Below are 56,854 nucleotides of genomic sequence, written 5' to 3'. Positions count from 1 at the left end.
AGATGTGGAAGTGGCCGATGCCATTCGCCTCGGCGCGCTTCAGCATGGCGGGGACGAAAGCCTGCCAGAATTCGGGGTTCACGTGCTTGGCCGTGTCGATGCGGAAGCCGTCGATGCCGTATTCGTCGATCCACTGGCCGAAGATGTCGATCATGCCCTGAACCACCCGCGGGTTCTCGGTCGCGAGGTCGTCGAGGCCGGAGAAATCGCCGTAGACCGAGCTCTCGCCGATCCAGTGCGAGTTGCCGCGGTTGTGATAGAGCGTGACGTCATTGAGCCACGCGGGCACCTTGATGTTGCGCTCGGCCTCGGGGACGACCGGGGTGTAGGCGAAGGCGGGATCGGTGAGCTTCACCCAGTTGGCGAGATCGGGGTTGTCGTCGCCCGCGAAGCCCTCGTTGATGGCTTCGCCCCCCGGCCCGCCGCGGCGCGAGAAGGGATATTCGCCCTTGCTGCGGTAGCGGTAGCCGTTGGCCTCGCCTTCGGCATAGTCGATCACGTCGGCGGTATGGTTGGTGATGATGTCCATGTAGACCTTCATCCCCCGGGCGTGGGCGGCATCGACGAAGGCCTTGAATTCGGCATTGGTGCCGAAATGCGGATCGACGCTGGTGAAATCGGTCACCCAGTAGCCGTGATAGCCCGCGCTCTCCTCGCCGGGTCGCCCTTGCACGGGCTTGTTCTTGAAGATCGGCGCGAACCAGATCGCGGTGACGCCCATGCCCTGGATGTAGTCGAGCCTCGCGGTCAGCCCCTTGAGGTCGCCGCCGTGGTAGAAGCCCTTGCGCGCGGGATCGAAGCCGTGCTGGAGCGGGCCGCCCTTGATGCCGCCCTTGTCGTTCTTCGGCTCGCCGTTCTCGAAGCGGTCGGGCAGGACGAAGTAGATCACCTCGTCTTCCAGCTGGCGCTCTGCGATCGGCGCGGGCGAGACCCGGACGCCCTGCGCCTGCCCCGCGCAGGGCGCTGCCGACATCGCCGTCGCCGCGCCCAGCGCAGCCGCCAGCCTCACGAAGATTCGCGTCATGACCCAACTCCCTCTGCCATTGGTTCTGACAGCAAGCGAAGAACTTTGCAAATCTTTGTGGAAGCGCGATCGGGTGGTGTTGGCCAGCATCAAGCCCTTAATATACAGAGCATAGTTATCCCAGTGTGCGTCTCCGAGGGAAAATTTCTCATGCTGCCGGGCAAAGGTTCTTGCAAATTTTTGCAGGACGTTCAGACTGATTTGGACAGCACGCATGGCCGCACCGGGCGTCAGACCCGGGCAGCATAGGCCTTGGCGCTGGCCGCGTCACGCCCGCCGGGCCCGCGGCGGGAGAGGACGGTGACGACATGACCCAAGGCGGCCACAAGCCCGCGCTGAGCGCAGGCCAGATCTGGAACATGAGTTTCGGGTTCCTCGGGATCCAGATCGGCTTCGAACTTCAGAACGGCAATGTCAGCCGCATCTTCCAGACGCTGGGCGCCGATGTCGGCGAACTTGCCATTCTGTGGATCGCCGCACCGATGACCGGACTGATCGTGCAGCCGATCATCGGCCATCTTTCGGACAAGACGTGGATCGGAATTGGCGGCCTCGTCGGTCGGCGTCGTCCCTATTTCCTGATCGGTGCGCTGCTGGCGAGCCTCGCGCTGTTCGTCATGCCCAATGCGCCGGCGCTGTGGGTCGCGGCGGGGATGCTGTGGGTGATGGACGCTTCGCTCAACATCACCATGGAGCCGTTCCGCGCCTTCGTTGGCGACAACCTGCCCGATCGCCAGCGGACGATGGGCTATGCCATGCAGAGCTTCTTTATCGGCACCGGAGCGGTCCTCGCAGGGGCGCTGCCATGGGTGATGACCAACTGGCTGGGCCTCAGCAACACCGCACCCGAGGGGCTGATCCCCGAGACGGTGCACTGGTCCTTCTACATCGGCGGCGCGGCGCTGCTGGGGGCGGTGGCGTGGACGGTCTTCACCACCCGCGAGTATTCGCCCGATGAACTCGCCCGGTTTGCGGCCCAGCGCAGCGAAGCGGGCGCCGCGGCGCGCCGCGTGGTGCAGCGCAGCGCGGCGCAATTCACGCGCGGCGGCATCGTGTGGGTTTTCGGCGGCGCGATCATCGCCGCGCTGGTGTTCCTCGCCCGCGGCGAGGCGCGCCCCGCCTTCCTCGGCACGATCGAGGTCGCCAAGGACCTCTACGTTCTCGCCGCGCTGGTCGCCGGGTTCGGGGTCATCCAGCTGATCGCGGGCGTGCTGCGCGGACAGGGCCGCGAGCGCAGCGGCTTCATGGAGGTGGTCACCGACCTCTTCGCCATGCCGCGCACGATGCGTCAGCTGGCCGTGGTGCAGTTCTTCAGCTGGTTCGCGATGTTCGCGCTGTGGATCTACGGGACGCCGGGGGTGACCGCATACCACTTCGGCGCGACCGACACGGTGGGCCGCGCCTATCAGGACGGGGCGGACTGGTGGAGCCTGATGGGATCGGTGCGCAACGGCCTCGCCGCCGCCGCCTCCTTAGGCTTCGTGCTGGTCGCCGCGAAGATCGACCGCTGCCGGCTCCACGCGATCAACCTCACCCTCGGCGCGGCGGGCTTCGGCGCGGTGCTGCTGATCCGCGATCCGGCGCTCTTGTGGATCCCGCAGATCGGCCTCGGCATCGCCTGGGCCTCGATCGTCTCGCTGCCCTACGCGATCCTCGCGGGCTGCGTCCCGCCCGACAAGATGGGCATCTACATGGGCGTCTTCAACATCTTCATCGTCGTGCCGCAGCTGCTCGCGGCGACGCTGCTCGGCTTCCTCGTCAGCAACCTGTTCGGCGGCGAGGCGATCTACGCGATGCTGATCGCGGCGGTGAGCTTCGTGCTGGCGGCGGTGGCGACGCTGTTCGTGGCCGATGGCGACCGGGCCGGTGCGCCGGACCTGCGGACGGAGGCGGCGTGATGCGACTCGCCCTTGCGCTGCTGGCGAGCGCCTGCGCCGCCGCCCCCGCGCTGGCCGCGCCCGGCTACACCCCGCGCGACATTGTCGAGGTCCGCAACGCCGGCTGGACCCGCGACGCGGTGCTCTACCAGCTCAACACCCGCCAATTCACCCCCGAGGGCACCTTCAGGGCCGCGCAGAAGCAGCTGCCGAGGCTAGCCGCGATGGGGGTCGACATCGTGTGGCTCATGCCGATCCACCCGATCGGCGAGGCGAACCGCAAGGGCTCGCTGGGCAGCCCCTACGCGGTGCGCGACTACCGCGCGGTCAATCCGGAGCTGGGCACCGAGGCGGAGTTCAGGGCCTTCGTCGACGAGGCGCACCGGCTGGGGCTGAAGGTGATCCTCGACTGGGTCGCCAACCATTCGGCCCATGACAACCCTCTGACGGTGAGCCACCCCGAATGGTACACCCGCACCCCCGAAGGCGCGCTGATGAGCCCGCAGGGTACCGACTGGTCGGACGTCGCGGACTTCGACTATTCGCAGCCCGGCCTCAGGCGCTACATGACGGAAAGCCTCGCCTACTGGGTGCGCGAATACGGCATCGACGGCTTCCGCTGCGACGTCGCGGGCTATGTCCCGACCGACTTCTGGGAGACCGCCCGGGCCGAGCTCGACAAGCTGAGGCCCGTCTTCACGCTCGCCGAATGGGAGCAGCGCGATCTCCACGCCCACGCCTTCGATGCGACCTATGGCTGGGGCTGGAAGGAGGCGATGCAGCGCCTTGTCAAAAGCGGTGAGGGCGCGGGGCCGATCCGCGGCTACTATGCGGGCCAGTCCGAAACCTGGCCGCGCGCGGCAATGCGCATGGTCTATACCGAGAACCACGACCAGAATTCGTGGGACGGGGTGGCGGCGGAGATTTACGGTCCGGCCTACGAGGCGGCGATCGCGCTCTCCTTCGTGGGCTCCGGCCTGCCGCTGATCTATAATGGGCAGGAAGCCGACAACGACCGCCAGCTGAAGTTCTTCGAACGCGACCCGATCGCGTGGAAGGAGGGCCGCTACGACGACCTCTTCCGCAGGCTGATCGCCTTGAAGACCGCGCAAGCGGCGCTCCACAACGGGCGCTTCGGGGCGGCGATGATCGAAGTGCCCACCAGCCAGAGCGCCGACGTCTATGCCTTCACGCGCGGGGAGAAGGGGGCGCGGGTCTTCTCGGTCTTCAACCTTTCGCCCCGCCCGCACGCGGTGACCTTCGAGCACGCCCGGCACCACGGCAGCTACACCGACGCCCTGACCGGCGCGCCCGTGCGCTTCGCTGGGGACGAGAGCCTCGATCTGCCCGCATGGGGCTACCGCATCTACACCGAGACCAAGTGAGGCGCCGACAGGGCGCGGGAGAGGACGCATGACGAAGCACTGGAAATCCCTCGTGGCACTTGCGGCAATCGCGTGGGCAGCGGCCCCTGCCACCGCCGAAAGCCTCACGCTCGCCTCGCCCGACGGGCAGATCGCCGTCACCGTCGCCGATGACGGCGGCCGCGCGACCTATGCCGTCAGCTACAAGGGCGATCAGGTGATCGCCCCCTCGCTGCTGGGCATGCTCTTCGCCGAACACCACGGCTTCGAACGCGGCATGGCCATCACCGGCTCCACCCGCGCCAGCAGCGACACCACCTGGGAGCAGCCCTGGGGCGAGCGCCGTCTGGTGCGCGACCAGCACAACGAGCTTGCCGTGACCTTCCGCACCGCAACAGATGGCCCCGCGCGTGACATCACCGTCCGCTTCCGCGCCTTCGACACCGGCATCGGCTTCCGCTACGAGCTGACGGAACAGCCCGCGCTGCAAGGCGACATCGCCATCGTCGAGGAGCTGACCCAGTTCGGCGTCGGGGAGAAGACCACCATGTGGTACACCCCGTCCGACGAGTTCAATCGCAACGAATATATCTACCGCATCGCCCCGGCGGGGCAGGTCGACGATGCGCACACGCCTTCGACCTTCCGCACCCCCAATGGCACCTACATGGCGATCCACGAGGCGGCGCTGACCAACTATTCCTCGATGTCGCTGGACCAGCTGCGCCCCGGCAATTTCCAGGCGAACCTGCGCAACTGGGCGGGCGGGCCGAAGGTCAAGACGAAGGCGCCCTTCCACTCCCCCTGGCGCACGATCCAGATCGCCGACAAGGCAGTGGGCCTCATCAATTCCGACATCATCCTCAACCTCAACGAGCCCAACAAGCTTGGCGACGTCTCCTGGGCCAAGCCCGGCAAATACATCGGCATCTGGTGGGCGATGCACATCAACGACCGCACCTGGGCGAGCAACAAGTTCCACGGCGCCACCACCGAAGAGACCAGGCGCTACATCGACTTCGCGGCGAAGCACGGCTTCTCGGGCGTCCTCGTCGAAGGCTGGAACAAGGGCTGGGACGGCGATTGGTTCAACAATGGCGATGTCTTCAGCTTCACCGAAGCCTATCCCGATTACGACATCGAGGGCCTCAGCAAATACGCCGCGAAGAAGGGCGTGCAGCTGATCGTCCACCACGAGACTTCGGCCAACCTCACCAATTACGAAAAGCAGCTCGAAGCCGGGCTCGACCTCGTGCGCAAGATCGGTTCGCACTACGTCAAGACCGGCTATGTTTCTGACGCGGGCGATGCGGTGTGGGTGGATGACAAGGGCATCCGCCACTACGAATACTACGACAGCCAGCGGATGATCGATCACCACATGACGGTGATCAAGGCCGCCGCCGAGCGCCAGATCGCCATGGACACCCACGAGCCGGTCAAGGACACGGGCCTGCGCCGCACCTACCCCAACTGGATGAGCCGCGAAGGCGCGCGGGGCATGGAGTTCAACGCCTGGGGTACGCCGCCCAACCCGCCGAGCCATGAGGCGATGCTGTCCTTCACCGCGCTGCTGGCCGGACCATTCGACTACACGCCGGGCATCTTCGACCTCAGGCCCAACGAGCGCCCGCCGGTCCGCCCCGATATGCCGCGCGGCGACCCGAAGAACCGCCCGCAGACGACGCTCGCCAAGCAGCTTGCGACCTATGTGACGATCTACTCCCCGCTCCAGATGGCAGCCGATCTTCCCGAGAACTACGAGAAGCGGATGGACGCCTTCCAGTTCATCAAGGACGTGGAAGCCGACTGGGAGCAGTCGGTCGCCTTGGACGGCGAAGTCGGCCAGTGGGTGGCGATGGCGCGGCAAGGGAGGAAGTCCAAAGAATGGTTCCTCGGCGCGCTGACCGACGAGAACCCGCGCGATGTATCGCTGGCGCTCTCCTTCCTCGAACCGGGCAAGAAATACCGCGCGCAAGTGTACCGCGACGGCCCGCACGCGCATTGGGATTACAACCCCTATGACATCGTGATCGAGGAAAAGGTCGTCACCGGCGGCGATACCTTCGCGGTGCATCTTGCGGCATCGGGCGGGGTCGCGGTGCGGTTCATTCCGGTGAAGTGAGGGCGGACAAGCGGACAAAGCGGACACCGCGTCCGCTTTGTCCCTTCGGTTTTTCAACCACATTCACAATGATTAACGTCCGTTCCGCACGAGCGGAGGGACATGGGAGCGGGGGCTTGTTTCGCGCCCCGGATCACAAACGGCCTCGCAGGCCGGGCACAACGATGGGAAAGAGCCGGAGCGCATCGTAGCGGCTGACGGGTGTGCAGGAAAATCGGCTGGACGCCTCGTCTTCCCGGGCGTGACCCGGGACCCCGCTTTCCTTTTCACCATCCGCGCCGAAAGGCAGCGGGGCTCCGGAACAAATCCGGGGTACCGAAGAAGCGAACGGCAGCTTGAGCCAACTCGCAGACGAAAGCAGACATTCGGGAAACGACCCCGTTGCAGTCGGATCTGAGGTGTTTTCATTCGACAAAGGCTGCCATAGAATGATGCGCGTGCGGAGTTGTCACACACATGATGAGTGTCTTCGAAGCAGCGGGCGGCTATGACGGCATTCTCCGTTTGGCCGAGGCCTGGCATCATAGAGTTTTGGCTGACCACGTCGTTGCTCACGCATTCAGCCATGGGTACCGAACAGACCACGTCGAGCGCCTTGCCGCCTATTGGGCTGAGGCTTTAGGCGGCCCAACCACTTATTCAGAACGCTATGGTGACGAAACAAGCGTTGTAAGGATGCATAGCGGCAATGGCGAGCATTCCGAGATGGATAGGCGAGCCATTGCTTGCTTTGATCTAGCGCTAACCGATGTCGGTCTCGATGCCGAGCCCGTTCTTTGGAATGTGCTGCACGACTATTTCGCTTGGGCGACTGACGGCCCAATGGCTCGCTATCACAAGTCCCGTGATGACGTTCCTTCAGGGCTCTCAATACCGCAATGGTCGTGGGACGGGCTCCAGCACTAGTTTACCACGGCTGCTATCGGCGTTTCACAAACCAATACCAGACAATCTGCCCTTCACCCTTTCTACGTCATCCGCTGCCACCCCACGAGATCTTGAAAGCTGCCGGACGGCAATCCACCCACTTGCCGCCATTCGCTCCTCGATCGCCATCACTCAAAAGCCGCCCCCCCAACACAAAGAGGGCGGCCGCCTTCCCCCAAAGGCGACCGCCCTCACTCCCGTCCAAGGGAGAGCCGGTAATCTCGTCAGTCGGTAAGAATCAGGCGGCCTTTTCCATTCGCGCCAGTTCGCAATGCGACCAGATCTCGGACAGCGCCTTGATCAGCCGGTCGATGTCGCCATCCGAATGCACCGGCGAGGGCGTGACGCGCAGGCGTTCCGTGCCGACGGGGACGGTCGGGTAGTTGATCGGCTGCACGTAGATGCCGTGGTTGTCAATCAGCCAGTCGCTGATCATCTTGCACTTCCTGGCGTCGCCGACCATCACCGGGATGATGTGACTCGGATTGTCGAGGTGCGGGATGCCCATCAGGTCGAGCTTGCGGCGCACCTGCGCAACGCGCTCCTGCTGAAGCTCGCGCTCCGCACTCGATGTCTTCAGGTGGCGGATGCTCGCTGCCGCCCCGGCCGCGATGGCGGGGGGCAAGGCGGTCGAGAAGATGAACCCGCTGGCGAAGCTGCGCACGAAATCGACGAGGTTGGCCGAGGCGGCGATGTAGCCGCCCATCACCCCGAAGGCCTTGCCGAGGGTGCCTTCGATCACGGTGATGCGGTCCATCAGACCTTCGCGTTCGGCAATCCCGCCGCCGCGCGGGCCGTAGAGGCCGACCGCATGGACCTCGTCGATATAGCTCATCGCGCCGTGCTTTTCGCACACGTCGAGGATCTCGGCGATCGGGGCAATGTCGCCGTCCATCGAGTAGACGCTCTCGAAGGCGACCAGCTTGGGCACCTCGGGGCCGTATTGGCTGAGCAGCTCGTCGAGGTGCGCGACGTCGTTGTGCCGCCAGATCTTGTAAGGAGCCCGCGAGTAGCGGATCCCCTCGATCATCGAGGCGTGGTTGAGCGCGTCGGAGAAGACGACGCAGCCCGGGATGCGGCCCGCGAGGGTGCCGAGGCCCGCCCAGTTCGAGACATAGCCTGAGGTGAACAGCAGCGCGGCTTCCTTCCCGTGAAGGTCGGCAAGCTCGCGCTCCAGCTCGACGTGGTAGTGGTTGGTGCCCGAGATGTTGCGAGTGCCCCCGGCGCCCGCGCCGCATTCGTCGAGGCACTCATGCATCGCCTCGAGCACCGCGGGGTGCTGGCCCATGCCGAGGTAGTCGTTCGAGCACCACACGGTGACGGCCTGCGTCTCCTCCGCGAGGAAGCGGGTCGCCTGAGGGAAACGGCCGCGGTGGCGCTTGATGTCGGTGAACACCCGGTAGCGGCCATCGGCGCGCACGGTGTCGAGCTCGCCGGCGAAGAAGGCTTCGAAGTCCATGCGCGTTCCCTTGGTGTCGTTCGTCATGAATGGGTGTTCCGTTGCGACGCGCCCTGCTGGCGGCCGGCAATCGCCCAGCCCCACAGCATCCCGTCGCGGAACGGGAGGGCGAGAAACAGGTGCTCGAGCACGCCGAGGAAGGCGAGCGTGGTCAGCAGGCTTGCCCCCACCATCTGCGCACTGCCGGCGGGTGCGGCGAGAGCCATCGAGGCGAACCACGCCGTCGCCCCGGCGATGGCCGCCACCGACAGCCCCAGAAGTAGGGTCATGCGGTTGGGACCGAAATAGGACTTTAGGTAGGCGAGGTGCTCGGGAAGCATCTCCGAGGTCGTGTTGGGCACGCCCACGAAGAGGTTGATCTTGGAGATCAGCCGCATTGCGAACATCAGCACGAACACCGTCGCCCCGATCTGGTTGGGCACGTCCCACGACAGCGAGATCAGCAGCAGCGCGGTGACCGCGAGCGCGACCTCGTGGTGCATCAGCGTCGAGGCGGCCTGGCGGAAGCGCGCAAGCCCGGTCACGCCGGGGTCGGCAGGCCCCCGGCGCGGTCCGGCGGTCGCGCCGGTGAGGAAGCTGAGTTCATGCCAGCCCCACACCATCAGCGCGCCGATAAAGCCGAGGTAGACCGCCCACACCTCGGCGGACAGCGAGGCGCCGAGGATCACCACCAGCCCGAGGATGCCGGCGACCGAGCCGATCATCATGCTTCTCGAGAATGTGGCGCGCTCGCGGTTGTCGGCCCAGGCGATGAGCCCGGTCGCGACGAACCAGATCGCCACCGTCACGATGAACGGCACGACATGACCGGACCAGCTCACCATGCGGGCTGCAGCCTGATCGAGCCGGGCAAGGCATTGGCGCGGGGGCGCTGGAGATACATCCGGGCAAACGCAAGGCCCGCGCCCGCCGCGCCGGTCACGCGCTTGACGAGGCCGCCGAGGCCGCCCTGTTCCTTGCCTTCCTCGATCCGCGCGGCGGCGAGGCGCAGGTTCTCCATCTGGCGGCGGAACACAGGGCTGTCGATGTCGAGCTCGACCGGGAAGACCTGCCGGGCGATCTGGTTGGTGATCGCGAAGACCTTGTAGTCGTACTCGGTCGGATCGACGCCCAACGCCGCGTGGAACACCGGGCGGTTGTGATCGCGCACATACATCGTCGCGTAGACCGACAGCAGGAAGAAGCGCACCCACAGCTTGTTCATGCCTTGCAGCAGCTTGGGGTCGGCGCGCAGCAGCATGGCGAAGGCCTCGCCGTGGCGGAACTCGTCGTTGCACCACTCCTCGAACCAGTCGAAGATCGGGTGGAACTTGTACTGCGGGTTCCTCGCGAGGTGCCGGAAGATAGTGATGTAGCGCGCGTAGCCGATCTTCTCCGACAGGTAGACCGCGTAGAAGATGAATTTCGGCTTGAAGTAGGTGTATTTCTTGGTCTTCGTCAGATAGCCGAGGTCGACCCCGATGCCGGCGTCCTTCAGCGCCTCGTTGATGAAACCCGCATGGCGGCTCTCGTCACGGGCGAGCAGCTTGAAGAGCTGCTTGACGTCGGGGTTCTTCGTGCGCCGGGCGATCTCGGCGTAGAGCACGCAGCCCGAGAACTCGCTCGTCATCGAGCTCACGAGGAAGTCGGTGAACTCCTTGCGCAGGGCGGGCTCGAGGCCCTCGATGATGCCCTTGAAGCTGCCGTTGTGGCGGAAGTGCATCTTGTTGGGATCGCCCACCATGTCGGCGATCAGCTGGTCCCATTCGGAGCGCACCCGGCTCACGTCGATGGCGTCGAGGGCATCGTAATCGGTGGTGTAGAAGCGCGGCGTGAGGATGGTGTCCTGCGTCGCCAGCGCCATCGCCTCTTCGCTGGTCATCGGCTTGTAGGCGTTCATTTGATCCTCCCAGCATTGAAGCTGACTTCGTAGAGTTCGCTGAGGTCGAAATAGGCGGCGATCTTGATGGCTGCGCGCTTCAGCGGCCCGGCGCGCGTCACGGTGGCGCGGCGCTCGAACACCTGGCGGGTGCCGAACGGGATCTGGATCGGCGCGCCGTGGACGCGGACCTTGTCGCCGGGCTGGATATCGACCTCGTCGGCAAGTTCGACATGGGCGTGGAAGGCTTCGGGGCTCTGCTCGACGGTGATCGTGCAGGGCAGCTCGAAGGACTCCCCGGAGATGAGCGAGCGCACCATCAGCGGCTCTCCAGCCCGGTCAGCATATCGGCATAGACCTTGCGGTTGTCCGGTCCGAAGGAGCTGACTTCGATGCTGCGCCCGGTGGTGGGGTCGGAGAGGGTCAGCGTGTCGTTGTCCCAGCGGGTGAGGGTGAAGGGCACCTCGCGGCCGATGTCCCGGATACGGCGCTGGTGGACAAGGTTGCGCACCGTCGCGCGGATGAAGCCGCCCTGGCCCACCCCGAAGCGCGACAGGACCTCGCCCGTCTTCCCGTCCTCGACGCGGACGGTGCCGTCCTCCTCGTCGAAGAACTGGATGGTGCGCTCGGCCGAGACCTTCACGCCGGCTTCGGCGCGGGCCTGGGCGGGCACCGACTGCTTGCCGAAATAGCCCGCCTGCGTCGCTGCCGTGAGGGCGAGCGAGATCGTGATGATCCCGCCCGCCAGCATCAGCGGCACCTTGCTGACGGTGACTTCGTCTTCTTCGTACTCCCGAACGATCATGCGGGGGCTCCCTCCAGACCCGGTTGGCCGAGCGGCCGCACCGGCACGAGACGACCGGACGCCGCCGCCGGCTGGGCCACGGTCTGGCCGCTCGCCGGGGCGGCTTCCTTGATCTCCGTCAAATTGTTCTCGATCGCACCGAACCGCGCGCGGGCCTCGGCGATCGTCTGTGCGAGCGTTGCCGCTTCGGGCACGGCACGCAGCATCGGCTGCGGCATCTTGTAGTGCCATGGACGCACGTGCGGCCAGAGCAGGATGGTGCCGAGCAGGCGCTCACCCGAAACCTCGAAGGCGATGTCGCCGTGGCCCTTGGCGCGCGGACGCAGATGCGCGGCGACGACCTGTTTGAGCGGAATGTTGATCCGCGTCTCGATCGCCATGCCGATACGCATGATGATGCGCGTGTCGGTGAGGATGTAGAGCGTCGTGCGCGCGCTCAGCCAGGCGAGGAAGTAGAGCAGGGCGACGAGCACGATGCCGAGCCCCCCGGCGACCAGCGCTGCATCGGGCTTGTCCAGCGCCACCGCGATGACCGTGAGCGCGGCCATGTAGAAGCCCGCCTTGTGGGCGTGGAAGGCGCTGCGGGCGAGCAGGCCGACCTCGGGGCGCCCCTTCCAGAGCACCTTCTCGTCGGCCTGCGGCGTGCCCATACGGTCCCCGAACGCCTTGGGGCCGTCATTCTCGAGCGCGGCGTGATCGAAGCCGGCGGCCAGGGGCGCTGCCCCCCCTGCCGCACCGGCCGTCGGGGCGGCGGGATCGATCAGATCCATGCTTCCGACCTCTCGGGCGTCGCATACATGTAGCCGCCGCCGAAATAGGCCTGGATGCGGTCTTCCTCGTAGCGGGTGATGATCCCCGGGGTCTCCACCACCGGCACGTCCTCGAACTGGGCGGCGGTGATGGCGTCGATCTCGACGAACTTCGGCTTCTCGTCGATGATCGGCAGCAGCGCATCGAGCAGGCCATTGCCGTGGACCACCGCGACCATCATCGGCGCGAGCACCTTGCGGCCCGAGGTCGTCTCGATCTCGAGATAGCGGATGATGTGCTCGGCCTGGTCGACCCAGATGTCGGTCACGGTCCCGGCGGTCTGGCCGTCGGCGGCGATCACCGTGTAGCCGACCAGTTGCGGGTCATTGGGAGCGATCACCAGTTCGTGGCTCTGCGCGATCGGCACGATGCGCGGGCGGCCGTCGAAGGTGAGGTCCGGGTACTTGGCGCGGTTGGCCCAGGCGGCCGGCCCGAGGCCGTCGACCATCGGGTTGCCGGTCGGCACCAGCGGCGCGCCGGCGGCACGGAAGGCCGGCACGGCGGGCAGGTCGAGACCGTCGCGGGCGACGTCCTCGGGGCAGTAGGTGCCGCGGCCGTTGGGCAGCTGGAAGACCTTCTTGTCGCCGTCGGTCAGCTTGATCGGGTGGATCCGCCCGGTGTCCTCGTCCTCGAGCGGGTAGCCCTCCCGCCGGCTTTCGCGGTTGAGGTAGAAGACGAGGGCGATGAAGAAGCCCAGGAACAGCAGGAAGGCGAGCTCGGCAACATCGAATGTGCCGACAATATAGGCAGCGTTCATTTCACTTTCCTCTCGTGAAACAGGCCGGCGGAGGCGTAAGCCGGGCAAAGACAGGATCGGCGGGCACGGGTAATCATGTCGGGAACTCCATCAGGCCGAACGGCTGATCGGGCTTGTCCTGGGTGGAAGAGAAGCGGCGCTGATATGTCACCAGCGGGCCAATCGCGACGAGGCCGGCGAGCAGCAGCGCGATCTCGAGAATGTAGACGGTGCCGTAGCCGGTGGCGCGGACCGCGAGGCTGGCGGTCGGAGCGCCGCTTTGCACCAGCGCCGCGACGCCGTCGCGCAGCAGGCCGCCGATCGCGATGCCGAAGCCGGCGCAGGTTGCCTGCACCGAACCCCATGCGCCGAGCGCGAGTCCCGCGGACTCCCCCTCGGCGAGGTTCATCGCCTCCATCAGCGTGCCGACCGAGAACAGCCCGAGGCCGATCCCGATCCCCAACGCGCCGGTATAGAGCATCAGCGGCGCCGAGAAGGGCCCTGCGAAGAGCACCAGCAGGAAGGCGTTGATGCCGACGACGAGGCCCATGCCGGCAAGCCGCAGCGGATCCCACCCGCGCGCGAGCGCCGCGCCGGAAGTGGTGAATCCGATCAGCGAGCCGAGCGCCCAGGCGCCGGTCAGCCCAGTGGTCGCCCCGACCGAGAGCTTGAGGATCTCGCCCCCATAGGGCTCGAGCAGCGCGTCCTGCATGGCAAACCCCGCCGCGCCGATCCCGATCGCGGTCAGCAAGCGGGCGTTGCGGCCCTGCTTCACGAAGTCTTGCCATAGTTCTTTGAAGGTCGGCGCCCCCGGCTCGACGCCCTTGGTGAGGGCGGGGTTGCGCGCCTCCTGCTTCCAGATCGCGATGGTGTTGAGGATTACGGTCAGAACCGCACAGCCCTGGATCACCTGGACGAGCTTGGTCGCGGAGTAGTCGGCGAGGATGCCGCCGATCACGAAGGCCGCGAACATCATGCCTACGAGCAGCGTGACGTAGTGCAGCGCCACCGCGCGCGGGCGCTTGTCGGCACTCGCAAGGTCGCTCACTAGCGCAAGGCCAGCGGTCTGGGTCAGGTGGAAGCCCGTGCCGGTGAGGAGGAAGGCGAGGGTCGCGGCGACGAGGCCGAGCTCGAAGCGCTCCTCGATGCCCAGCAGCAGCAACGCGAAAGGCATGATCGCAAGGCCGCCGAACTGGAGGAGCGAGCCGAACCAGATGTAAGGCACGCGCCGCCACCCGAGAACCGAGCGGTGCGTATCGGACTTGTAGCCCATCAGCGCGCGGAACGGCGCCGCGAGCAGCGGCACCGCGATCAGCAGCGCCACCAGCCACGTGGGCGTGCCGAGCTCGACCACCATCACGCGGTTCAATGTGCCGTTGAGCAGCACCGTCGCCATGCCGACGCTCACTTGGAACAACGACAGGCGCAGCAGGCGCGGCAGGGGCAGGTCGGCGCTCGCCGCATCGGCGAACGGCAGCATCCGGAAGACGACTTCCGTCCAGTGGGGGGGCTTGGGACGGGCCGGGGCTGTCATCCGTGCCTCACGAGTTCGAGCGCCTGCGAGGTGTAGAAGCCCGACTGGATGCGTTTGGTGCGCCCGATGCTCCAGCCTTGCAGCTTCTCGAGGCGGCGGCGCGCGTCGGCCTCGCTGACCGGCACGATCGCGGGCGAGCGGTCGGAACGCGGGAAAAGCTTGCCGACGTTATACATCGCCATCAGCAGCGGGGTGCTCGGCGCGAAGGTGAAGATGATCGAACCGGTGGTGCGGCTGGCGAGCTGCGCGAGCGCGGCGACGAGGTCCTCGGGGCGGTAGTGGATCAGCGAATCCATCGCCACCACGTGGGCGAAGGTGCCGAGCGAGGGGTCAAGCATATCGCCCGCGCGCCAGTCGATCCGGCCGTGGCCGAGGAACGAGGGCGCGCGCTGGCGGGCGACGTCGACGAGGCCGGCGGCAACGTCGATGCCGGTCACTTCCGCCCCGCGGCAGGCTGCCTCCACCGAGAACGACCCGGTGCCGCATCCGGCGTCGAGCACGCGGGTGCGGCGAAGGTCGGTCGGAAGCCAGTCGAGGATCGTCGCGCGCATCGCGTCGCGCCCGGCCCGCACGGTGGCGCGGATGCCGCTGACCTTCACGTCGCTGGTGAGGTCGATCCAAGCTTGGCGCGCGGTGCTGTCGAAATAGGTCGCCAGCGCCTCGCGGCGGTGTTCGTATTCCGAAGGGGTGCGCGTTGCCATCACTCGAACCCCAGGAAGTCGAAGATGTCGCGGTCCTTCATCGGGGTGGCGGCCGAAGGCTCGACGCCGTCCCACAGCATCTGCGCGAGGCGCAGGTATTCGTTCTGCGCCTCGATCACTTCCGGATCATCGCCCATCTCGAACAAGGTGCACTTCTTGAGACGGCTGCGGCGGATCGCGTCGACATCCTTGAAGTGCGCGAGGCGCTGCATACCGATGGCGTCGCAGAAGCGGTCGATCTCGTCGGTGGCGCGGCTGCGGTTGGCAACGACGCCGGCGAGGCGCACGTCGTAGTTCTTCGACTTGGCCCCGATCGCGGCGACGATGCGGTTCATGGCGAAGATCGAGTCGAAGTCGTTGGCGGCGACGACGATCGCGCGTTCGGCGTGCTGGAGGGGCGCGGCGAAGCCGCCGCACACCACGTCACCCAGCACGTCGAAGATCACGACGTCGGTTTCCTCGAGCAGGTGGTGCTGCTTCAGCAGCTTGACCGTCTGGCCGACGACATAGCCGCCGCAGCCGGTGCCCGCCGGCGGGCCACCCGCCTCGACGCACATCACGCCGTTGTAGCCCTCGAACATGTAGTCCTCGGGCCGCAGTTCCTCGGCGTGGAACTCAACCGTCTCGAGCACGTCGATCACCGTCGGCATCAGCTTCTTGGTGAGCGTGAAGGTGGAATCGTGCTTCGGGTCGCAGCCGATCTGCAGCACGCGGTGGCCGAGCTTCGAGAAGGCTGCCGACAGGTTCGACGAGGTCGTCGACTTGCCGATGCCGCCCTTGCCGTAGACCGCGAAGACCTTGGCGCCGCCGATCTTGTCGCGCGGATCGAGCTGGACCTGGACCGATCCTTCGCCGTCAGGGGGTGAGAAACTCTTGCTGGGGGAGTGCAAGTTCATCTGAGTGATCCCTCTCTCATTCTGCCGGGAAGACGCCTTCGAGGCGGTCTTCCAATTCGTCATTGGCTTCGCGAAGCGCGGCGAGCGTCGCCTCGTCCGGCTGCCACAGGTTGCGGTCGCATGCTTCGAGCAGACGCCCTGCGACGCGCGCCGAGCTCTTCGGGTTGAGCTCCGACATGCGGCGGCGCATGTCGGCATCGAGCACGAAGGTCTCGGAAATCTTCTGGTAGACCCAGGGTGCCACCTGTCCGGTGGTCGCCGACCAGCCGAAGGTGCTGGTCACGTGGCCCTCGATCTGGCGCACGCCCTCGTAGCCGTGCTCGAGCAGGCTCTCGAACCACTTGGGATTGAGGGTGCGGGTGCGCGCCTCGAGGTCGATCTGCTCGGCGAGCGTGCGCACCTTGGTGTTCCCGCGGGTCGCATCGAGTATGTAGACCGGCGTCTCCTTGCCCTTGGCCCGCGCCACCGAGCGGGTGACGCCGCCGAGGCCGTCGACATACTGGTCGACGTCGTTGATGCCGAGCTCGACGCTCTCGAGGTTCTGGTAGGTAAAATCGACCGTGCCGAGCGCACTTTGGAACAGCTCGCGCTGCTGCACGGGCCTCCCCGAGACGCCGTAGCCGAAGCCCTTGTTGACCTCGAAGGCGTTGGCGAGCTCGTCCGGATCGGCCCAGACGCCGCCCTCGATAAGCTGGTTGACGTTGGCGCCGTAGGCCCCTTCGGCATTCGAGAAGACGCGGAGCGCCGCGGTCTCGAGGTCGCAGCCGTGCTTCTCCATCTGCGCGAGCGTGTGCTTGCGGATGAAGTTCGCCTCGAGCGGCTCGTCGGCCTGACTGGCGAGGAGCGCCGCCTCGGCGAGCATCTTGATCTGCATCGGCAGGAGGTCGCGGAAAATCCCCGAGAGGGTCATCACCACGTCGATCCGCGGGCGGCCGAGTTCCTCGAGCGGGATCAGCTCCGCTCCGGCAAGGCGGCCATAAGTGTCGCGGCGGGGCCGCGCGCCCATCAGGGTCATCGCCTGGGCGATCTGCACGCCTTCGGACTTCATGTTGTCGGTGCCCCACAGCACCATCGCGATGCTCTCGGGGAAGGGCTGGCCGCTCTCGACGTGCCGGGCGATCAGGCGCTCGGCCTGTTCGCGGCCCAGGCGGCAGGCGAAGGTCGAGGGCAGGAGGAAGGGATCGAAGCCGTGGATGTTGCGCCCGGTGGGGAGCACATCGGGGTTGACGATCACGTCGCCCCCCGGCGCAGGCAGCACGTAGCCGCCGTCGAGCGCGTGGATCAGCGAGCCCATCTCGTCCGACGAGTCGAGCAGCGCCGCGAGCCGCGCGCGGTCCGGGGTCGGGCCGTCGTGGCTGCCCGCCTCCATCATCGCATCGAGCATCTCCTCGCGCTCCGCGCCGCTCGGATTGCGGCCGAAGACGTGAAGACCGTAGGGGATCAGCGCCTCTTCCATCTCGTAGAGACGGTCGGGCAGTTCGCCGATCTCGGTGTAGGTGATGTCGAGCGCCTCGCACTGGTCGGCGATGAGCTGCTCGAGATCGGCGCGCTCCTCGGCGTGGTCGGCATCGCTGATCGTCTGCCGCCAGCGTTCGACGCTTGCCTTCAGTTCGGACAGGCCCTTGTAGAGCCCGGCCTGGGCGAGCGGCGGGGTGAGGTAGCTGATGAGGGTCGCGCCCGAGCGGCGCTTCGCCAGCATCCCTTCCGAGGGGTTGTTGGCGGCGTAGAGGTAGAAGTTGGGGGTCTCGCCGATCAGGCGGTCCGGCCAGCACTTGCCGCTCATGCCCGCCTGCTTGCCCGGCATGAACTCGAGAGCGCCGTGGGTGCCGAAGTGGAGGATGGCGTGGGCGCCGAAGTCCTCGCGGATCCAGCGGTAGAAGGCGCTGAAGGCGTGGGTCGGGGCGAAGCCGCCCTCGAACAGCAGCCGCATCGGGTCGCCTTCGATGCCAAAGGCGGGCTGGACGCCGACGAAGACGTTGCCGAAGTGCACGCCTTGGATGAGGATGTTGCCCCCGTCGGAAAGCTGCTTGCCGGGCGCCGGGCCCCAGGCCGCCTCGATCTCGGCGAGGTACTTCTCGCGGGCGACGTGCTCGTCGGCCGGGATCTTGTGGGCGACGTTGGCATCGGTGCCGTAGCGGTCCGAGTTGCCGCCGAGCAATGCATCGCGCATCGCTTCGACGCTCTCGGGCACGTCGACTGTGTAGCCCTCGGCCTTCAGGCGCTTCAGCGTCTCGTAGAGGCTCTCGTGCACCGCCATGAAGGCCGCGGTGCCCGTCGCGCCGGCGTTGGGCGGGAAGTTGAAGACGACGACCGCGAGCTTGCGCGCCGCGCGCTCGGAGCGCTTCAGGCGGATCAGCTGCACGGTCTTGGCAGCGAGCGCCTCGGCGCGCTCGGCGCAGACTTGCATCGGGCGGGCCTTCTCCGCGGCCGGGCGCACGCAGCGGCGCTCGCAGCCGTTGCAGCATTCACCCGCCCCGGCCCGGCCGCCGAAGACATGGGGCACGGTCGAACCGTCGAGTTCGGGAAGGGCGACCATCATCGTCGCCTCGAGCGGCAGCAGGCCCTGCGGCCGGTGCGCCCAGTCCTCGATGGTCTGGAACTCGATCGCATGGGCGGCAATGTAGGGCAGGTCGAGCTTCGCCAGCACCTCGCGCGCGGCCTCGGCGTCGGAATAGGCGGGGCCGCCGACCAGCGAGAAGCCGGTGAGGTTGACCACCGCGTCGACCGTGGGCCGCCCGTCGGGGCCGATGAAGAACTGCTCGATCGCGGGGCGCGCATCGAGGCCGGCGGCGAACACCGGCACCACCTTGAGGCCGGCGGCCTCGAAGGCGGCGATGGCGCCGTCGTAGTGGGCAGCGTCGCGGCCGAGCAGGTAGGAGCGCAGCAGGACGAGGCCCACCGTGCCTTCGCGACCTTCCGTGCGCGGCAGCAGGCGCAGGCTTTCCGAGATGCGCTGCTGGCTCCCCGGGTAGTAGACCCCCGTCTCGGGATACTCGATCGGCGCCTCGGCCTTGGTGATACCGCGGCGATACATCCGCTCACCCGCGGCATAGCGGTCGATGAGATTGCGGACCATCGCGACGACGTTCTCGTCCGAACCCGCCAGCCAGTATTGCAAGGTGAGGAAATAGGCCCGCACGTCCTGCGCGGTGCCGGGGATGAACTTGAGGATCTTGGGCAGGCGCCGCAGGGTCTTCATCTGCCCGGCAGCCGAGTTGCCGCCGCCCGGCTTCGAGGAGCCGCGCAGCTTCTTGAGCAGCGCGAGCGGGCCCTTGGCGGGCGCATCCATGCGGTAGGCGCCCATTTTGGTGAGGCGCACGATCTCGCCCGCGCTCATCGCGCAGACCATCGCGTCGCACGCCTCGCGCCGCGCTTCGAGCAGCGGCAGGACGATGCGGATGTGATCGTCGAGGAACAGCATCGTCGCGATGACGATGTCGGCCTCGGCGATCGCGGTTTTGAGGGCTTTGAGGTGCCCCGCATCGCTCGCCCATTCGGCGGCGGCGTGCAGCGTGAGGTGGATGCCTTCCTTGCCGAGGGCTTCCTCGGCGCGCATCACCGCGCCCTTCAAGTGGTTGTCGAGCGTGACGATCGCGACCCGGACGGGGGCGCGGGGATCCACGCTGGCGGCGGAGGGAACAGAGGGGACACTAGCGTGCATAGTGCGCCTTCGCATCATAGAGGGTTTCGAGGCAGATCTCGCGGCGGCCTTCGGCGGCGGCGAAGGCCTCGGTGTTGCGCTTGGCCTTGCCGCGCACGAAGAACGGGATCTTCTTGAGCTCCTTCTCCGCCTCGGCCGTCCACACGAAGGCGCTGTCGGCGGCTGGGGCGGGTGCGGCTTCGGCGACCGCGGCGGCTGTAGCCGGGGCTGGGGCGTAGGCCATTTCGGGCTCGCGCACCGGTTCGGGCGGCGCGGTCGGCGGCGGGGCGGCGGCTTGCGCCAGCGCGGCAGCGGCCCGGCGCGGGCTGTGCGCGGCGTGGTGCGAGGCGCCGGCCTCGTCGGAGAACTCGAAGTCTTCGCGGAACATGGTGAGGAGGTGCTCCTCGAGGCCCATGACCAGCGGGTGGACCCAAGTGTCGAATATCACGTTCGCGCCTTCGAAACCCATCTGGGGCGAGTGCCGCGCCGGGAAGTCCTGGACGTGGACCGGCGCCGAGATCACCGCACAAGGGAGCCCGAGGCGCTTGGCGATGTGGCGCTCCATCTGCGTGCCGAGCACCAGCTCGCACGCGGCATTGGCGATCGCCTCCTCGACCACGAGGTGATCGTCGGTGATCAGCGGCTCGACCCCGCAGCGCGCGGCCTCGGCCCGGATCTCGCGGGCGAACTCGCGATTGTAGCAGCCGAGGCCGCAGACCTCGAAGCCCAGCTCCTCGCGGGCGATGCGCGCGGCCGCGACGGCATGGGTGGCATCGCCGAAGATGAAGACGCGCTTGCCGGTCAGGTAGGTGGAATCCACCGAGCGCGACCACCAGGGCATCCGGGAAGAGGTGTCGCCGAGGGCAGGCGTGGGATCTGCACCTGCCAGCTCGGCGACGTCGGCGATGAAAGAGCGGGTCGCTCCCACGCCGATGGGGACGGTCCGCACGCAGGGTTGAGCGAAAGTCCGCTCGAGCCAGCGTGAGGCCTCATCTGCAATTTCAGGATAGAGGACGATGTTGAAATCGGCCGCACCGATGCGGGCGATGTCCTCGGGGGTTGCGCCCAGCGGGGCGACGAGGTTCACGTCGACGCCCAGCTGATCAAGGATCTTGCGGATCTCGACGAGGTCGTCGCGGTGGCGGAAGCCCAATGCCGTGGGGCCGAGGATGTTGGCAAGCGGGCGGCGGCCTTCCCGCGGCGCGCGCTTCAGGTCCTTGTCGGCGAGCGCGCGGACGATCTGGTAGAATGTCTCGGCCGCGCCCCAGTTCTCCTTGCGCTGGTAGCTGGGGAGCTCGAGCGCGATGGCCGGGCAGGGCAGGCCCATCGCTTCGGACAGGCCGCCCGGATCATCCTGGATCAATTCTGCCGTGCACGAGGCGCCGACGATGATCGCCTGCGGATTGAAGCGCTCCACCGCCTCGCGCGCCGCGTCCTGAAAGATCTGCGCGGTGTCCTTGCCGAGGTCTCGCGCCTCGAAGGTGGTGTAGGTGACCGGCGGGCGCTTCCCGCGCCGCTCGATCATCGTGAACAGGAGGTCGGCGTAGGTGTCACCCTGCGGCGCGTGGAGGACATAATGCAGCTTCTCCATCGCTGTCGCGACCCGCATGGCTCCCACATGGGGCGGCCCTTCATAGGTCCAGACGGCAAGCTGCATGGGTCTACACCTCCAGCAAGTCCCGGCGCCTGAGCGGCCGGGCAAAGAGTTCGGCAAGATCCGCGGCCTGGTCGAAACCGTGGATCGGCGAGAAGACGAGTTCGATGGCCCACTTGGTGGTGAGGCCCTCCATCTCGAGCGGGTTGGCAAGCCCGAGACCGCAGACGGTGATGTCGGGCTGGTCGGCGCGCACGCGGTCGAGCTGGCGCTCGACGTGCTGGCCTTCGCTGAGGCGCACCTGCGGCCCGATCCGGCCCAATTCGCGGGATAGGTGCGCGCGGTGGAGGTACGGCGTGCCCACCTCGATCAGCTCCATGCCCAGCTCGTCCTGCAGGAAGCGCGCGAGCGGCACTTCGAGCTGGCTGTCGGGCAGGAAGGTGATGCGCTTGCCTTCGAGCTGCGGCCGCAGGTTGGCGAGCGCCTTCTGCGCGCGGGCGCGCGGCGCTGCGAGGACCTGCTCCACGTGAATTTCGTCGATGTCGAACTCGCGGGCAGCGGCCTTGAGCCAGTCGCTGGTGCCCTCGGCGCCGAACGGGAACATCGCCTCGATCCGCTTCGCCCCGCGCGCCTCGAGCGCCATCGCGGTCTCTCCGAGGAAGGGCTGGGCGAGGATGTAACGGGTGTTCGGCCCGAGCGAGGGCAGGTTGCGGCCGTCGCGCGCCGGGAGCACGCCGACGCGTTCGATCCCGAGCTGTTTGAAGAGGCGCAGGAACTGGTCCTCGACGATGTCCGGCAGGCACCCGACGATCAAGAGCTCCTTGGGCGCATCGGCGGGAAGCGCGGGCATGACCGGGACGAGTGCGGCGAGGCAGGCGTCCTCCCCTTGCGTGAAGGTGGTCTCGATACCGCTGCCCGAGTAGTTGAGGATGCGCACCCGCGGCATATGGATCGCGCCCAAACGCTGGGCGGCCTTGGCGAGATCCAGCTTGATGACTTCCGAGGGGCACGAGCCGACCAGGAACAGCGTCTTGATGTCGGGCCGCCGCTCGAGCAGGCGGTTCACCACCCGGTCGAGTTCGTCCTGCGCATCGACCATGCCGGCAAGGTCGCGCTCTTCCATGATCGCGGTGGCAAAGCGCGGCTCGGCGAAGATCATCACGCCCGCGGCCGATTGCAGCAGGTGCGCGCAAGTGCGCGAACCGACCACCAGGAAGAAGGCGTCCTGCATCTTGCGGTGCAGCCAGATGATGCCGGTGAGGCCGCAGAACACCTCGCGCTGGCCGCGCTCGCGCAGGATCGGGCGCTGGGCCTCGGCGGCGGGGCGTTCGGTCAGCGCGATCTCGCTCGCGCAGCCTTCGAGCGTGGCGAGCGGGCTCATGCAGCGACCGCCTCGGGCGACTTCGCCCCTTCGAGCCGCGCCATGCGAAGTTTCCACAGGAATTGTGCGGCGTTGACGACGTAGGAGCTGTAGGCCGCGAGCGCGACGAGCATCCGCTGCTCGAGCGTGCCGTATTCGCCGAAAAGCATCACGAGGTAGAGCGTGTGCAGGGCGAGGACGAGCATCGAGACGACGTCCTCCCAGAAGAAGCTCTCGGCGAAGAGCCACTTGCCGAACACCACCTTCTCCCAGATCGAGCCGGTGATCATGATGGTGTAGAGCACCAGCGTCTTGATCACGATCGACACGTCCGCGGCAAAGGCGCCTTCACCCGTGGTGAGCGTGCGGACGACGAGCCCGAGGCTCACCAGGAAGACGAGAAACTGCAGCGGAGCGAGCACGCCCTGGACGATCGTCCAGACCGATTCGTCGCGACGGCGACGTTCGTCCGCGGTGTAGAGTGCCCGGCCCCTGCCCCTCTCGTGGCTCGCCCCGTGCACCTTGGTGCCAGGTTCGACCGGGGATGCCTGATCCATCCGAGTCATGCTTGCGTTAGCCTCTTTTTTCGGAATCGGATGATTACGCCTCCCAAATCGTGTGTCAACTCAATTGGACGTTCAGTTTGGTTGACGGCGGGGCTATCATAGGTAAGGTCGTTTGCGCGCGGTCCGAAAAGGGCGTAGATCGGAGTCGCCGGCTCTCATCGAACAGGGATAAGTCGGGAGACTCGGCCAATACCTGGTGCGGAAGGGTGCTCCGCACGACCTTGGGGAGAAGGTCCGAAACATATGGGAGTGTCCAAGACTTCAGGAATGTTAGGAGCGGGATCGGCGGTCTTGAGGGGCGTCATTGCCGCGCCTCTGGAGCGGGTCCGCCGCCGCGCCGCAGCGGCCGATGAGGACAAGGCCGACAATGTCAACTCGATCATCGAGAACCAGATCATCCCGCGCCTGCTGATGGCGCACACCACGTCCGACAAGGGCGCCCCTCGACCGCGCGGCGCGCGGGCCATCACGCCGGAAGAAGCCGCGCGCTTTGCCGAACTGCCGCTGCGCCTCGAGGCTGCCAGCCTGCTCGAGGAGGTCGACGGCTTCATCGCCAAGGGTGCCAGCGTCGAGACCATCTGCCTCGATCTGCTCGCCCCCGCCGCCCGGATGCTGGGCGAGATGTGGGACCGCGACGAATGCGACTTCCTCGATGTCACCATGGGCCTGTGGCGCCTCCAGGAAGTGATGCGCGAGGTCGCCGCCCGCTCCCCGGTCGAGGGCGGCGAGATCCACGCCCCTCGCACCGCATTGTTCTCGCCGATGCCGGGCGATCACCACAATTTCGGCGTCCTGATGATCGAGGAGGTCTTCACCCGCGGCGGGTGGCGGGCCGAGGCGCTGGTCAAGCCCGAGCGGCGCGAGCTGCTCGACAGGCTCGCCCACCAGCGCTTCGACCTTGTCGGATTGACGCTCGCGCGGGATTGCCCTAGCGCCGCGCTCGGCAATCTCGTCAAGGCGGTGCGCAAGGTCTCCGCCAATCCCAACATCATCGTGCTGGTCGGCGGTCGAATGATCAACGAAAACCCGGATATCGCGAAAGAAGTCGGCGCCGACGGCACCGGCGCCGACGCGCTCGCCGCGCTCGAACTCGCGAATTCCCTGGTGAAGACTGCCGCAGCCCGTGCCCTGAACCTCTCCTAGGGGGTTGCCAGGCGCCATGCTCACCCGCAAACATTCGATCGACGGCAAGCACCCTTTCGGGCGCGCAACGGCGCTGTTCGACAGTCTCGATGCGGATGCGGCGATGAAGCTGGCGATGATGGCGGGCGATGTCACGCTGGTGCTCGACGAGGCCGGCACGATCCTTGATGCAGCCTACGATCCGCGCGAGTTCCCGACCTTCTCGGGGCTCGTCGGCAACAACTGGATCGACACGGTTTCGGACGAATCCCGCCCGAAAGTCATGGAGATGCTCGCCGCCGCCCGGCGTGGGGAAGTGCAGCACTGGCGGCAGGTCAACCACGCCTCGCGCGAGGGCAGCGTGCCGATTCGCTACGCCGTCCTCAGCGTCGACGGCGGCCGCCACCGCATCGCCTTCGGCCGCGACCTGCGCGAGGCGGGCAAGCTCCAGCAGCGCCTGCTCCAGGTCCAGCAATCGCTGGAGCGGGACTACCTCAGGATGCGCCAGCTCGAGGCGCGCTACCGGATGCTGTTCGAGCGGTCGACCGAGCCGGTGCTGATCGTCGAGGCGGGCACCCTCCGCATCCGCGAGGCCAACCCCGCCGCGCACGCCCTCGTCGGCGCGCGGGCGGGAAGCCTGCCGGGCAAGAAGCTGTTGAATTTCATCGATCGCAACTCGCATGAGGCGGTCTCGGGACTGGTCGGCGCGGCGCTCGCCTCGGACACGATCAGCCCGGCGCGGATCCGCATCGCCCGCGGCTCGCGCGAGGTGATGGCGGTGGTGAACGGCTTCACCCAGGATCGCGGCCAGTTCCTGCTGGTTCGTCTGGTCCCCGCCACCGATCGCCCGGCGGCCGAGTTCTCGCCGGTCCTCTCGCTCGTCGACCAGATGCCCGATGCCTTCGTGGTTGCCGACAGCAATCTCGAAATCGTCACCGCCAACGCCGCCTTTGTCGAGCTTTGTCAGGCCGCTAGCGTCGATCAGCTGCGCGGGCGGCACCTTTCGGAATCGATCGGTCGGCCAGGCATCGATCTCGAGCTAATCGAAGGCCAGATCGACCAGCACGGCGCCGCGCGCAACGTCGCCACCATCCTCAGGGTAGGCGGCGACATCGAGGGCGAGCCGGTCGAGCTTTCCGCCGTGCGCACCGCGGGGGACGAGGGCTATTACGCCTTCGTGATCCGCCCCATCGGCCGGCGGCTGCGCGACCTGCCGCCCGGCAGCCAGGACCTGCCGCGCTCGGTCGAACAGCTCACCGACCTCGTCGGCCGGATGAGCCTCAAGGACATCGTGCGCGAGAGCACCGACCTGATCGAGCGCCTGTGCATCGAGGCGGCGCTGTCCTACACTTCGGACAACCGCGCCTCGGCCGCGGAAATCCTCGGCCTTTCGCGCCAGAGCCTCTATTCCAAGCTCCACCGTTACGGCCTCGGCAACCTTGCCGGTGACGCCGAATAGGCCCGGCCTGTAGGGCTTTGGGCCCTTTTCGGGGAACGTCGGGCAAGGCCCGGCCTGGCCGGGGCTGGAGGGGGTCTGGGAGGGGTGTGAACGGGGCCGAGACCTTGCCTGGGTCCTGCCAAAACGCCTCTGCCCGCAGCACCGGCCGCCGCGCGTGAATTCCAACCGATCGGATTGCCTGACAGGCGGGCGCTGGACATTGTTTCTCGTGGGTTAACCTATCTGAACGCTAATTCCGGTGTCGTCCGGGAACAGAGTGTCCAAAAAAGTTGACGGTGTTGCTTGTCATGGTAGCCTTTGCACATGGAGCAGTCGGTATCATCGAATCGCACCGCCCCCACCGGCTTCGCGCCCGCGCGCGCCGGGATGCGTCCGGGCGACGTGCTCGAACTTCTCAAACCCATCACCTGGTTCCCGCCGATGTGGGCCTTCATGTGCGGCGCGGTGTCGTCCGGCGCAGGGCTGGAGGGTCGCTGGTGGTTCGTCGCCGGGGGTGTCCTCCTGGCCGGGCCGCTGGTGTGCGGCACCTCGCAGGCCGTGAACGACTGGTTCGATCGCCATGTCGATGCCATCAACGAGCCCGATCGGCCAATCCCCTCGGGGCGCATTCCGGGGCGCTGGGGGCTCTATATCGCCTGCATCATGACGGTGATCTCGGCGAGCGTCGGATGGGCGCTCGGCCCGCTGGTCTTCGCCGCCGCGCTGGTCGGCCTCGCCTTCGCCTGGGCCTATTCCGCGCCGCCGTTCCGCTTCAAGGCGAACGGCCTCGTCGGCCCGCTGGTCTGCGGCCTCACCTATGAGGGCCTGAGCTGGTTCACCGGCGCGACCGTGCTCGCCGGCACCGCGCCGACGGTCGAGAACGGCATCATCCTGTTCATGTATTCGTTGGGCGCGCACGGGATCATGGTGCTCAACGACTTCAAAGCCGAGGAGGGCGACAGGCAGGCCGGACTCACCTCGCTCCCCGTCACGATGGGCGTGACCGAGGCGGCGCGCTTCGCCTGCACGACGATGGCCTCGGCGCAGATCGTCGTCATCTGCCTGCTCGCGATCTGGGGCTACAACGCCTCGGCGCTGGTGGTGACCGGCGTGCTCGCCGGGCAGATCGCCGCCATGCCCAAGCTGATCCGGGATCCGGCCAAATATGCCCCGTGGTACAATGGCGTGGGCGTCACGCTCTACGTGCTGGGGATGCTCGCGTCCGCGCTCGGGCTCGGGGGCTACATCTGATGCACGGCAGGCTGCCCGAAGCGCAGGCGAGGGCAGGATTCGGCTGGCTCGGGATCGCGCGCATCGGGATGGTGCAGGCCGCGATCGGCGCGCTGGTGATGCTGGCGACGACGGTGCTCAATCGCATCATGGTGGTCGAACTCTCGCTTGCCGCGGCGATCCCGGCAGGGCTGGTGGCGTGGCATTACGGCGTGCAGCTCGCACGCCCGCTGTGGGGCCATGGCTCTGACAAGGGTGCGCGGCGCACCCCGTGGATCGTCGGCGGCCTTGCCGTGCTGGCGGCGGGCGGATTGCTCGCGACCTGGGCGACGCTGCTGATGGAGGCGAGCTTCGCCCTCGGCTTCGCGCTTGCCGTCTTCGCCTATGCGCTGATCGGCGTGGGCGTGGGAGCGGGGGGCACCTCGGCACTGGCGCTGCTGGCGTCGGGCGTCGCGCCCCAACGCCGCGCGGCCGCCGCCGCGCTGACCTGGATCATGATGGTCGGCGGCATCGTCGCCTCGGCGATCATCGTCGGCAGCTTGCTGAAGCCCTACAGCCCGGAACGCCTGATGGAAGTCGCGGGCGGCCTTGCGGCGGTGATGGTGGCGCTGGTGGCGGCGGCGACCTTCCGGCTCGAGCGGCAGGCCGGCTCCTTCCGCGACGAGGCGACGGGCGATGCGCCCGCGCCCGATTTCAAGGCCGCGATCCGCGAGATCTGGGCCGAGGCCGCCGCGCGCCGCTTCACCATCTTCATCTTCGTCTCGATGATCGCCTTTTCGATGCAGGACCTGATCCTCGAGCCCTTTGCGGGGCTGATCTTCGGCATGGCACCGGGGGAGAGCACCAAGACCGTCGGCCAGTTCCACCAGGGCGGTATCCTGATCGGCATGATCCTCGCCGGGATCGGCGGCAGCGCCTTTACGGCCAAGCGGCCCGATGGCCTCAGGCCCTGGGTGGTGGGCGGCTGCCTCGCCTCGGGGCTCGGGCTCGGGGGGCTGGGGCTTGCCGCGGTGAGCGGGCCGCCCTGGCCGCTGGAGGCGAACCTCATGCTGCTCGGGCTCGGCAACGGCGTCTTCGCGGTCTCGGCGATCGGCGCGATGATGGGGCTCGCGGGCGCGGGCGAGACCACCCGCGAGGGCGTGCGCATGGGCGTATGGGGCGCATCGCAAGCCATAGCCTTCGGGCTCGGCGGATTGCTGGGCGCGGTCGGGCTCGACATCGCCCGCACGCTGCTCGCCACCGACGGCGCGGCGTTCCGGATGATTTTCGCCATCGAGGCGGCGGCCTTCCTGCTGTCGGCGCTGCTCGCGGTCAAGGCGACCGGCGGGGCGGCGCTCAGGGCGGGCCTTGCACAACGGGAGAGGGAGCAGTTCGCATGAACCAGACGATCTACGATGCCGTCATCATCGGCGGCGGACCTTCGGGCGCGACCGCGGCGACCGACCTCGCGCTGGCCGGCCATTCGGTGCTGCTGATCGAGCGCGGCGGGCGCATCAAGCCCTGCGGCGGGGCGATCCCGCCCCGGCTGCTCGCCGATTTCGACATCCCGCAATCGCTGCTGGTCGCCAAGGCGCGCTCGGCGCGGATGATCGCGCCCTCGGGCCGGGCGGTCGACATGCCGGTCGGCGAGATCGGCTATGTCGGGATGGTCGACCGCGACGAGTTCGACGAGTGGCTGCGCGAGCGCGCCCGCAATTCCGGCGCCGAGCGGCTCACCGCAACCTTCGAGAAGATCGAGCGCGACGACCAGCCGCACCCGATCGTCACCTTCCGCCGCACCCGGGGCGGCCCGATCGAATCCGTGCGCGCCCGCGTGGTGATCGGCGCCGACGGCGCGCGCTCGGCCGTCGCCAAGCAGTGCCTCCCCGGCGCCGAGCGCGTGCCCTGCGTCTTCGCCTATCACGAGATCATCAAGTCGCCGCCCCGGAACACCGAGCAGTTCGACGCCTCGCGCTGCGACGTCTTCTACCAGGGCCGCCTCTCCCCCGATTTCTACGCCTGGGTCTTCCCCCACGGCGAGACCGCGAGCATCGGGGTGGGGAGCGCCAACAAGGGCTTCAGCTTGCGGGGCGCGATCGCCACCATGCGCGACGACCTCGGGCTCGACCGCTGCGAGACGGTGCGCCGCGAGGGCGCGCCCATTCCCTTGAAGCCGCTGAAGCGCTGGGACAACGGCGCTGACGTGATCGTCGCCGGCGATGCCGCGGGCGTGGTCGCCCCGGCCTCGGGCGAGGGCATCTACTATGCCATGGCCGGCGGCAGGCTCGTGGGCGAGGCAGCCGCCGCCTTCCTCAAGACGGGCGAGGCCAAGCATCTGAGGACCGCGCGCAAGCGGTTCATGAAGGAACACGGCAAGGTGTTCTGGATCCTCGGGATCATGCAGTATTTCTGGTACTCGTCCGACAAGCGCCGCGAGCGTTTCGTGACGATCTGCGACGACAAGGACGTGCAGGAACTGACCTGGCAGGCCTATATGCACAAGAAGCTGGTGCGCGCGAAGCCGCTCGCCCACGTCAAGATCTTCCTCAAGGACACCGCCCACCTGCTCGGCCTCAGGCCCGCGACCCGGTAGGATGGGCCGGGCCGCAAAGCCGTTGCAGGGGACGCGCGCGGGGCCTAGATTCGCGGTCATGAAGCCCACGGTGATCATCCCGGCGGTCGTCGCGACCGTGGCGGCGCTGTGCGTCGCGGCGCTGGGCGCGACGGTGACGGATCTCGGGCCCTGGTACCAGGCGCTTGCCAAGCCCGACTGGAACCCGCCCGACGTGGTTTTCCCCATGGGCTGGACGGCGATCTACGCGCTGATCACGGTCTCCGGCATCACCGCCTGGCGCGCCGCGCCGACTTCGGCGCAGGCCGAGTGGGTGATCGGGCTGTTCGCTCTCAATGGCTTCCTCAACATCACCTGGTCGATCCTGTTCTTCCGCTTCCAGCGCCCCGACTGGGCGTTCTGGGAGGTGACGCTGCTGTGGCTCTCGATCCTCGCGATCATGATCTACGTAGCGCGCTTCTCGCGCAGCGCCGCGCTGCTGCTGGTGCCCTATCTCGGCTGGGTCAGTTTCGCAGGCGCCCTCAATTGGGCGGTCGTCCAGCTCAACGCCCCCTTCGGCTGAGACCGCGGGCGCGGGGCAGGGCAGGGCAGAGCCGGAGCTTTCCCGACATGGAGCAGCTCTTCGCGAGCGGCCACGCCGCCGACGTGATCCTCGCCGTGCTGGCGGTGGAGGCGGCCTGGCTCGCCCTCGTCCGGCGCTGGAGCCTTGCCGCGGTGCTCGGCCTGATCGGACCCGCCGCGCTGATCGTGCTCGGCCTGCGCGCGGCGCTCACCGGCGCCGACTGGTGGTGGATCGCCCTGCCGCTCGCCGCGTCGTTGCCGCTGCACCTCATGGACCTGCGCGCGCGCCTCGAGGATTGAAGCAAGGGTCCGAGCACGCCTTGCGGGCCTGATCGGCTCCGCTTTCGCTCCGGTCCGCCCGTCATCCCCGCGAAGGCGAAGCCGAGCGCCCGCTCATCCCCCTTTCCCGTCATCCCCGCGAAGGCGGGGGTTGAGCGACCCAGGGCGGTTCACGCGGCAGAGCCTGGAGTGGCCCCGTGCCTGCGCAGGGTCGCCGCCCGATCGACCTTGCCCCCCGCCACCCAACAGAAAACCCGGCCAGGCTCGTGCCTGACCGGGTTTCTGCGTCTTGGCGTGACGAAGCCGGACCTTGCGGCCCGGCTCCTTCCTTACTTGTTGCCGGCCGCAGCCTGGGCTGCACCGGTCGGGTCGTAGTGGATCGTTTCCGGCGCGTAGTGGTGCTCCTGCGCCCACAGGTACCAGTTGTCGACCACCGTGCCGGTGAGCAGGATGCCGATCCCGCCGGTCAGCGTGGTCAGCACCGCGAACCACCAGGCCCAGCGGTGGATGGATTCGAACGAGGCGTTGAAGCCCATCACCCACCGCCAGAACAGCGCGCCGCGCTCCGCGGCGGTGCCGCGGTCGGTGATCTGTTCGATCTCGCGTTCCCCGCCGTAGCGGCCGAGCGCCAGGATCGTCGCCCCGTGCATCGCGAACAGCACCGCCGACCCGTAGAGGAAGACGATCGAGAGCGCGTGGAACGGGTTGTAGAACAGGTTCCCGTAGGTCAGCGAGAAGTTGTTGGTCCAGTCGAGGTGGCTGAAGATGCCGAACGGCACCGCCTCCGACCACTGGCCCAGCAGCATCGGGCGGATGAAGCCGAGCACCAGATAGAGCCAGATGGCGCTGGCGAAGGCCCAGGGGATGTGCATCCCCATGCCCAGCGCCTTGGCGCGGCGGTAGGTGCGCAGCCACCACAAGAGGATCGAGCTCGTCAGGAAGAAGCCGGCAAGGATCCACCAGCCGCCTTCCTTCAGCGGCACGAACGGGCTGAACCCGTATTCCGGTGCCGGCGGGTTCAGCGTGAGCCAGAAGAACTCGCGCATGAAGGTCTGCGGGCTCCACCCGGCCTGCGCCCAGAAGTTGAGGCCGATGATGAGGATTGCGAGCGTGCCGCACGCAAGGCTCAGCACCCCGGTCCAGCCCAGATAGATCGGACCCCACTGGGCCTGGCCGATCTTGCCGAACCAGTAGGTGTGGCCGGTGAAGGGGAAGCGGATGTCCTCCCCCTCGGGCAGGGGGATGCCCATTTCGGGCGGCCCCTTCACCTGCACCTGGGTAAAGATGTTCTGATAAGTCGCCATGGTTCAGGTGCTCCTTACGACCAGATCGGGATCTTCTTCCAGAAATCCCAGAATTCGATCCAGCTGCCGACATACAGAGTGCCGGAAATGACGATGCAGATGGCGCTCCAGAACCCGGCGGAAAGCGCCAGGAAGAGCCCCACCCGGTGGATGCCGAGCGTGCCGACCGAATAGCCGATGAAGTCACGGAAATAGGTGTCTTCGTATTCGGGCGACTTCACGTCGGTGCCCCCGCTCGGGTTGACCGCCGAGAGGACGAGGCCGCCGTGCAGAGCGAGCGCGAGACAGTTCGTGAAGAAGAAGCTGATCGCGAGCATGTGCACGGGGTTGTAGTGGAAGTTGCCGAAGGCGTAGCCGACGTTCGAGACCCACTCGAGGTGGGTCCAAATCCCGTAGGGAAAGCCGTTGCCCCACGCGCCCATCCACAGGGGACGGATGACGTTGAGTGTGACGTAGGCGAAAACGGCGACGCTGAAGGCGATCGGCACGTGATAGGCCATGCCGAGCTTGCGCGAGATCTCCGCCTGCCGCAGCACCCACGAGCTGAAGGCGACCACCGCACAGCAGGTGATGATCTGCCAGTAGCCGCCCTGCTTGAGGGGGGCCAGCGACAGGCCATATTCGATCGGCGGCGGGTTGATCGAGATCAGCCAGGGGTTGAGGGTCGGGCCCTGTGTCGCGGCGGCGAAGATCAGCGCGGTGCCAAGCAGCGCGCTGATTGCCGTCGTCACTCCAAAGAATCCGACATAAAACGGCCCGACCCAGAAATCGAAAAGGTCGCCGCCGATCAATGTGCCACCGCGGACGCGGTATTTCCGCTCGAAACTAAGGAGCGCCATAGGTCCATCCTCCCCGCCCGAGGGCGGGTTCAAAAGGTTGCTTTATCCGAGTGTTAGGAGGCAGGCAGGCGAACCTGCCCCCTCACATTTCGAGACGGACTATCCTGCCGCCGGAACTTCCGACGACTCGATGGCCGCCTGCGCCGGTGCGGGCGTGCCGGGGGCGCGCTCGAGCCAGTTGTAGCGATCCGTGCTGAGCAGGATGAAGTGGATGGTGAACGCCAGGACGGCGAGACCAACGTGCAGCGCGACGAGAGCGCGGCGGATGTCAAAGTAGAACCAGATTCTCCACATGGGAAAATTCCTTTCTTGAAGCCTTCATGCGTGTGCGCCGTCCGCAGGGTGCGAAAGGCGCGCGTCAGGGCCGGATTAGAGCCAGGGCTTGTAGGCCCACATCAGGGCGTGAGCGACGAGAGCGATCACCACATAGAGGGTGAACGTCCCCATGAAGCCCTTGTGGATTTCCTGAGCCTCTTCAGGCGTCAGGTGAGTCCCGATGCGTTCGTTCATTGGGTTGTCTCCGTACAGTTGGGTTTGAATGGGAACCCGAAGGCCCCCGTCGGCATCCCCGCGTGATCCCCCACGTGGATTGATGCGCCCCTTCGGTTAGAGGCAAGGCGGAGCGCCGGCGGGGGGCAAGCCCCGCGCGGCGCGAACTGGTTATGGGCGGCCCCGCGGCTCACGCGGTCGCGCCCTCGAGGAGCGCCTCGTCGAGGCAGTCCGTGGTGACGGTGTCGGCGCCGGCCTTGCGAGCGTTGCGCTCGGCCGCGTCGCGCAGGCGCTTGGCGGCGGAAATACGGATCAGCACCGGCTGCGCCTCGACGAGCTCGTCGAGCCGCGCCTTTGCGTCGGCGTCCCAGGCGAGCGGCTTTTCGTTGCGCGCCGGCGTCGCCTCGACCTTGTCCATGTCGGTCGCGAGCGGGAGGATGTGGAACAGCGCGTCGAACAGCGCGTTGCAGACCTCCTGCACGAGATAGGTCGCGCCCGAATAGCCCATGAAGGGCGTTCCCGTGTGGCGACGGATCGCCGCACCCGGGAAGCTCGCCGGGATGTACATCCCACGCGCGCCCACTTCCGCCATGTACATCCGCTCGTTGTAGCTGCCGAACATCACCAGCGGCGGGTTGGCGTGGATCGCTGCCCGCACCTCGTCGTTCTTGGGCTTCACCCCCGCGCAGCGCGCAAAGGCGAAGTTGCAGGGCAGCCCCATGTCGTCCTCGAGGAAGGCGCGGATGCCGCGGGCATAGGTCTCGTTGGCGACGATCCCGAAGCTGGCGGTGCCGAAGAAGTCCTGCGTGACCGAACGCCACAGGTCCCACAGCGGCTTGATGGTGGTGTGCTTTTCGCGCTCGATGAAGGGCTCGGGGTCGAGCCCGAGCTCGGCGGCGAGGGCGCGCAGGAACTTGGTGGTCTGGCCCAAACCGATCGGCGCCTGAAAATAGGGCCGCTCGAGCGTCTCGCACAGGTTGCGGCCGTACTCGCGGTACATGCACACGTTGGCGTCGGCCTGGGCAAGCTTGGCGATGTCGGCAAGGTGCGTGCCGAGCGGGAACACCACGCCGACCTCGGCGCCGATGCCCTCGATGAGGCGGCGGATCTCGGCGAGGTCGGAGGGCATGTTGAACATGCCGTAAGCCGGGCCGATGATGTTGACGCGAGGCTTCTCGCCCTCCTTGCGCTCACGCGGGGCGGGCATCTTCTTGGGGCCGAACTCGGTCCACAGCCAGGTCAGCGCACGGTCAGCCGACTGCCACTGGTCCTCGTCGATGGTGCGCGGCAGGAAGCGCTTGATATTGGTGCCTTCCGGCGTGACGCCGCCGCCGATCATCTCGGCGATCGAGCCCGTGACCACCACGCAGGGCAGCTCGGGATCGAGGGTCTTCCACGCGCGCTTCATCGCGCCTTCGGTGCCGGTCTTGCCGAGCTCCTCCTCGGCGAGGCCGGTGACGACGATCGGCAGCTCGTGCGGGGGCAGGGCATCGGTGTAGTGCAGCACCGAGGTCACCGGCAGGTTCTCGCAGCCCACGGGGCCGTCGATGATGACCTGCAAGCCCTTCACCGCGGTGAAGACGTAGGTCGCGCCCCAGTAGCCGCCGGCGCGGTCATGGTCGAGAACGAGGGTCATGTGCCCACCGCCTCCGACGCCTTGCGCGCCGCTTCGTTCAAGGCCGCGTATTTCTTGCGGAATTTGGGCCGGTCGACCGGCACGTCCTCCCACACGCCTGCGGCGTGTTCGGTGCCGACGCCCTCGAAGAAGTCGCGCATCGCATCGAAGCGCGCCTTGTTGCCCATCGCCGCGTTGATCACCTGCGCGAGGCTGCCCGCGCCTGCCGGGCCCATCAGCGGGCGCGCGGAGATCAGGTTGGTGAAGTAGAGCGAGGGGATCGCCCGGGTCTTGGCGTGCTGCACCACCGGCGTGGTGCCGATCGCGAGGTCGGGGCGGTATTCGTCGACCGCTGCGATGTCCTGCTCGAGGCTGGCGCGGAACTGCACCTGCACCCCCCGCGCCTCGAGCCATTCGCGGTCGGCATCCGACCACTTGGTGCGCGGGCAGGCGGAACCGACATAGCGCACGTCGGCGCCGCTCTCGACCAGCAGGCGGGCGACCAGCAGCTCCGAGCCTTCATAGCCCGAAACGGTGATCCGCCCCTTGATCGGCATCTTCGACAGGGCGCCCTTGCAGGCGCCGATCATCGCGTTCTTGACCCCGTCGACCTTCTCCTGCGGCAGGCCCAGCGTGTCGCCCAAGGATTGCAGCCAGGCCGCGGTGCCATCGGCCCCGACCGGCGCGGAGCCGATGATCGGGCGGCCGGCGGCCTCGAATTCGCGGATCGAGGCGGTGTAGAAGGGGTGGATCGCGGCGACCACCGCGCAATCGAGCGCGGCATAGAGCTCGCGCCACTCGCGGGTCGGCACGACCGGTCCGGCAGCAAGGCCGAGGGGGGCAAGCATCTGGCCGATCACCATCGGATCGGCCGGGAACATCTCGCCGAGCATGGTGACGGTCGGCAGATCGGTGCGCTCGCGCGGGGCGGCGACGGGGCCTGCCATCACTTCCTCGCGGGCATATTGCAGCATCGCCCCGGCAAGGACGTCCTTCGCTTCGGCATGGGTCGGCACGCCGAAGCCCGGCACGTCGATGCCGATGATGCGCACCCCGTTGATCTGCTTCTTCAGCAGCCGCAGCGGCACGCCGCTCGCGGTGGGGACGCACAGGTTGGTGACGACGATCGCGTCGTAAGCTTCCGGATCGGCGAGGTTCTCGACCGCTTCCTTGATGTCCTCGAAGAGCTTGCCGGTGACGAGCGTTTCCGAGTTGAAGGGCACATAGCCGACCGTCCGACGCGCGCCGTAGAAGTGCGAGGTGAAGGTCAGGCCATAGACGCAGCACGCCGAGCCCGAGAGCACGGTCGCGGTGCGGCGCATCCTGAGGCCCACACGCAGGGAGCCGAAGGCCGGGCACATCGACTGCGGCTGGTCATGCGGGCCGACGGGATAGTCCTCGGCATAGCGATCGAGCACGTCGCTCTTGCCGGCGGCACGGGCCGCCTCGCGCATGGTGTCCTTGGAGGCACAGCCGCCTTCGACCGGGGCCGTGGCGGTGTCGATCCGGTCGGGGGCGCGCTCAGCGTGGGGGGAAGAGAGCTCGCTCATAGATCAGGCCTCGTCGTAGATCACTTCGAGGCTGGGGCGCTGTTCGAAGACGCCGCCGCGCATATCGGCCTGGGTTGCCGGGATCAGCTCCACCGCGCCGCCGGTCTGGTCGGGGCTGAACAGGCCGAGCAGCTCGTCCTGATTCAGCGGGTTGGGGCGCACCGGCGGGGCTTCGGCGACATTGGTCGCGAGCTGCTCGAACAGCGAGCCCCACTCGCCGCCCGGATAGCCGATGATCTGGTAATTGGCGCTCTTGCGGCGGATGTCCTCGTTGGCGGGAATCGCGGTCAGCACCGGGATGCCCACGGCCTCGGCGAAGGCCTGGGCCTCGCCCGTGCCGTCGTCCTTGTTGACGATCATGCCCGCGACGCCGACGTTGCCGCCCATCTTGCGGAAATATTCGACCGCATGGCACACGTTGTTGGCGACGTAGAGCGACTGGAGGTCGTTCGAGCCGACCACGATCACCTTCTGGCACATGTCGCGGGCGATCGGCAGGCCGAAGCCGCCGCACACCACGTCACCGAGGAAGTCCAGAAGGACGTAGTCAAAGCCCCACTCGTGGAAGCCGAGCTTTTCCAGGGTCTCGAAGCCGTGGATGATCCCGCGCCCGCCGCAGCCGCGGCCGACTTCGGGGCCGCCGAGTTCCATCGCGAAGACGCCGTCGCGCTGGAAGCACACGTCCTCAATGCGGATGTCTTCCCCGGCGAGCTTCTTCTTCGACGAGGTCTCGATGATCGAGGGCGTCGCCTTGCCGCCGAACAGGAGGCTGGTGGTGTCGGACTTGGGGTCGCAGCCGATCAGCAGCACGCGCTTGCCTTGCTGGGCCATCATGTAGCTGAGGTTCGCAAGGGCGAAGCTCTTGCCGCTCCCGCCCTTGCCGTAGATCGCGATGATCTGGGTTTCGCTTTTCACTTCGCCGGTGTGCACCGGATCGGGTTCGATATTCGCTTCTTCACGCAACTGGGTAGTCTGGGTGTCGAGGACGGACATCAGCATTCGCTCCAATCGAGAACCATCTTGAGACAATCGGGATCGGTGAAGGCCTGCGGGTAGGCGTCGCACGCTTCCCCTGCCGGACGGCGGTTGGTGACGAGGCCCTTCAGGTCGAGCCTCCCGCATTCGATGAGCGCACGCGTTTCGGCGAGGTCGCCGGGCTGCCATTCGGCCGCGACGCGGAAATGGGCCTCCTTCATGAAAGCCGCCGGGAAGGCGAAGCTGACCCGTTCGGAATAGAAGCCGGCGAGAACGATCTCCCCGCCCTTGGCAAGGCGCATGACGAGATCGTCGACGAGGCCCGCATCGCCGCTCGCGTCGTAGATGGCGTGGTAATCGCGCCGCTCGTCGGTGGTGGGGTCGATGACGTTGTAGCCGACCGCGCCTTGCTGGCGGGCCGGGTTCAGTTCCCAAACGGTGGGCGCCGGGCCGCCGAGCGCCAGCGTCAGCCGGGCGAGGAGGCGGCCGAGGACGCCGTGGCCGATGATGAGGTCGGGCAGGGATTCGCGCCGGGCAAAGCCGCCCTTGATCGCGTGGAGAGCGGTGGCGGCGAGCGCGCAGAGCACGCCGGATTCGCCGAGATGTTCGGGCACCGGCATGGCGCGGGCCGAGGGGACGATCACGCGCCGGGCGGTGCCGCCGAACAGCCCGCGTGCATCCTGGTAGCAATTGGCTCCGGGGACGAACACCCAGTCGCCGATCCGCGATGCAGCCTCGGGCCCGGCATCGACGATCCGGCCGACGGACTCGTAGCCCGGCACCAGCGGATAGCCGAGGCCCGGGAAGGGCGGCATCCGCCCCGTCCAGAGCAACTTCTCGGTGCCGGTGCTGACTCCGCTGTAGTGGATTTCGACAAGGACATCAGCGGCTTCCAGCGGCTTCATCGCGAGCGTTCGGAGCGCCAACCGCTCCGGTGCCTCGAGAATGACAGCCAAGGTGTCCATCGCTTCGTTCTCTCCGATTTTGCGGCCCGAATTCGCGCGGAAGCCGACTCGAACTTCCGCAAACAGGTTCTCCCGAGTGTTTGCTACGCTTTACGCATTGCGGTGTCAAACAACTTGGACGGTTTTCAGTTCATACCGTGGCAAGGATCACGCTGGCGTTGACCGGTTGCGCAGTCGCGACGACCCGAGTGCGGCGGAAGCCCGCGTGGCGGAGCATTGCAGTGAGTTCCGCAGGACTGCGCGGACGGCCCGATCCCATGGCCCACAGGTAGAGGCCGAAGAAGGCCTCCCCCATCGGCGCGAGCCCCGGGATGCACGCCATCGGCTCGGCGATTAGCAGCCGCGCGCCCGGGGCGAGGCTGGCGCGAATATTGGCGAGGAGCGCCTGCGCGGGCGCATCGTCGTGATCGTGGAGGATCCGCACCAGCGACACCATGTCGTAGCCTTGCGGTATGGAATCCTTGAAGAAGTTCCCCGGATGCGCGGTGACGCGCTCAGCCCCCACCGCCTCGCCAAGCAGCCGTGCGCCGGTCTCCACGACTTCCGGCAGGTCGAACAGGCCGAGCGCGAGGTGGGGGTGCGCGGTGCCGATCGCCCGCAGGAAGGCGCCGTGCCCGCCGCCCACGTCGAGCAGGCGCCGGACCTTCCCGAAGCCGACCGATGCCAGCACCTCGCTCGCCACGAAGTGCTGCGAGGCGGCCATCAGGCGGGAATACTCGGCGGTCTCCACCCCGCGCTCTGCGCCGCCGTGGAGCGCCCCGGCATAGGTCCAGAACCGCGATAGGGCGGTGGGCTCGCGGCGGTCGGCGCGCAGCAGGGCGAGCGGATCGGCGAGGTCGGCATAGAGCAGCCGGTGGTGGCGGACCATCGCCTGAACGCCGGGATTGGTCGCGAAGACAGCGCCTTGCTCGCCGAGCATCCACAGTCCCGGCGCGGGCTCCTCGGTCAGCATCAGCGCGCGGCCCGCGCGCAGCAGCGTCAGCGCCGCGTCCTCGGACAGGTCCATGCGCGCCGCCACCTCGGCCGGGGTCAGCGGCCCCTCCGCGAGGATCGGGAACGCGCCCCCCTCGACAAAGGCGCGCAGGACCTGCGAATAGGTGAAGCCGGCGAGGAGATCGAAGGCGCCATTGGCACGGCTCCGCGCGATCCAGCGGATCACCGGCAGGCGTGCCGCCCAGTGCTGGAAGCGGGGCGAGGAGAACAGCCGGTTGCGGCGCCGCACGTAACCGATGCGAAAGGCATCCCGAGAACGCATGGTCAAGGTGCTGCACAGGTCATCTGTCTAAATGATTGGACAGATCACCCGTCAAGGTCAATGATAATCGGGGCAATTGACGGGAGCGAGACGGGTGAACGCGCGAGTCGCCGTGATCGGGGCCGGAATCGGGGGGCTGACCAGCGCCGCCCTGCTCGCCGCGCGCGGCTGCGACGTCACCGTCCTCGAGAAGGAAGCCTGGGTCGGCGGCAAGGCGCGGCGGGTGCCGGTCGACGGCGCCGAGATCGACGGCGGGCCCACGGTCTTCACCTACCGCGCGGTGTTCGACGAGGTCTTCGCTGCCTGCGGGTCGCGGCTCGAGGATCATGTGACGGTCACCAAGGCCGAGGTGCTCGCCCGCCACGCCTGGGACGACGGCCCCACGCTCGACCTGTTCGCCGACCGCGAGGCGAGCGTCGCTTCGGTCGGTGCCTTCGCGGGAGCGGAGGCGGCACGCGGCTACCGCGCCTTCGCCGAGGAGGCCGCGCGGATCTTCAACGTGCTCGAGGAGCCCTTTCTGCGCGGTGACAAGGCTTCCACCCCGCTGCCGATGATGTGGCGGATCGGCCCCGCGCGCCTGCCCGAGATGCTCGCCATGCGCCCCTTCGATGGGCTGTGGAACGCATTGGGCGAGCACTTCGCGGACCCGCGCCTGCGGCAACTGTTCGGCCGCTACGCCACCTATTGCGGCTCCTCCCCCTTCGCCGCGCCCGCGACGCTGATGCTGATCGCCCATGTCGAGGCGATGGGGGTGTGGCTGATCGAGGGCGGCATCCATGCCCTCGCCAGCGCGCTTGCCACGCTTGCCGAGCGGCAAGGCGCGCGGGTGCGCACCGGCGCGGGCGTCGCCGAGGTGCTGACGGCGAATGGCCGGGCCAGCGGCGTCCGGCTGGCGAGCGGCGAGGTGATCCCGGCCGATATCGTGATCTGCAACGGTGATCCCAGCGCGCTTGCCACCGGGCGCTTCGGCGAGAGCGCGCGCCGCGCCGTGCCCGCGATCCCCCGCGCCAAGCGCTCGCTCTCGGCGCTGGTGTGGTATGTCCACACCCGGACCGAGGGCTTCGACCTCACCCATCACAACGTCTTCTTCTCGCGCGATTACGCCGCTGAGTTCCGCGAGATCGCCGCCGGGCAGACCCCGTCGGAACCGACGGTCTATGTCTGCGCTGTCGACCGCGGCGCGCGCCCCGGCGACCCCGGCCCGCCGCCCGGGACGCGCGAGCGCCTCCAGATCATCGTCAACGCCCCCGCCGACGGGGACGTCCACGAATATTCACCCGAGGAGAGAGACCGATGCACGCAGGCCATGACAGCCACGCTTCGACGTTGCGGCCTCAGGCTCGAGGACCCGCCGGAACACCGGCTCATGACCCCGCAGGACTGGGAGGGCCTGTTTCCCGCCACGGGCGGCGCCCTTTATGGCAGAGCGTCGCACGGCTGGGCGGCCTCCTTCCAGCGGCAGGGGCCGAGGACGCGGCTGCCCGGTCTCTACTGCGCGGGCGGGGCGACCCATCCGGCGGCCGGCGTCCCCATGGCAGCCTTGTCCGGGCAGCTGGCAGCGCGGGTGATCGGGAAGGACCTCGCTTCGATGAGGACATCCCGCCCGGCGGTTACAGCTGGTGGTATGTCGACGCGATCAGCGACGACGGGCAGCACGGGCTGACGATCATCGCCTTCCTGGGCAGCGTGTTCTCGCCCTACTACAAGAAGAGCGGGCGGGGCGATCCGCTCGACCATGCCTGCCTCAACGTAGCGCTCTACGGGCCGCAGCATCGCTGGGTGATGACCGAGCGCGGGCGCAGCGCGGTCGCCTGCGAGGCGAGCACGCTCGCGATCGGTCCCAGCAACGTGCGCTGGGAGGGCGGGGCGCTCACCATCGACATCGTCGAGGGCGACACCCGCCTGTTCGTGCCCTGGCAGCGCCCCGTGCGCGGCCGCGTCAGGGTGATTCCCGAGGCGCTGAACCGCGCCGCCTTCGCGCTCGACCCGGGCGAGAAGCATATCTGGCACTGTCTTGCCCCCTGCGCACGGATCGAGGTGGAGATGACCGCGCCCGCGCTCAGGTGGCAGGGCCGCGCCTATCTCGACCACAACCGGGGGGCGGAGCCGCTGGAGACCGGCTTCAACACCTGGCACTGGTCGCGCGCGCACCTCAGCGAAGGTGCGCTGGTCTGCTACGAGGGCGAGCGCGGCGACGGATCGCTGTTCGCGAGCGCGCTGCGCTTCGATGCCAAGGGCGTGCCCGAGCCGGTCGAGCTCCCCCCCATCGCGCCCCTGCCGAAAAGCGGTTGGCGCATCGCGCGCCGCACCCGCTCGGACATCGGTGTGGCGGCGGTGCGGCGGACTTGGGAGGACACCCCCTTCTATGCCCGCTCCGAACTCGCCTCGAATTTCGGCGGCGAAGAGGTGGTGGCGGTGCAGGAGAGCCTCGATATGCGCAGGTTCTCCTCGGCGCTGGTGCAGTTCATGCTGCCCTACCGGATGCCGCGGCGGAAGGGGTAGCTCGCCGAACGGCTCGGGCGCTAGCGGGCGTGGAGGCGCACGTGAAGCGACCGGAAGCCAGCCGTCCTGGTGATCGGACCAAAATGCTCCTCGGAACGCTCCTGCGCTACGAGGTCGATGGCCGCGGTGCGCTCGGCCAGTTGCCGGATCAGGGCGCGCAGGATCGAGCGCGCTTGCGCCGCCCCGAGACAGCTGTGCGGCCCGCTGCCGAAACCGAGGTGCGGATTGGGATTCCGGTCCAGCCGTAGCTCGGTCGGCGCATCGAACACGGTATCGTCGAAATTGGCCGAGGCCCAGCATAGCGACACCCGCCCGCCGGCGGCGACACGGTAGGGGCCGATTTGCGCGCCGTGCGGACAGACCCGCCCGATGTGCGTGAGCGGCGCGGTGACGCGGATGAACTCCTCCACCGCGGCGGGGAGGCGGCGGGGCTCGCCGCGCAGCAGGTCAAGCGCAGGCCTGTCCTGCGCGAAATGCGCGATGACCGCGGCGACGGCGTTGATGACCGTATCGCGACCGCCGGCGAAGGCGAGATTGGCGATGCCGGCCATCTCGTCGTCGGTGAGCGGGCGTCCCTCGATCGTCATGCGCGTCATCGCGCCGAACAGGTCCGCGCCCGGGTTCCGGCGCGCGGCGTCGATCCGCCGGCGGATATAGTCGGCGAGGACCGCGCCCTTGGCGCCGCCGTCGGCGCCGTCGTGGAACACGTGGGTTCCCCAGGCGATCCATTCTTCGGCCTCGGTTTCCGGCATCCCGAGAAGGTGCGTCAACGCGATCGACTGGAGCGGAAGGGCGAACCCGCGTACCATCTCGATCTCGCGCGCGTCCAGCAGTGGGGCGAGGAGGCGGCCCACCAGCGCCTCGATGCGCGCAGCGTAGTCGGGTGCGGCGGGCTTCAGGAAGATCGGTTTCAACTGGTCGCGCACCGTCTTGTGCAGCGGCGGATCGGCCTCGATCGGCAGCTGCCTGACCGAGCGGACACCGGTCTCGGCGGGGATCGGCACCCGGAACGGCGCGTCGGAGCTGTAGGTCTGCCAGGCCTTCGCCGCCTCGCGCACCGCGCGGTGGCCGAGGATCATCGAGATGGGTTCACCTTCGAAATCGGCCAGCAGCACGCCGTCACGGCGGCGCGGCTCGGCAAAGGGGTCGCGGTCGAGGTCCGGGGGCATCGCCGACCCTAGCGCCCCGGCGGCGCTTCGCCTTCGCCTTCCGCCGCCTCTTTCGCCGCTTTCTCGGCGCGGGTCTTCTTGAGCATCCGGTCCATCTTGACCCACTGCCACACGCCAAAGCCGATCGCTATGCCGTAGAACAGCACGATCTCGATCCACCCCATTTCGCCCATCGCGCGCTCCTAGCCCTGTTCGGCGAGGAAGGCGGCGATCAGCGCGGCGGCCTTCTCGGGCGCTTCCTCGTGGGCAAGATGGCCGAGACCGGGGAGCACGTCCAGCCGCGCATTCGGCAGCCACCCGGCGGCGTCGCGCGCCCAAGCCAGGGGAATCGCCGGGTCTTTCGCGCCATGGACCAGCAGCACCGGGTTCGCGGCCTCGTGCATTCGGACGCGCAGGGACGGCAGGTCCCAGTTCGCCATCATCGCGAGGCCCCCGCCCGCGTGCTCGGCGTTCTTGAACAGGGTGCGGTAGCACTCGAACCCTGCGGCATCGATCCTGGAGCGGGTCGAACGCCACAGGAACCGCTCGGCGCCGCCCGCCCAGTCGATGCTGCCCGCAAACAGCCGCGGCACCAGCGGGTTGACGAACAGCGCCTTGGCGATCGCGGGATAGATCTGCGCGAGCGGGCCGGGGAAGGGCCGCAGCGCAGCCGAGAGGCCGACGACCGGTCCGTTGAAGCCATGCGCCAGCGCCAGTTGCAGCGCGATCGCCGCGCCTGCCGAGTGGCCGACAATCGCGGCAGGCTCCAAGCCGAGCGTGTCGAGGAGCCCGGCGACCTCGCGCGCCATGGCGGGCAGACTCATCGCGTAGGCATCGTGCCCGGTGGTGAAGGCGTGGCGGGGCAGGTCGATGGCGGTGACGGCGTGGGTCTGTGCGAGCAGCGGCAACACGTCCCGCCACGAATGGACCGAGGCGCCGGTGCCGTGGAGGAGGAGCAGGGGCGGCCCCTCTCCCATGCGCTGCACGTGCCAGCGGCCGCGCCCGCTGACCACGAAGTCGCTCGCCTCGCGGTGCGGCCAGATCCGCCCCTCGCGGTTCCAGTCGAGACGGCTCATGCCGCGCGGGCAATCGGCTGGGCGGCGTTGATCGCGGCCTGGAGCATCTTCGCGTCTGCCCGGGGCAGGGCGAGGAAGCGTCCGCCCAAGGCGTTCGCCAGTGCAGCGCCCTCGGGGCCGGGGCGGGCGGAGATGTCGACCACCAGCGCGTCGATCCCGCGCGCGGCGATGGCCTTGGCGGCGTTCTCCGCGTCCTCGCGCGCCTGCTGGCGGCCCGGCTGCCCGTCGGCAGCGATGTTGGCGCGCCCGTCGGTGAGGATCACCAGCGCGGCGCTCCGCCCCTTGGCGATGACGCTCTCGGCCACCTCGCGCGCGGCGTTGAGGCCGAGCGCGAGAGGGGTGCCGCCCCCGCCGGGCAGTTCCGACAGGCGCCGCCGCGCGCGGGTGAGCGAGCGGGTGGGGGGCAGGAGCAGTTCCGCGGTCGTGCCGCGGAAGGCGACCAGCGCGACCTCCGAACGGGTCACATAGGCCTGCGCCAGCATCAGCTCGACCGCGCCCTTGGCCTCGGCGAGCCGCGCCGCTGCCGCAGAGCCCGAGGCATCGACCGCGAATATCGTGACCCGCGCGGCACGCTCCTCGAAACGGCGAATCCGGAGGTCCTCCTTGCGCATCAGGATCGGCGAGGCAGGATCGGCCCCGGCCTCGCGGCGGCGCACCTGCTGCCACGGGACGGCGGCGCGCAAGCTGTCGATCAGCGCGAGCTTGGCGCCCCCGCGCGGCATCCCCGGCCGCGCGCCGAGCGGCTTGCCGCGCGTGGCGGCCTTGCGCTTCTGCCCGGTGCCGCTGCTCGAACCCCGGCGCGGGGCCTTGCCCTGCGCGAGCTGTTCCAGGAGCCCCGGCGGGATCGCCGCCTTGGCCGCTTCGACGAGCAGTTCGGAGAGGTCTGGGTCCTGCTGCTGCTGATCGCTGTCCGATTGGTCGTCGCGCTCGCCATCGGGGGGTGGCGGGGGCGGCTCCTCCTCGGGGGGCTGCTCCTCGGGCGGGGCTTCCTGCGGCGGCAGCTGCGTGGCGCGCGGGCCGAGGATGAGGCGCACGGCGCCGGTGAGGTCTTCCTTCTCCGCCTTGGTGCGACCCTCGAGCGCGGCGAGCCCGCGCGCCGCCTCGCCGGCGAAGAAGAGGGCGCGCAAGCTCTCCACCCCGAAGGCGGCGGCGGTGGCGGCGAGGGCGCGCAGCTGTCCGTCCTCGAGCGGGGCGACATCGGCGAGCGCGCCTGCTGCGGGCGGCATCTCCACCCCCTGCCAGCGGCGCGAGGCGGCGAGATCGCAGGGGAAGGCGAGGCGTTCGGCGAGGCTCACCGGCGGGGCCTCGTCCTGCTCCACCGCGTCGTCGAGCAGCACCAGCGCGGTGTTCCCCTCGTCGAGCGCCTGCGCGAGCCGCCCGGCGACCGATCCGTCGATTCGCTCGGCCATGCCGGCGATCAGCGCGCCGCCCTGTGCCTCCTCGATGAGGCCCTTCTGGCGCACGGGCTTGCCCGAGGAGAGGCTCGCGGCGAGGTCGATCCCGCCCAGCAGCCGCTCGTCGTCGACATGGCCGGGCATCCGACGCAGCGGTACGGCCTCGGCGAGCGCGGCGACCAGCGCCTCGCGCGCCGGGGAAGACCCGCGCAGCACCATTCCCTTGAACACCCGCGGCGCGAGAGCGAAGAGCCGCGCCGCCAGCACCGCATCCTCGAGCGGATCGGCGGGCGGACTTGCCTCCATCATCCGAACAGCTCTTCGATGGCGCGGGTGATGCGGACGGTGGAGCCCGTCTCGTCGAGCACGTCGCGGCGCAGCCGGTGGCGCAGCGCCGAAGGCGCGATGGCGATGAGGTGCTTGCGGGTGACGCTCTTGGCGCCTTCCAGCGCCGCCAGCGCCCGGGCGGCGCGCATCAGGGTCAGCTCGCCGCGCAGCCCGTCGGCACCCACCGCCAGGCACAGGTTCGCCGCATCGCGCAGCACGTCCTCGCCGGGCACGAGCTTGGGGAGCTTCGCCTTGCCCTTGGCGATGCGCTTGAGGATCGCCTCATCCTCGTCGGCCCAGCGTGCGGCGAAGCCCTTGGGATCGGCCTCGTTCTCGGCCACCAGCTTCATGATCTCGATCCGGACCTCGATGTCCTTGGGCGTGCGCACCTCCACCGACAGGCCGAAGCGGTCGAGGAGCTGCGGGCGCAACTCGCCCTCTTCGGGGTTGCCGCTGCCGATCAGCACGAACTTGGCCGGATGGCGCACCGAAAGCCCCTCGCGCTCGACCACGTTCTCGCCCGAGGCGGAGACATCGAGCAGCAGGTCGACGAGGTGATCCTCGAGAAGGTTGATCTCGTCGATATAGAGGAAGCCGCGGTGGGCCTTGGCGAGCAGCCCCGGCTCGAAGGCCTTCTCGCCCGATCGCAGCGCACGCTCGAGGTCGAGGCTGCCGATCACCCGGTCCTCGGTCGCGCCCAAGGGCATATCGACGAAGGGGACGGGGCGCTCCACCATCTTGCCGCTGCCGACCACGCCCGGATAGCGCGCCTGGTCCTCCTTCGAGCCGCCATAGGGGCAGCCCTCGGCGGCCATGATCGGCGGCATCAGCGCGGCGAGCGCGCGTGCGGCGGTCGATTTGCCCGTGCCGCGATCGCCGAACACCATCACCCCCCCGATCGAGGGGTCGACGGCCGCGATCAGCAGCGCCTGTTTCATCTCGTCCTGAGCGACGATTGCTGAGAAGGGAAAACGTGCCATAGGACGCATTCTTCTAGCGCCGCCTGTGGCTCCGACAAGCGTCAAGTTGACCTGAATCCCCGTCCAGCTGGCTTGACACTACCGCTTGCCGAGCCGGTTCAGCACCAGCACCGGCAGGAGCCCCACCGCGAGAAGGATCAGCGCCGGGATCGCCGCCTCGACCAGCCGTTCGTCGCCGGCGAGGCGGTAGGTGCGCGTCGCCAGGGTCTCGAGATTGAAGGGGCGCAGGATCAGGGTGGCGGGCAGTTCGCGCAGGGTGTCGATGAAGACGAGCGCGGCGGCCCCCGCGAGGCTGGGCGCGAGCAGCGGGGCGTAGATCCGGGCCAGCACCCGCGAGGGGCCGGCGCCGAGGCTGCGCGCCGCAGCGTCGAGCCCCGGGGGGATGCGGGCAAGGCCGCCGCTCACCGAATTGTAGGCGACCGTCAGGAAGCGCACCGAGAGCGCATAGATCAGCACCGCGCTGGTGCCGGTCAGGAGCAGCCCGCCGCTCCAGCCGAGGCTGTCGCGGGCGAAACGCGTAAGGCTCACGTCGAGCGCGCCGAGCGGCGCGAGCAGCCCGACGGCGAGCAGCGCGCCGGGCAGGGCATAGCCGAGCGTCGCCAGCCGGATCGCGCTTGCGGTGACAGGAGAGGTCGAGCGCGCGCGGGCGAAGGCGAGCACCAGCGCGGTAACGAGGCACAGGGCCGCCGCCACCACGCCGAGCTTGAGGCTGCTGCCGAGATAGGTCGCAAGGTCCCCCGCGGCGCCGCGGGCGGTGTCGGTCAGGGCGAGGCTGACGAGGTAGCCTGCCGGGACGACGAAGCCGATCAGCACCGGCAGCAGGCAGGCGGCGAAGGCCAGCCCCTTGCCCCCCAGGGTGAGCGCCACCAGCGGCTCGTCGGTGGCCCGGTCCGCAAGCCCGTCGCGGCTGGCGGTGCGGCCGTTGCGGGTACGCGCCTCGAAGGCCACCAGCGCGATGACGAAGAGCAGCATGACCGCGGCAAGCTTCAGGGCGGCGGCCCTGTCGCCCATCGCCAGCCAGCTGCGGAAGATGCCGGTCGAGAAGGTGGGAATCGCGAAGTAATCGGCCACGCCGAAGTCGGCGAGCACCTCCATCAGCACCAGCGCGAGGCCCCCGGCGATGGCGGGCCGGGCGGCCGGGAGGGCAACGTGCCAGAAGGCGCGCCACGGCGCGGCACCGAGGCTGCGCGCGGCGCGGAACTGGGTGAGGCTTTGCGTGGCGAAGGCGGTGCGGGCGAGGAGGTAGACATAGGGAAACAGCACCGAGCCCAATACGAAGGCCCCGCCGGGCAGCGAGCGGATGTCGGGAAACCAGTAGTCGCCCGCGCCCCAGCCTGTCGCACCCCGCAGCGCGCCCTGCACCGGCCCGGCATAGTCGAGAATCCCGGCATAGATGTAGGCCGAGAGGTAAGCGGGCAGCGCCAGCGGCAGGACCAGCGCCCAACCGAGCACCTTGCGGCCCGGAAAGCGGGTCGCCGCGATCAGCCACGCGCAACCCGTCCCCGTCACCCCCGCCAGCGTGCCGGTGAGCAGCATCAGGAGCGCGGTGTTGCCGATATAGGTCGGCAGCACCGTCGCCGCGAGCGCACCGAGCGCGGCGGTCCTGCCCGTGAGCGCTTCCCAGACGATGGCGGCGATCGGCAGGCCCGCGAGCACCGCCAGCACCAGCGCGGCGATCGTCCATCCGCCTGCGCCCCCGCTTGCGCTAAGAGGCGCAAAACGCCTAATGCGGCCCCCTCGCAACCCCGGAAGAGACCCCGGAAAAGACTGGGCTGGACCTGTCACTTGAGCCTCGAATTCCGTCATATTGCCCATGCTTACGGGCCCGTCAGGGCGCTGGAGGACGTCAGCTTCGTGGCGCCTGCGGGAGAGATCACCTGCCTGCTTGGCGCGTCGGGTTGCGGGAAGTCAACTCTGCTCGGCCTCGCGGCGGGAATGCTGGCGGTGCAGCAGGGCGAGATCCTGCTCGGGGGCGACGAGCTCGCCGCACCCGGCCGCAACCCGCCGCCCGAGGCGCGCCCCGTCGGGCTCGTCTTTCAGGACGGCGCGTTGTTCCCGCACATGACGCTCGCCCAGAACGTCGCCTTTGGCCTGCCGCGCGAGCGGCGGGGCGAGGCGAACACCTGGCTCGCCCGGGTCGGCCTCGGCGGGATGGGCACGCGCTATCCGCACGAGCTATCGGGCGGCCAGCAGCAGAGGGCCGCGCTCGCCCGGGCGATGGCGCCGCACCCTGAGGTGCTGCTGATGGACGAGCCTTTCGCCAGCGTCGACATCGTGCTTCGCCGGGCGCTGCGCCGCGAATGCCGGATCCTGCTGCGCGAGGCGGGCTCGACGGTGGTGCTGGTCACCCACGACCCCGCTGAGGCGCTCGACATCGGCGACCGGATCGCGGTGATGGAGGCGGGGCGGATCGTCCAGTTCGGCACCCCGCAGGAGCTCCACGAGGCCCCCGCCACCGCCGCCGTCGGCGCGATCTTCGGCGGGGCGCAGGTGATCCGCGGGCGGCATCGCGAGGAAGGGCTCGACACCGTCTTCGGCCTGTGGCCGTTCGCCTCGCTGGTGGGCGCGTTGCCCGAGGGCGAGGCGCTCGACCTGCTCGTCCAGGCCGACCGGCTGGTACCGGTCCCCGATCCGCGCGGCTGCCGGGTGCGCGACGTGCATCCGCTGGGCGCGCGGTTGCGGGTGCTGCTCGAGACAGGCACGGGTGAGGCAATCACCTGCGAGACCGCGCTGCCGGTCGACCCGGACAAGACCTACAGCGTCATTCCCGATCCCGAGAGCGTGCGGGCCTTCGCGCGCACATAGTCCTTGCGCGGGCTGCATTTCTATTGCAAGTCATTCGCAAGAGCCCACGGAAAGACCTCTTCCCATGAAACGCATCGTCATCGCCGCGCTCACAGGCCTCAGCCTCGGCCTGCTCGGCGCCTGCACCCAGAGCGAGGAGCAACCCGCCGACGCCGTGCCGATCACCGGCGAGGTGAATGTCTACTCCTCCCGTCACTACGACACCGACCTTGCGCTCTACGACGATTTCACGAAGCAGACCGGCATCAAGGTCAACCGCATCGAGGCCGACGCCGACGCGCTGATCGAGCGCATCCGCGCCGAGGGCGAGTTCAGCCCGGCGGACCTGCTCATCACCACCGATGCCGGCCGACTGTGGCGTGCCGAGGAGGCGGGGATCCTCGCCCCGGTGGATTCGCTGGTCCTCCAGCAGCGCATCCCCGCCAACCTTCGCGATCCCGGCAACCGCTGGTTCGCGCTGACCACCCGTGCGCGGATCGTCATCTACAACAAGGCCAAGGGGGCGCCTGTCGGCCTCGCCACCTATCAGGATCTCGCCAGGCCGGAGTTCAAGGGGCGCATCTGCATGCGCTCCTCCTCGAGCGTCTACAACATCGCGCTGCTGTCCAGCATCATCGCCCATGACGGCGAGGCGGCTGCGGGTGCCTGGGCCAAGGGCGTGGTCGCCAACTTCCAGCGCCCGCCGCAGGGCAACGACGTCGCCAACATCGAGGCGGTCGCGGCGGGCGCCTGCGACATCTCGCTGGTCAACACCTACTACCTCGCCCGCTTCGCCACGCCGGAAAAGCGCAAGGTGCTGGATGCGGTCGGGATCATCTTCCCCAACCAGGCGACCACCGGAACCCACGTCAACATGAGCGGTGCGGGCGTGGTGAAGACCGCGCCCAACCGGGCGAATGCGGTCAAGTTCCTCGAATACCTCGCCTCCGACAGCGCCCAGAAGTACCTCGCCAACGGCAACAACGAATATCCGGCTGCCCGGGGCGTGGCGCCGACGTCGGCGGTCGAGGCGCTGGGCACCTTCAAGGCGGACACCTTGGGGGCCGCCGAGATCGGCCGCAACGAGGCCAAGGCGACCGAGCTTTTCAACGCCGCGCGCTGGAACTGAGCGGGGCCGGGCAAGTCCCCCTTTTGCCGCGCATCGCGAAACTGTCTTGAAGGCGCGCGGCGAAACGTTCATTTGCGCGCCCGACCGTCGCCCTGCCGGGCGGCTCCCTTGCTCCACCCGAGGACCAGCGTGAACCAGCCCATCATCGACCGCGACCAGTTCACCGAAAACGCGGCGCTTTCCGTCGAGACCATCACCGATGTCCACCACTGGTGCGACGGGCTGTTCAGCCTGAAGATGACACGGCCCGCCAGCTTCCGCTTCCGTTCGGGCGAGTTCGTGATGATCGGCCTTCCGGGCGACAACGGCAAGCCGCTGCTGCGCGCCTATTCGGTCGCCTCGCCCTCCTACGCCGAGGAGCTCGAGTTCCTGTCGATCAAGGTGCAGGACGGCCCGCTGACCTCGCGGCTCCAGCACATCAGGGTCGGCGATCCGATCTACCTCGGCAAGAAGCCGACCGGCACGCTCGTGACCGACGCGCTGTTGCCCGGCAAGCGGCTGTTCATGCTCTCGACCGGCACCGGCCTTGCGCCCTTCATGAGCCTCGTGCGCGATCCCGAGGTCTACCAGATGTTCGAGGAAGTGATCGTGGTGCATTCCGTGCGCAACGTGAACGAGCTGGCCTATCGCGAGCTGCTGGAATCGAAGCTCGAAGGTGATCCGCTGCTGGAAGACGAAGACCGCGCGCGGATGATCTACGTCCCCACTGTCACCCGCGAACCCTTCCGCACGCAAGGGCGCATTCAGGCGCTGATCGACGATGGCCGGCTGTTCGAACAGTCCAAGGGCCCGCAGCGCTTCGTGCCCGAGGAAGACCGCGTGATGCTGTGCGGGAGCATGGCGATGATCAAGGACCACGCGGCTGATCTGGAGCGCCGCGGCTTCGAGGAAGGCGCGAACAACAAGCCGGGGCAGTTCGTGATCGAACGGGCGTTTGTGGGGTAGTTCCCCGCCCCGGGCTCGACCCGGGGCCCCGCTGCCTTTTGGCCGGACATTGCGAAGAAGAACCCTAGCCCCGGATCAAGTCCGGGGTGACGGTTCATTCTTTGTCGGTGAGTTTTTCAATCTAGAATTTGGACGTTTCGGCTTCGCTGGGCCATCACGCACCAACATCGAAGGCTCGAACATCCATCCAGGGATTGATGGCAATGGCTCTGCGGCACCTTCGAGCCGGTAACTGAAGATGGGCCCGACCAGCATGCGCATGATGCGTAAATCACAAGTAGCAGCGTGAAGTGCGTAGAGATTGAAGTGCAAGTCCTCCATTTTCTCGCGTTCACGTATGCCGGTAAAGTTCATGTTGACCCAGCATTCTGGATTGTATTCCGACATCACCGTGAGGAAATGGGTTAGCCGATCTCGGAAGAACTGCAATTCGCCCAAATGACTGAATAGCGTATCAACGTACTGCTTTCGTTCAGTCTCAGCGCCAGTGACTCGCAATAGGCGCTTAATGGTATCCTTAAGCGGTGACATGCGCTGCCCTCCCAACATCGCAACGACCGCATCATCACGCTTTTCCAGACGAGTCACCGCCACATAAACGGCGCATGTAAGCTCATGTTCGAGGGCCGTGTAGCTATGATGCAGCTCGCCTAAGAGGCGGAAAAAAAGCGAAGCAGCTTCGTCTTCATTGAGCTGAGCGTTTCCAGAGTCAGATTCCATTGTTCTATCTTTGCTTGCCTTGGTCGCCGCTCGCAACCAATTGGTTGCTGCACATCAGCATTTTGGCGCCAAGCACGCAAATCTCTGCCAGTGTCGCTAGACCCCCACTTTCGCGCTTGACCCCCGCGCTCGCCCCTGTTCAATCGTGGCAAATTGAAACCCATCTGCCCGGAAAGAACCTGAGATGCTCGCGACCGCCTATCGCACCGCCTATAACGAAGACCACGAGGCCTTCCGCGATACCGTCCGCAAGGTCTTCGCCGAACACCTCGCCCCGCACATGGACGAGCATGAGGCGAACGGCATCGTCCCGCGCGACATCTGGAAGACAATGGGCGATGCCGGGATGCTGTGCATGACGGTAAAGGAGGAGAACGGCGGCCTCGGCCTCGATTTCGGGTTCAACTGCGTGCTGACCGAGGAGCTGTCCTACCTCGGCTCCTCGGCGGGCTTCACGCTCCAGAACGACATCACGGCGAACTACTTCGAGCGCCTCGGCAATCCCGAGCAGCGCGCCAAATATCTCCCCGGCATGGTCAGCGGCGACATCATCACCGCGATTGCCATGACCGAACCGGGCGCAGGATCAGACCTCCAGGGCATCCGCACCACGGCGAAGAAGGACGGCAACCACCTCGTCATCAACGGCTCGAAGACCTACATCACCAACGGCCAGAACGCCGACTGCGTGATCGTGGTCGCCAAGACCGATCCCGAGAAGGGCGCGAAGGGCATCAGCCTCGTTCTGGTCGATGCCGATACCCCCGGCTTCGAGCGTGGGCGCAACCTCGACAAGATCGGGCAGCACGCCGCCGACACCTCCGAGCTGTTCTTCAACGATTGCCGCGTGCCGATGACCAATATCCTCGGCGCGGAAGGCATGGGCTTCGTGCACCTGATGGAGGAGCTGCCGCAGGAGCGCCTCGGCATCGCGGTCGGCGCGCAGGCCGCGGCGCAGCGCGCGTTTGATGAGGCGGTGAAGTTCACCAAGGATCGCAAGGCTTTTGGCAAGACCGTATTCGAATTCCAGAACACCAAGTTCACCCTCGCGGACCTCAAGGCCAAGCTGCAAGTGGGCTGGGCGCACCTCGACTGGGCGATCCGCAAGCACCTCGCAGGCGAGCTCACCACCGACGAGGCCTCGGCGGCCAAGCTGTGGCACACCGACCTCCAGTGGGAATGCTGCGACACCGCTCTGCAACTCCACGGCGGCGCGGGCTACATGAACGAATACGCCATCGCCCGCCTGTGGCGCGATGCGCGCGTGACCCGCATCTTCGGCGGCACCAACGAGATTATGAAAGAAGTGATCTCGCGGTCGATCTGACCTTACGTCTCCCCTCCCCAGCGGGGAGGGGGCGGGGGTGGGGGCGTGCGCCCTATCGACCGTGGAACCCCCATCCCCGGCCCTTCCCCAAGTGGAAGGGAGTAAGAAGTGCGGAGCAAGCCTCATGACCGACCCCCTCGACTTCACCGGCCAGCGCGTCCTCGTCATCGGCGGGTCGAGCGGGATCGGCAACGGCATCGCCCACGGCTTCCGCTCGGCCGGGGCGAGCGTGACCGTCACCGGCACGCGCCCCGATTTCGGCGACTACCTTGAGGCCGAAGACTCGGACTTCACCGGCCTCGACTACCGCCAGCTCGACCTCACCGACCGCGAGGCGGCGGGGCGGTTGGCGGAGGGCTTCGGCCCGCTCGACGTGCTGGTGCTGTGCCAGGGCACGGTCCGCTACGGCCGGCAGGAGTTCACCCGCGAGGGGTGGGATCAGGTCATCGACATCAACCTCAATTCGGTGATGGACGCCGCCACCGCCTTCCACCCGGCGCTGGCCGAGGCGAAGGGGCGGATCATCATCGTCTCTTCTGTCGCCGCGTTCAAATCGACCATCGGCACCCCCGCCTATGCCGCCTCCAAGGCCGGCGCGGCGAGCCTTACCAAGACGCTGGGCGAGGCCTGGGCGAGGGACGGCATCCGCGTCAACGGCATCGCCCCGGGGCTGGTGCCGACCAAGCTCACGTCAGTCACCACCGACCACCCCGAACGGCTCGAGGCGAGCCTCAAGCGCATTCCTCTGCGCCGCATGGGCACGCCCGAAGACATGGCCGGCGCCGCGCTGTTCCTTGCCTCGCCGCTCTCGGCCTACATCACCGGGCAGACGCTGGTGGTCGACGGCGGCCTCACCCTCGCCTGAGGAGACCCGACAGATGCAGTTCACCCGCCTCGGCCCCTCCGGCCTCGCCGTCTCGCGCCTGTGCCTCGGCTGCATGAGCTATGGCGATACCTCCAAGGGCTGGCACGGCGACTGGCTGCTGGACGAGGAGGCCGCGCGCCCCTTCTTCCGCGAAGCGCTCGAGGCAGGGATCAACTTCTTCGACACCGCCAATATCTATTCGGGCGGCACCTCGGAGGAGATCACCGGCAAGCTCCTCAAGGAAATGGCCCGCCGCGACGAGATCGTGGTCGCCACCAAGGCCTTCGGCGTGTGGCGCAACGCGCCCAATTGCGGGGGGCTGTCGAGGAAGGCGCTGTTCCAGGCGATCGACGACAGCCTCACCCGGCTCGGAATGGATCATGTCGACCTGTTCCAGATCCACCGCTGGGACGATCGCACCCCGATCGCGGAGACGATGGAGGCGCTCCACGACATCGTGAAGGCCGGCAAGGCGCGCTATATCGGCGCCTCCTCGATGTTCGCCTGGCAATTCGCCCGCGCGCAGGAAACCGCGCGGGCCAACGGCTGGACGCTGTTCATCTCCATGCAGAACCAGCTCAATCTCCTTTACCGCGAGGAGGAGCGCGAGATGCTCCCGCTGTGCGGCGCGGAAGGCGTGGGCGTGATCCCGTGGAGCCCGCTCGCGCGCGGGCGCCTGACGCGGCCCTGGGGGACAAGCACCGTCCGCAGCGAGACCGACGCGGTCGGCAAGGCGCTCTACAAGGCCGAGGACGAGGCCGACCGCGCGGTCGTCGACGCCGTGGAGGCGGTGGCGGCGGCGCGCGGGGCGCCGATGGCGACCATCGGCCTCGCCTGGCACTTCACCAAGCCGCAGGTGACCGCCCCGATCATCGGCGCCACCCGGCCCCAGCACATCGCCGACGCGGTCCGCGCGCTCGACATCACCCTGTCGCCCGAAGAGACCGCTAGTCTCGAGGCGCCCTACCGGCCCAAATTCCCGACCGGCATGGGGATGCCGATGCCGGCGATGGACAAGGTCAGCGTGATCTGAACGCCCCCTCCCCGCCGGGGAGGGGGTTGGGTGCGGGACCCGCGAGGGCGAAGCCGAGCGGCCCCCGCCAGCGGCCGCGTCCGGGCGCGCGCGGCGACGGCGACTGCGGATCGGCGCGTCAGACCGCGCCCGTGGGGGGCCTCCAGGTCGGGTCTTTGCTCGCTTCGTGACACACATCTGACATCCGGTCACAGTCCCGTCATATCCCTGCGTCACGCCCCGGGGCGAATCCGGGGCCCCGCACACACATGGACGTCGTCAACATTTTCCTCACCGGCGAGCTCGGGACAAGCCTCGAGGACTTCGTCCACGACCACCGCCGCTTCACCTTCGACCGGCTCGGCCCCGAGGGGCCGATGCGGCTGGTGGAGGGGCCGATGTGGGCCTTCGTCGACTGGGTGCTCCCCGATCTCGCGGGCCTCGAAATGTGCCGCCGGCTGCGCGCCGACCCGCGCACCGCCGAGGCGCACGTGACCATGGTGCTCGAAGCCGACGATCCCGAGGACCGCCGCCGCGCGCTCAGGGCCGGGGCCGACGACTACGTGATCGGACCGCTGACCCGCACCGCCGTGCTCGACCGGGTGCTGGCGCTGCAATCGCGCGGAGCCGAGCGCCTCGCGCCGCATCGCTTCGAGCTGGGCGCGCTGACCATCGACATGGCGGCCCTGCAGGCGCGCTGGGCGGGGCAGCCGATCGTCCTCAGACCCAACGAGTTCCGGCTGCTGCGCTTCCTCGCCGAGAACCCCGGCCGTGTGTTGACCCGCGCGGACCTGATCGCCGGCCTCGGCAAGCGCGAGCCGCCGATCGACGAGCGCACGGTCGATGTGTGGGTCGGCCGCCTGCGCCGCGCCATCCGGGCGGCGGGCGGGGGCAACCCGCTGCGCACCGTGCGCTCGATGGGCTATGTCTTCGACCTTGCGTAAGGCGGTGGCAGGCACGCCGCCGACTTTGCGGCAGACCGAACGGCGGCGCATCTTAATGGTGTCGACCAAGCTATTCTGGGTTAGGTAAAACGCAGGTGTGGAGGAGACTAGCGCAATGATTCTTGCCCGGGCGAGCGGCCTCGCCCTTGCTGGCGCGGTCGTGTGCGGCGCCGTCCCCGCCGCTGCCGACGTGATGGAGCTCGGTCCTGCGGGCGCCCGCTGGGTCGCCGGTCCGCTGGCAGGGCGCGGGCC

51 protein-coding genes (1 of these 51 cut by a window edge) are annotated in these 56,854 nt (G+C 68.0%); 20 read left to right on the top strand and 31 right to left on the bottom strand.

What is annotated here, in order from left to right:
- On the bottom strand, window positions 1-1,024 hold the 5' portion of the coding sequence (locus tag OPU67_RS07595) for an alpha-amylase family glycosyl hydrolase (RefSeq protein ID WP_267618855.1). It extends 827 nt beyond the left edge of the window; the window shows 1,024 of its 1,851 coding nt (coding positions 1-1,024); its start codon is at window positions 1,022-1,024; its stop codon lies beyond the left edge, outside the window.
- A gap of 308 nt (window positions 1,025-1,332) precedes the next feature.
- Here OPU67_RS07595 and OPU67_RS07590 point away from each other — a divergent pair, with 308 nt between their 5' ends.
- From OPU67_RS07590 to OPU67_RS07575, 4 genes are all read left to right on the top strand, one after another.
- Window positions 1,333-2,922, top strand: coding sequence for an MFS transporter (locus OPU67_RS07590; RefSeq protein ID WP_267618852.1), 1,590 nt, complete (start codon window positions 1,333-1,335; stop codon window positions 2,920-2,922).
- A complete protein-coding gene (locus tag OPU67_RS07585; RefSeq protein ID WP_267618851.1) occupies window positions 2,922-4,286 on the top strand; it encodes an alpha-amylase family glycosyl hydrolase in 1,365 nt (454 codons plus the stop codon). Before OPU67_RS07590 ends, OPU67_RS07585 begins: the two co-directional genes overlap by 1 nt.
- Window positions 4,287-4,314: 28 nt before the next feature.
- Window positions 4,315-6,390, top strand: coding sequence for a glycoside hydrolase family 97 protein (locus OPU67_RS07580; RefSeq protein ID WP_267618848.1), 2,076 nt, complete (start codon window positions 4,315-4,317; stop codon window positions 6,388-6,390).
- A gap of 456 nt (window positions 6,391-6,846) precedes the next feature.
- Entirely contained in the window at window positions 6,847-7,296 is a 450-nt protein-coding gene (locus OPU67_RS07575; protein ID WP_267618847.1) for a group II truncated hemoglobin, read from the top strand.
- A gap of 259 nt (window positions 7,297-7,555) precedes the next feature.
- On the opposite strand, the gene hemA is transcribed toward OPU67_RS07575, so the two are convergent.
- The 14 genes from hemA to bchF all read right to left on the bottom strand — a co-directional run bounded on the left by hemA (window position 7,556) and on the right by bchF (window position 23,267).
- A complete protein-coding gene (gene hemA / locus OPU67_RS07570; protein ID WP_267618946.1) occupies window positions 7,556-8,776 on the bottom strand; it encodes a 5-aminolevulinate synthase in 1,221 nt (406 codons plus the stop codon).
- Between the two features lie 23 nt (window positions 8,777-8,799).
- On the bottom strand, window positions 8,800-9,600 hold the full coding sequence (gene puhE / locus OPU67_RS07565; RefSeq protein WP_267618846.1) for a putative photosynthetic complex assembly protein PuhE: 801 nt from the start codon (window positions 9,598-9,600) through the stop codon (window positions 8,800-8,802).
- Window positions 9,594-10,655, bottom strand: coding sequence for a magnesium-protoporphyrin IX monomethyl ester (oxidative) cyclase (gene acsF / locus OPU67_RS07560; protein WP_267618845.1), 1,062 nt, complete (start codon window positions 10,653-10,655; stop codon window positions 9,594-9,596). Before acsF ends, puhE begins: the two co-directional genes overlap by 7 nt.
- On the bottom strand, window positions 10,652-10,954 hold the full coding sequence (locus OPU67_RS07555; protein ID WP_267618844.1) for a hypothetical protein: 303 nt from the start codon (window positions 10,952-10,954) through the stop codon (window positions 10,652-10,654). Before OPU67_RS07555 ends, acsF begins: the two co-directional genes overlap by 4 nt.
- Entirely contained in the window at window positions 10,954-11,439 is a 486-nt protein-coding gene (gene puhC, locus OPU67_RS07550; RefSeq protein ID WP_267618842.1) for a photosynthetic complex assembly protein PuhC, read from the bottom strand. Before puhC ends, OPU67_RS07555 begins: the two co-directional genes overlap by 1 nt.
- The gene (gene puhB, locus OPU67_RS07545; protein WP_267618840.1) at window positions 11,436-12,209 is read right to left on the bottom strand and encodes a photosynthetic complex putative assembly protein PuhB; all 774 of its coding nucleotides are present in this window, start codon (window positions 12,207-12,209) and stop codon (window positions 11,436-11,438) included. Before puhB ends, puhC begins: the two co-directional genes overlap by 4 nt.
- The gene (gene puhA / locus OPU67_RS07540; protein ID WP_267618838.1) at window positions 12,200-13,006 is read right to left on the bottom strand and encodes a photosynthetic reaction center subunit H; all 807 of its coding nucleotides are present in this window, start codon (window positions 13,004-13,006) and stop codon (window positions 12,200-12,202) included. Before puhA ends, puhB begins: the two co-directional genes overlap by 10 nt.
- Before the next feature lie 73 nt (window positions 13,007-13,079).
- Entirely contained in the window at window positions 13,080-14,519 is a 1,440-nt protein-coding gene (locus tag OPU67_RS07535) for a BCD family MFS transporter (RefSeq protein WP_267618837.1), read from the bottom strand.
- Complete coding sequence (gene bchM, locus OPU67_RS07530; RefSeq protein ID WP_267618835.1) at window positions 14,516-15,220, bottom strand: magnesium protoporphyrin IX methyltransferase; 705 nt, start codon at window positions 15,218-15,220, stop codon at window positions 14,516-14,518. Before bchM ends, OPU67_RS07535 begins: the two co-directional genes overlap by 4 nt.
- A complete protein-coding gene (bchL, locus tag OPU67_RS07525) occupies window positions 15,220-16,116 on the bottom strand; it encodes a ferredoxin:protochlorophyllide reductase (ATP-dependent) iron-sulfur ATP-binding protein (protein ID WP_267618834.1) in 897 nt (298 codons plus the stop codon). The genes bchM and bchL overlap by 1 nt, the downstream gene beginning before the upstream one ends.
- 16 nt (window positions 16,117-16,132) lie before the next feature.
- Complete coding sequence (locus OPU67_RS07520; protein ID WP_267618833.1) at window positions 16,133-19,777, bottom strand: magnesium chelatase subunit H; 3,645 nt, start codon at window positions 19,775-19,777, stop codon at window positions 16,133-16,135.
- On the bottom strand, window positions 19,767-21,413 hold the full coding sequence (bchB, locus tag OPU67_RS07515) for a ferredoxin:protochlorophyllide reductase (ATP-dependent) subunit B (protein ID WP_267618832.1): 1,647 nt from the start codon (window positions 21,411-21,413) through the stop codon (window positions 19,767-19,769). Before bchB ends, OPU67_RS07520 begins: the two co-directional genes overlap by 11 nt.
- A 4-nt stretch (window positions 21,414-21,417) precedes the next feature.
- Window positions 21,418-22,731, bottom strand: a complete 1,314-nt coding sequence (locus OPU67_RS07510; protein WP_267618831.1) for a ferredoxin:protochlorophyllide reductase (ATP-dependent) subunit N — start codon at window positions 22,729-22,731, stop codon at window positions 21,418-21,420.
- Window positions 22,728-23,267: a 2-vinyl bacteriochlorophyllide hydratase gene (bchF, locus tag OPU67_RS07505; RefSeq protein WP_267618830.1), complete on the bottom strand. Its 540-nt coding sequence runs from the start codon at window positions 23,265-23,267 to the stop codon at window positions 22,728-22,730. The genes OPU67_RS07510 and bchF overlap by 4 nt, the downstream gene beginning before the upstream one ends.
- A 300-nt stretch (window positions 23,268-23,567) precedes the next feature.
- On the opposite strand from bchF, the gene OPU67_RS07500 reads away from it, so the two are divergent.
- From OPU67_RS07500 to OPU67_RS07470, 7 genes are all read left to right on the top strand, one after another.
- The gene (locus tag OPU67_RS07500) at window positions 23,568-24,419 is read left to right on the top strand and encodes a cobalamin B12-binding domain-containing protein (RefSeq protein ID WP_267618829.1); all 852 of its coding nucleotides are present in this window, start codon (window positions 23,568-23,570) and stop codon (window positions 24,417-24,419) included.
- Between the two features lie 16 nt (window positions 24,420-24,435).
- Window positions 24,436-25,857: a transcriptional regulator PpsR gene (ppsR, locus tag OPU67_RS07495; protein WP_267618828.1), complete on the top strand. Its 1,422-nt coding sequence runs from the start codon at window positions 24,436-24,438 to the stop codon at window positions 25,855-25,857.
- A gap of 303 nt (window positions 25,858-26,160) precedes the next feature.
- Window positions 26,161-27,087 carry a chlorophyll synthase ChlG gene (chlG, locus tag OPU67_RS07490; RefSeq protein ID WP_324255357.1) on the top strand — a complete coding sequence of 309 codons (927 nt, stop codon included), beginning with the start codon at window positions 26,161-26,163 and terminating at the stop codon, window positions 27,085-27,087.
- Window positions 27,087-28,445, top strand: coding sequence for a BCD family MFS transporter (locus OPU67_RS07485; RefSeq protein WP_267618827.1), 1,359 nt, complete (start codon window positions 27,087-27,089; stop codon window positions 28,443-28,445). Before chlG ends, OPU67_RS07485 begins: the two co-directional genes overlap by 1 nt.
- Window positions 28,442-29,638, top strand: coding sequence for a geranylgeranyl diphosphate reductase (locus OPU67_RS07480; protein ID WP_267618825.1), 1,197 nt, complete (start codon window positions 28,442-28,444; stop codon window positions 29,636-29,638). The genes OPU67_RS07485 and OPU67_RS07480 overlap by 4 nt, the downstream gene beginning before the upstream one ends.
- Window positions 29,639-29,696: 58 nt before the next feature.
- A complete protein-coding gene (locus OPU67_RS07475) occupies window positions 29,697-30,179 on the top strand; it encodes a TspO/MBR family protein (protein WP_267618824.1) in 483 nt (160 codons plus the stop codon).
- A gap of 47 nt (window positions 30,180-30,226) precedes the next feature.
- Window positions 30,227-30,478, top strand: a complete 252-nt coding sequence (locus OPU67_RS07470) for a hypothetical protein (RefSeq protein ID WP_267618822.1) — start codon at window positions 30,227-30,229, stop codon at window positions 30,476-30,478.
- A gap of 308 nt (window positions 30,479-30,786) precedes the next feature.
- Here the strand turns inward: OPU67_RS07470 and pufM are convergent, their stop codons facing one another.
- From pufM to OPU67_RS07425, 9 genes are all read right to left on the bottom strand, one after another.
- Window positions 30,787-31,761 carry a photosynthetic reaction center subunit M gene (pufM, locus tag OPU67_RS07465; RefSeq protein ID WP_267618818.1) on the bottom strand — a complete coding sequence of 325 codons (975 nt, stop codon included), beginning with the start codon at window positions 31,759-31,761 and terminating at the stop codon, window positions 30,787-30,789.
- A 14-nt stretch (window positions 31,762-31,775) separates the two neighbouring features.
- The gene (gene pufL / locus OPU67_RS07460) at window positions 31,776-32,600 is read right to left on the bottom strand and encodes a photosynthetic reaction center subunit L (protein WP_267618816.1); all 825 of its coding nucleotides are present in this window, start codon (window positions 32,598-32,600) and stop codon (window positions 31,776-31,778) included.
- Between the two features lie 99 nt (window positions 32,601-32,699).
- Window positions 32,700-32,894, bottom strand: coding sequence for a light-harvesting antenna LH1, alpha subunit (gene pufA, locus OPU67_RS07455; RefSeq protein WP_267618815.1), 195 nt, complete (start codon window positions 32,892-32,894; stop codon window positions 32,700-32,702).
- 75 nt (window positions 32,895-32,969) lie between these two features.
- On the bottom strand, window positions 32,970-33,110 hold the full coding sequence (gene pufB / locus OPU67_RS07450; protein ID WP_160761937.1) for a light-harvesting antenna LH1, beta subunit: 141 nt from the start codon (window positions 33,108-33,110) through the stop codon (window positions 32,970-32,972).
- Window positions 33,111-33,279: 169 nt separating this feature from the next.
- Window positions 33,280-34,725, bottom strand: coding sequence for a chlorophyllide a reductase subunit Z (gene bchZ, locus OPU67_RS07445; protein WP_267618814.1), 1,446 nt, complete (start codon window positions 34,723-34,725; stop codon window positions 33,280-33,282).
- On the bottom strand, window positions 34,722-36,254 hold the full coding sequence (gene bchY / locus OPU67_RS07440; RefSeq protein WP_267618812.1) for a chlorophyllide a reductase subunit Y: 1,533 nt from the start codon (window positions 36,252-36,254) through the stop codon (window positions 34,722-34,724). Before bchY ends, bchZ begins: the two co-directional genes overlap by 4 nt.
- A gap of 3 nt (window positions 36,255-36,257) precedes the next feature.
- Window positions 36,258-37,253, bottom strand: a complete 996-nt coding sequence (locus OPU67_RS07435) for a chlorophyllide a reductase iron protein subunit X (RefSeq protein ID WP_420708978.1) — start codon at window positions 37,251-37,253, stop codon at window positions 36,258-36,260.
- Window positions 37,247-38,194, bottom strand: a complete 948-nt coding sequence (gene bchC / locus OPU67_RS07430; RefSeq protein ID WP_267618809.1) for a chlorophyll synthesis pathway protein BchC — start codon at window positions 38,192-38,194, stop codon at window positions 37,247-37,249. Before bchC ends, OPU67_RS07435 begins: the two co-directional genes overlap by 7 nt.
- 130 nt (window positions 38,195-38,324) lie before the next feature.
- On the bottom strand, window positions 38,325-39,416 hold the full coding sequence (locus tag OPU67_RS07425; protein WP_324255356.1) for a methyltransferase: 1,092 nt from the start codon (window positions 39,414-39,416) through the stop codon (window positions 38,325-38,327).
- Between the two features lie 127 nt (window positions 39,417-39,543).
- Here OPU67_RS07425 and crtD point away from each other — a divergent pair, with 127 nt between their 5' ends.
- Together crtD and OPU67_RS07415 are read left to right on the top strand one after the other, a co-directional pair.
- Window positions 39,544-41,112: a 1-hydroxycarotenoid 3,4-desaturase CrtD gene (gene crtD, locus OPU67_RS07420; protein ID WP_267618808.1), complete on the top strand. Its 1,569-nt coding sequence runs from the start codon at window positions 39,544-39,546 to the stop codon at window positions 41,110-41,112.
- Window positions 41,113-41,135: 23 nt separating this feature from the next.
- On the top strand, window positions 41,136-41,951 hold the full coding sequence (locus tag OPU67_RS07415; protein WP_267618806.1) for a hydroxyneurosporene dehydrogenase: 816 nt from the start codon (window positions 41,136-41,138) through the stop codon (window positions 41,949-41,951).
- A 20-nt stretch (window positions 41,952-41,971) separates the two neighbouring features.
- On the opposite strand, the gene OPU67_RS07410 is transcribed toward OPU67_RS07415, so the two are convergent.
- The 6 genes from OPU67_RS07410 to OPU67_RS07385 all read right to left on the bottom strand — a co-directional run bounded on the left by OPU67_RS07410 (window position 41,972) and on the right by OPU67_RS07385 (window position 48,541).
- Window positions 41,972-43,120 carry a cytochrome P450 gene (locus OPU67_RS07410; protein ID WP_267618804.1) on the bottom strand — a complete coding sequence of 383 codons (1,149 nt, stop codon included), beginning with the start codon at window positions 43,118-43,120 and terminating at the stop codon, window positions 41,972-41,974.
- Between the two features lie 8 nt (window positions 43,121-43,128).
- Window positions 43,129-43,293, bottom strand: coding sequence for a hypothetical protein (locus OPU67_RS07405; RefSeq protein WP_267618803.1), 165 nt, complete (start codon window positions 43,291-43,293; stop codon window positions 43,129-43,131).
- A gap of 9 nt (window positions 43,294-43,302) precedes the next feature.
- On the bottom strand, window positions 43,303-44,175 hold the full coding sequence (gene bchO / locus OPU67_RS07400; protein ID WP_267618801.1) for an alpha/beta fold hydrolase BchO: 873 nt from the start codon (window positions 44,173-44,175) through the stop codon (window positions 43,303-43,305).
- Window positions 44,172-45,878: a magnesium chelatase subunit D gene (locus tag OPU67_RS07395; RefSeq protein WP_324255355.1), complete on the bottom strand. Its 1,707-nt coding sequence runs from the start codon at window positions 45,876-45,878 to the stop codon at window positions 44,172-44,174. Before OPU67_RS07395 ends, bchO begins: the two co-directional genes overlap by 4 nt.
- Window positions 45,875-46,876, bottom strand: a complete 1,002-nt coding sequence (gene bchI / locus OPU67_RS07390) for a magnesium chelatase ATPase subunit I (protein WP_267618799.1) — start codon at window positions 46,874-46,876, stop codon at window positions 45,875-45,877. Before bchI ends, OPU67_RS07395 begins: the two co-directional genes overlap by 4 nt.
- A 78-nt stretch (window positions 46,877-46,954) precedes the next feature.
- Window positions 46,955-48,541, bottom strand: a complete 1,587-nt coding sequence (locus OPU67_RS07385; RefSeq protein ID WP_267618797.1) for an ABC transporter permease — start codon at window positions 48,539-48,541, stop codon at window positions 46,955-46,957.
- A 120-nt stretch (window positions 48,542-48,661) separates the two neighbouring features.
- On the opposite strand from OPU67_RS07385, the gene OPU67_RS07380 reads away from it, so the two are divergent.
- The 3 genes from OPU67_RS07380 to OPU67_RS07370 all read left to right on the top strand — a co-directional run bounded on the left by OPU67_RS07380 (window position 48,662) and on the right by OPU67_RS07370 (window position 51,734).
- Window positions 48,662-49,681 carry an ABC transporter ATP-binding protein gene (locus tag OPU67_RS07380; protein WP_267618796.1) on the top strand — a complete coding sequence of 340 codons (1,020 nt, stop codon included), beginning with the start codon at window positions 48,662-48,664 and terminating at the stop codon, window positions 49,679-49,681.
- Between the two features lie 64 nt (window positions 49,682-49,745).
- Entirely contained in the window at window positions 49,746-50,789 is a 1,044-nt protein-coding gene (locus tag OPU67_RS07375) for a Fe(3+) ABC transporter substrate-binding protein (protein WP_267618794.1), read from the top strand.
- Between the two features lie 129 nt (window positions 50,790-50,918).
- Complete coding sequence (locus OPU67_RS07370; RefSeq protein ID WP_324255354.1) at window positions 50,919-51,734, top strand: ferredoxin--NADP reductase; 816 nt, start codon at window positions 50,919-50,921, stop codon at window positions 51,732-51,734.
- Window positions 51,735-51,809: 75 nt separating this feature from the next.
- Here OPU67_RS07370 and OPU67_RS07365 read toward each other — a convergent pair whose 3' ends face one another.
- Window positions 51,810-52,454, bottom strand: a complete 645-nt coding sequence (locus OPU67_RS07365) for a hypothetical protein (RefSeq protein WP_267618793.1) — start codon at window positions 52,452-52,454, stop codon at window positions 51,810-51,812.
- A 184-nt stretch (window positions 52,455-52,638) separates the two neighbouring features.
- Here OPU67_RS07365 and OPU67_RS07360 point away from each other — a divergent pair, with 184 nt between their 5' ends.
- The 4 genes from OPU67_RS07360 (at window position 52,639) to OPU67_RS07345 (ending at window position 56,602) form a co-directional block, all read left to right on the top strand.
- The gene (locus OPU67_RS07360) at window positions 52,639-53,781 is read left to right on the top strand and encodes an acyl-CoA dehydrogenase family protein (RefSeq protein WP_267618792.1); all 1,143 of its coding nucleotides are present in this window, start codon (window positions 52,639-52,641) and stop codon (window positions 53,779-53,781) included.
- A gap of 124 nt (window positions 53,782-53,905) precedes the next feature.
- On the top strand, window positions 53,906-54,646 hold the full coding sequence (locus OPU67_RS07355; protein ID WP_267618791.1) for an SDR family NAD(P)-dependent oxidoreductase: 741 nt from the start codon (window positions 53,906-53,908) through the stop codon (window positions 54,644-54,646).
- A 13-nt stretch (window positions 54,647-54,659) separates the two neighbouring features.
- Window positions 54,660-55,679, top strand: coding sequence for an aldo/keto reductase (locus OPU67_RS07350; protein WP_267618790.1), 1,020 nt, complete (start codon window positions 54,660-54,662; stop codon window positions 55,677-55,679).
- A gap of 248 nt (window positions 55,680-55,927) precedes the next feature.
- Window positions 55,928-56,602 carry a response regulator transcription factor gene (locus OPU67_RS07345; RefSeq protein WP_267618789.1) on the top strand — a complete coding sequence of 225 codons (675 nt, stop codon included), beginning with the start codon at window positions 55,928-55,930 and terminating at the stop codon, window positions 56,600-56,602.
- Window positions 56,603-56,854: the final 252 nt, after the last annotated feature.

Origin of the sequence: Erythrobacter sp. WG (assembly GCF_026586795.1) — a bacterium.
Taxonomy (GTDB): Bacteria; Pseudomonadota; Alphaproteobacteria; order Sphingomonadales; family Sphingomonadaceae; genus Erythrobacter.
This window is presented reverse-complemented; position numbering and strand designations above follow the sequence as displayed.

Coding starts and splice junctions, on each gene's coding strand:
- OPU67_RS07585 (WP_267618851.1), top strand. CDS start 2,922: ATGCGACTCGCCCTTGCGCTGCTGGCGAGCGCCTGCGCCGCCGCCCCC.
- OPU67_RS07520 (WP_267618833.1), bottom strand. CDS start 19,777: ATGCACGCTAGTGTCCCCTCTGTTCCCTCCGCCGCCAGCGTGGATCCC.
- pufM (WP_267618818.1), bottom strand. CDS start 31,761: ATGGCGACTTATCAGAACATCTTTACCCAGGTGCAGGTGAAGGGGCCG.
- pufB (WP_160761937.1), bottom strand. CDS start 33,110: ATGAACGAACGCATCGGGACTCACCTGACGCCTGAAGAGGCTCAGGAA.
- OPU67_RS07590 (WP_267618852.1), top strand. CDS start 1,333: ATGACCCAAGGCGGCCACAAGCCCGCGCTGAGCGCAGGCCAGATCTGG.
- bchO (WP_267618801.1), bottom strand. CDS start 44,175: ATGAGCCGTCTCGACTGGAACCGCGAGGGGCGGATCTGGCCGCACCGC.
- OPU67_RS07365 (WP_267618793.1), bottom strand. CDS start 52,454: ATGGAATCTGACTCTGGAAACGCTCAGCTCAATGAAGACGAAGCTGCT.
- hemA (WP_267618946.1), bottom strand. CDS start 8,776: ATGGACTTCGAAGCCTTCTTCGCCGGCGAGCTCGACACCGTGCGCGCC.
- bchB (WP_267618832.1), bottom strand. CDS start 21,413: ATGCAGCTTGCCGTCTGGACCTATGAAGGGCCGCCCCATGTGGGAGCC.
- OPU67_RS07435 (WP_420708978.1), bottom strand. CDS start 37,253: ATGCTGATGTCCGTCCTCGACACCCAGACTACCCAGTTGCGTGAAGAA.
- OPU67_RS07405 (WP_267618803.1), bottom strand. CDS start 43,293: ATGGGCGAAATGGGGTGGATCGAGATCGTGCTGTTCTACGGCATAGCG.
- OPU67_RS07575 (WP_267618847.1), top strand. CDS start 6,847: ATGATGAGTGTCTTCGAAGCAGCGGGCGGCTATGACGGCATTCTCCGT.
- acsF (WP_267618845.1), bottom strand. CDS start 10,655: ATGAACGCCTACAAGCCGATGACCAGCGAAGAGGCGATGGCGCTGGCG.
- OPU67_RS07410 (WP_267618804.1), bottom strand. CDS start 43,120: ATGCCCCCGGACCTCGACCGCGACCCCTTTGCCGAGCCGCGCCGCCGT.
- OPU67_RS07375 (WP_267618794.1), top strand. CDS start 49,746: ATGAAACGCATCGTCATCGCCGCGCTCACAGGCCTCAGCCTCGGCCTG.
- bchF (WP_267618830.1), bottom strand. CDS start 23,267: ATGGATCAGGCATCCCCGGTCGAACCTGGCACCAAGGTGCACGGGGCG.
- OPU67_RS07475 (WP_267618824.1), top strand. CDS start 29,697: ATGAAGCCCACGGTGATCATCCCGGCGGTCGTCGCGACCGTGGCGGCG.
- OPU67_RS07355 (WP_267618791.1), top strand. CDS start 53,906: ATGACCGACCCCCTCGACTTCACCGGCCAGCGCGTCCTCGTCATCGGC.
- bchY (WP_267618812.1), bottom strand. CDS start 36,254: ATGAGCGAGCTCTCTTCCCCCCACGCTGAGCGCGCCCCCGACCGGATC.
- puhC (WP_267618842.1), bottom strand. CDS start 11,439: ATGATCGTTCGGGAGTACGAAGAAGACGAAGTCACCGTCAGCAAGGTG.
- ppsR (WP_267618828.1), top strand. CDS start 24,436: ATGCTCACCCGCAAACATTCGATCGACGGCAAGCACCCTTTCGGGCGC.
- OPU67_RS07350 (WP_267618790.1), top strand. CDS start 54,660: ATGCAGTTCACCCGCCTCGGCCCCTCCGGCCTCGCCGTCTCGCGCCTG.
- puhE (WP_267618846.1), bottom strand. CDS start 9,600: ATGGTGAGCTGGTCCGGTCATGTCGTGCCGTTCATCGTGACGGTGGCG.
- bchZ (WP_267618814.1), bottom strand. CDS start 34,725: ATGACCCTCGTTCTCGACCATGACCGCGCCGGCGGCTACTGGGGCGCG.
- bchM (WP_267618835.1), bottom strand. CDS start 15,220: ATGGCAACGCGCACCCCTTCGGAATACGAACACCGCCGCGAGGCGCTG.
- bchL (WP_267618834.1), bottom strand. CDS start 16,116: ATGAACTTGCACTCCCCCAGCAAGAGTTTCTCACCCCCTGACGGCGAA.
- OPU67_RS07470 (WP_267618822.1), top strand. CDS start 30,227: ATGGAGCAGCTCTTCGCGAGCGGCCACGCCGCCGACGTGATCCTCGCC.
- OPU67_RS07580 (WP_267618848.1), top strand. CDS start 4,315: ATGACGAAGCACTGGAAATCCCTCGTGGCACTTGCGGCAATCGCGTGG.
- puhA (WP_267618838.1), bottom strand. CDS start 13,006: ATGAACGCTGCCTATATTGTCGGCACATTCGATGTTGCCGAGCTCGCC.
- OPU67_RS07555 (WP_267618844.1), bottom strand. CDS start 10,954: ATGGTGCGCTCGCTCATCTCCGGGGAGTCCTTCGAGCTGCCCTGCACG.
- OPU67_RS07360 (WP_267618792.1), top strand. CDS start 52,639: ATGCTCGCGACCGCCTATCGCACCGCCTATAACGAAGACCACGAGGCC.
- OPU67_RS07510 (WP_267618831.1), bottom strand. CDS start 22,731: ATGAGCCCGCTCGCCACGCTCGAAGGCTGCGCGAGCGAGATCGCGCTG.
- chlG (WP_324255357.1), top strand. CDS start 26,161: ATGGAGCAGTCGGTATCATCGAATCGCACCGCCCCCACCGGCTTCGCG.
- OPU67_RS07485 (WP_267618827.1), top strand. CDS start 27,087: ATGCACGGCAGGCTGCCCGAAGCGCAGGCGAGGGCAGGATTCGGCTGG.
- pufA (WP_267618815.1), bottom strand. CDS start 32,894: ATGTGGAGAATCTGGTTCTACTTTGACATCCGCCGCGCTCTCGTCGCG.
- OPU67_RS07395 (WP_324255355.1), bottom strand. CDS start 45,878: ATGATGGAGGCAAGTCCGCCCGCCGATCCGCTCGAGGATGCGGTGCTG.
- pufL (WP_267618816.1), bottom strand. CDS start 32,600: ATGGCGCTCCTTAGTTTCGAGCGGAAATACCGCGTCCGCGGTGGCACA.
- OPU67_RS07345 (WP_267618789.1), top strand. CDS start 55,928: ATGGACGTCGTCAACATTTTCCTCACCGGCGAGCTCGGGACAAGCCTC.
- bchC (WP_267618809.1), bottom strand. CDS start 38,194: ATGGACACCTTGGCTGTCATTCTCGAGGCACCGGAGCGGTTGGCGCTC.
- puhB (WP_267618840.1), bottom strand. CDS start 12,209: ATGGATCTGATCGATCCCGCCGCCCCGACGGCCGGTGCGGCAGGGGGG.
- OPU67_RS07535 (WP_267618837.1), bottom strand. CDS start 14,519: ATGACAGCCCCGGCCCGTCCCAAGCCCCCCCACTGGACGGAAGTCGTC.
- bchI (WP_267618799.1), bottom strand. CDS start 46,876: ATGGCACGTTTTCCCTTCTCAGCAATCGTCGCTCAGGACGAGATGAAA.
- OPU67_RS07480 (WP_267618825.1), top strand. CDS start 28,442: ATGAACCAGACGATCTACGATGCCGTCATCATCGGCGGCGGACCTTCG.